Source organism: Caenimonas koreensis DSM 17982 (genome assembly GCF_009646335.1).
GTDB lineage: Bacteria > Pseudomonadota > Gammaproteobacteria > Burkholderiales > Burkholderiaceae_C > Ramlibacter > Ramlibacter koreensis.
Map to the genome: position 1 here is coordinate 1 of NZ_WJBU01000008.1, position 57,671 is coordinate 57,671.

Here is a 57,671-nt window from a genome sequence, read left to right on the forward strand (position 1 = left end):
ACGCGAAGCTCGTCGCGTGATCGGCCGTCGTCGACATCGTCACGGTGTGCACCAGGTTGCCGCCTTCGGTGACGCTGGCTGCCGACACGCTGGAGATCGTTGCCGTGTCGTCATCGACGATCGTGCCTGTGGCGCTGGCGCCGCCAACGGTCAGGTTCACCGTCTCATCAAATTCGTCGACCGCATCGCCTACCGTGGGCACGGTCACCGTGAAGCTCGATACGGTCGCCGGCACCGTCACGAAGCCGCCACTCAGCGTGACCGAGTTGCTGAAACTCACGCTCGCCGCCGTGTAGTCGCCACTGGACGCAGTGCCGCCGCCGAGCGAGTACGCGAAGCTCGTCGCGTGATCGGCCGTCGTCGACATCGTCACGGTGTGCACCAGGTTGCCGCCTTCGGTGACGCTGGCTGCCGACACGCTGGAGATCGTTGCCGTGTCGTCATCGACGATCGTGCCCGTGGCGCTTGCGCCGCCGACCGTCAGGTTCACCGTCTCATCAAATTCGTCGACCGCGTCGCCCACTGTGGGCACGGTCACCGTGAAGCTCGACACGTTCGCTGGCACCGTCACAAAGCCGCCGCTGAGGGTGACCAGATTACTGAAGCTGACGCTGGCCGCTGTGTAGTCGCCGCTGGAAGCCGTGCCACCGCCGAGCGAATACGCGAAGCTCGTGGCATGGTCGGCCGCGTTGGACATCGTCACCGTGTGCACGAGGTTGCCGCCTTCGGTGACGCTGGCCGCTGACACGCTGGAGACCGTCGCCGTATCGTCATCGACGATCGTGCCGGTACCCACCACGCCGCCGATGGTCACCGTCACGGTTTCATCCGACTCGTCGAGGGAATCGTTCGTCGTGGGGGTGGTCATCGTGAAGCTCGTGACGCCTGCATCGACAGTGATGAATCCGTCACTGCCGAGTACGGCGTCGCTGAAGCTGATGCCTGCCGCGTTGTAGTCACTGCCCGCGGCCGTTCCACCGAGCTCGAGGCTGAACACCACGGGCTGGGCGGTCAGCCCGGTCAACGTGACGGTCTGCACGAGGTCGCCGCCTTCGGTCACGCTCGTGCTGCTGACGCGGGCGACATCGGGCGGTGCGTCACCAATGATCGTGCCTGTCGCGCTGTCCGAGCCGACATAGATGGTGAACGTCTCATCAGTTTCGACTTCGGCATCCACGTTGGCGTGAACCGTGATCGTAAACGATGTGGTGCCCTGCTCGACGATGATCTGACCATCTGAAAAGTGCACGCCTGCCGACAGCGTGGCCGTGCCGTGATCAGAATCAGTCGTCGTCACGTTCACCAGGGAGAACGGCAACGCGATATTGCGGTCGGCCGCATTGCTGAGGTCGATGGTGAAAGTCAGGTCTTCGCCTTCCGTGGCACTGGCGTCGCTGATGGGCTGGACCGACATCGTGTCGTTGTCGCTGATCGTGCCGGTCACGGTGGTGGAGGAGAAGTAGCCATCACCGAGCGTGAGGACGAAGGTTTCGTCGAACTCGTCAACGCTGTCGCTCGTCGTGCTGACACTGATCGTGAATGAGGTCACGCCGGCAGGGATCGTGAGAAAGCCGTAGCCATCGCCGAACGTCGAGCTGGTGACGCCGTTGGAGAAGGAAATTGAACTCCGGTCGTAGTCCGTGCCATCGGCAGAACCGTCGCTGATGGAATACCGGATCTGACGATCGAAATTACCTTCGTAGTTCATCGTGACTTCGAATGTCACGTCGTCGCCTTCCACGGCGGTCGCATCACTCACCTGGAACGAGGCGTCTTCGTTGTCGCTCAGGAAACCGATGGCCGACTGGTTGCCAACGTGGACCACAAAGCCCGCACCAAATTGCTGGTCGATCGAGTCGTCGTTCGTCGGTACCGAGATCGTGAAACTGGTGACACCGGCCGGCACCGTGATGTGCGAGCCGTCGAAGCCGATCATCGTGTCGTTGATCGTCGGGGTGCCGATCGCCGAGGGATCGACGTCGGAGCTGTCAATCGAGAAATCGAAGACCGTCTCCTGGCCGGAAGCGAACGACAACTGCACATCAAACGTGAGCGTCGCGCCTTCCGTATCGCTGTCGCCACTGATCGAGACCGTGACCGTGTCGTTGTCGCACACCCAGGCGGTGTCGCTGACGCCGCCCTCGCCGCCAATACTCAGCGTCAGATCTTCGCTCGACTCGGCCAGGGTATCGTCATAGGTCGGGATCGTGACGTTGAAGGAATTCACACCGGCCGGTATGGTGAGCAGCCCGTCCTGCAGCGTGAAGCCCGGCCCGTCAAACACCGGCGCGCCGAACTCGCCGTCCGTCAGGTTCAGCGAATGGGAAATGTTGAACTCGAACACGAGCTCGTGATCCGCCGGATTCGTCAGCCCGACGTGGAACGACAAGTCTTCGCCTTCCACGACATTGCCGTTGTCGCTGATAAACGCGATCGTGGCGGTGTCGTTGTCGGAGATCGTGCCAGTGGCATTTCGCCCGCCGAAACTGACGGTGAATGTCTCTGACGTCGATTCATCGGTGATGTCGTCTGACGTGTGTACCGTCAGGCTGAAGCTGTTCGTAAACGCCGGTACCGTGAGCTGGCTGCCATCAAATGAGAAGCCTTGCTCGATCTGCCCGTCGGACAATTCAAAGCTGTAGTCGCTGCCGTCTGCGGTGTTATCGGTGAACGACAGGCTCCAGACCGTCGGGTGATCTGCTTCGCAGCCCAGATTGATGAAGAACTCCAGGTTCCCGCCCTCGACCACCTCATCGCTGTAGAAGTTGATGAGGCTGATCGTGTCGTTGTCGTAGATCGTTGTATCTGTCTGGGCGGAGCCGACGACAACGCTCAAATGCTCGTCGAACTCGTCGAGGCTATCGCCGTAGGTCTGGACGGTGAAGGTAAAACTGGAGACGCCGGCTGGCACGGTGACCATGCCAGTCCCGCTGTCGTAGCTGATCGTCGGGTCATTGAAGACGAAGCCGCCGTGCTCGTTGTCGCTGAGGGTTGAGTCCGAGAACGAGATGGCGAACTGCATCGTGTGGTCAGCGGCGTTGCTGATGCTCACGGTGTAGTACAGGTCTTCGCCTTCTGTCACCGCGTTGGCGCCGACGGAATTGACGTGGTAGGTATCGTTGTCGGAAATCGTTGCCGTCGCGGTCTGGCCATCGACACTGATCGTGATCGTCTCATTGCTCTCGTCGACGTGGTCGTCGATCGCGTCGAAGATCACCGAGAACGATCCGACGCCTGCGGGCACTGTGAGGGTGCCGTCGGCCAATGTCACACCGTTGTCGAAAGACGGGCCGGTGTAGTCGCCGGAGATATTCGCGCCGTCAGTGAACGAAAACGAGAAGTAGCTGTCCTGGTCGCTGGAGCCGCTGAGCATCACTGACAGGTAAATCGTCTGGCCTTCGTTCGCAGTGTTGCTAGCGACGTCCATCACGAAAGGCGGTCCGATGGGGGGGCCATCCGATGATTCGACGCTGCCAACATAGAGGCTCGCCATGTCAGCGGTGGCGTCGGTGAAGCCGGGGTTGTAGTTGGTGTAGTCGACCTGGACGTCGACGCCGAACCCGATCATCGACGGCAGGATCGTCAGCGAATCGCCGAAATATGTAGTGCCGTTGACTGTCCAGATCCAGCTTTCCCCGTCGAAATCGTCCGGGTCGTAGAGCGTGGCATAGAGCGTCTCGCCGACGCGCAGGATGCCATCTGTGTCGCTGACAAAAATCGTTCCGTTACCTAGGGTGGGCATGCTCGCTGCTCCTCGGCTTGTGGCCTTAGATTTCTGGTTGGCGCTCGCTGTCCCGATCGCAAAGCGGACGGGAACGTAAGCAGATCAAACAGGATGTCAGCGATTGTTCAGCTTCGCAAGAGTGGTTTCAGTGCGAAATCACCGGGTGGCGTACGGCCAACGGCGTACGAGTAGTACTTGCGTAGAAGAAGAAAGGGCTCGCGTGCCGGTCGCCCCTATTGTTCAGCTGGTGCCTCGAGCCGGGATCGAACCGGCACGCCCGTTGTTCACGAAGCGGCGGATTTTAAGTCCGCTGTGTCTACCAATTTCACCATCGAGGCAGCACTGAATTGTGGGGCTAAACCGCAGTCGCGCTTTGCGACAAACGCCGACCGAGACGGATTGCTGGTTGTTCAATGAGATGGTGGGCAGCGAACACAATCAGCGCCGTGAGCGCGACACTTGCCGCGAACTGCACCACCCACGGCGCATGCAACCTGGCAAACATGAGGTCCATGACGGGTGCATGAATCAGGTAAATGCCGTACGAATACGTCGCGATGGTTTTGACAATCGCAGTCAGCTGCGGGTTACGTATCTGCCGCACGAACGGCAGCATCAACCCAATGGCCATGCAAAGCCCCCATGCGAAGATGAGCGTGCGGCCGAGCCCGTCGCCCGCCGAAGCGCTGCCCCATGCAGCGGCCACGGGTATCAGGGCCACGCACAAGACGAGTACGCCGAAGATGCGCGCTGGAGGAAACGAGGCCCGCCGCTCTCTGTCGCGCATCAACAGGTAGGCCACGATGCCGGGCAGGAAGCACGGGACGTATTTCAAAAGCACGGCTCCCAGGAACCAGCCGCCGGTCCAGGCCAGGGCGAATGCAACGATCGACAAGACCCAGCCTAACAGCACGAATCGCACGCGTCCCGCAGACCGGGTGGCGATAAAGACTGCGGGCAACAGGAGGTACATCTGCACTTCGTAAGGAAGGCTCCACAACGGCGGCGGGATGGACTGCACATCCGCGATGTTCTGCACGAGCAGCAAGTTCGTCACGACAACCCACGCATCCACAGGCCTTTGCTGCATGACGGCGGCTAACGTCATGACCAGTACCGCGGTGATCGACAACGGGTAGATGCGCATCACACGCCTGATGAAAAAGGGCACAGCCAGCGGCCCCGGTTGCTGGCGATGCATCGACATCATCAAAACCAGCGAGGTATGCACGAAGAAGATCGCGACACCCATGAACCCCAACGACGTCAGCCGAAACGCACCGTCGTAACCCCATCCAACGTAGTTCAACAGGTGACTGATATAGACCAGCGCCACTGCGATCGTTCGAAGCAAGTCCAGGTTCGGCGATTCGTCACGCATGTCGGCTGATGATAGCGAGCAGGCCTGGAACCCAAGAAAAAAGCCCCGCCAGAGGTGGCAGGGCTTTCATGGGAAGGCTGGAGGCGCGCACCGGAGTCGAACCGATCTAGAAGGATTTGCAATCCTCTGCCTAACCGCTTGGCTAGCGCGCCCTGTATCTCAAAAAGACGGACCCAAAAAACTGACATAAAAAAGGGAAGCATCAGCTTCCCTTTTTCGAAAAATGGAGCGGGAAAAGAGTCTCGAACTCTCGACCTCAACCTTGGCAAGGTTGCGCTCTACCAACTGAGCTATTCCCGCATTTCGAGCCTCGAATTATAGCGCACTTTTTTCGAGAATCTCAAACACATTCAATGCTTGACTGATGGCGGCGGCTGCGTGGGCGCGACACCTTCTGCAGCAGCCGTGATTGGCACAGCAGCAACGCCCGGTTCGTCGTCGGGCAATGGCGTCGGATGCCGCACCAGCGCCACTTCAAGCACCTTGTCGATCCACTTCACAGGAACGATCTCCAGGCCTTCCTTCACGTTGTCCGGAATGTCCTGCAGGTCCTTCGCGTTCTCTTCGGGGATCAACACCGTCTTGATACCGCCGCGCAGTGCAGCAAGCAACTTCTCCTTGAGCCCGCCGATCGCCGTGACTTCGCCGCGCAAGGTGATCTCACCCGTCATCGCCACGTCGTTGCGCACCGGGATGCCGGTGAGCGCGGACACGATGGCCGTGGTCATTGCAGCGCCGGCACTCGGGCCGTCTTTCGGTGTCGCGCCATCGGGCACGTGGATGTGCATGTCCTTCTTCTCGAACACTTCGTCCTTGATACCCAGGCCTCGTGCGCGGCTGCGCACCACGGTGCGGGCAGCCGACACGGACTCTTTCATCACGTCGCCCAGCGAGCCGGTCGTGGTGATCACGCCCTTGCCCGGCATCAGCGCGGCTTCAATCGTGAGCAGGTCACCGCCGACTTCGGTGTAGGCCAGGCCATTGACCTGCCCCACCTGGCTTTGCTGTTCTGCACGGCCGTAGCTGTACTTGCGCACGCCCAGGAAGTCGTTGAGGTTTTCGGCATTCACCGTCACGAGCGGCGTGTACTTCTTCAGCAAGAGGCCTTTGACGACCTTGCGGCAGATCTTGCCCAGGTCGCGTTCGAGCGACCGCACGCCGGCTTCACGCGTGTAGTAGCGAATGATGTCGCGCACGGCGTCTTCCGTGACGATCAGCTCGGTATCCTTCACGCCGTTGTTCGCCATCTGCTTGGGCAGCAGGTAGGTCAGCGCAATGTTGGCCTTCTCGTCTTCGGTGTAGCCCGACAGGCGGATCACTTCCATCCGGTCCAGCAGCGCCGGCGGAATGTTCATCGAGTTGGACGTCGCGACGAACATCACGTCCGACAGGTCGAAATCGACCTCGACATAGTGGTCGCCGAACTTGTGGTTCTGCTCGGGGTCGAGTACTTCGAGCAACGCGCTCGACGGGTCGCCGCGGAAGTCCGTGCCAAGCTTGTCGATCTCGTCGAGCAGGAACAACGGGTTGCGCGTGCCGGCCTTGTTCAGGTTCGACAGCACCTTGCCCGGCAGCGCGCCGATGTAGGTGCGGCGATGCCCGCGAATTTCCGCCTCATCGCGCATGCCACCCAAGGCCATGCGAACGTACTTGCGGCCGGTGGCCTTGGCGATTGACTGGCCGAGCGATGTCTTGCCGACGCCCGGAGGGCCGACCAGGCACAGGATGGGCGCCTTGACCTTGTCCACGCGCTGCTGCACCGCGAGATATTCCAGGATGCGGTCCTTGACTTTGTCCAGGCCGTAGTGGTCTTCGTTCAACACCTTCTCGGCGTGGCCAAGGTCGTGCTTGATCTTGGTCTTCTTGCTCCACGGCAGGCCGGTGAGCACTTCGATGTAGTTGCGCACCACAGTCGCCTCGGCTGACATCGGCGACATCAGCTTGAGCTTTTTCAGTTCGCCGTCGGCCTTTTTCTTGGCTTCCTTGGGCATCTTGGCGGCGATGATCTTTTTCTCGATCTCTTCGATGTCAGCGCCCTCTTCGCCCTCGCCCAGTTCCTTCTGGATGGCCTTGACCTGCTCGTTCAAATAGAAGTCGCGCTGGTTCTTCTCCATCTGGCGCTTGACGCGGCCGCGGATCTTCTTGTCGACATTCAGGATGTCGACTTCACGCTCAATCTGCTCGAAGAGGTTCTCAAGCCGCGCCTTCACGTCAGCCAGGTCAAGCACGACCTGCTTGTTGTCGAGCTTGAGTGGCAGGTGCGCAGCGATCGTGTCGGCCAGCCGGCCCGGATCGTCAATGCTCGAGATGGACGTGAGGATCTCGGGCGGGATCTTCTTGTTGAGCTTCACGTACTGGTCGAACTGCTGCATCACAGCGCGGCGCAGCGCTTCGATCTCGCTCGACTTGGCGTCCTTCTCGCCGGCCTCGACGGGCGTCACGTTGGCAGTGAAATGCGACTCGCCGTCGTCAATGCGATTGACGCGCGCGCGCTGCTGGCCTTCGACGAGCACTTTGACGGTGCCATCAGGCAGCTTGAGCATCTGCAAGATGGTCGAGACGCAGCCGACTTCGAACATGTCAGCCACGGACGGCTCATCTTTCGCAGCCGCCTTTTGGGCCACGAGCATGATGCGCCGCTCGGCTTCCATAGCCGCTTCGAGCGCCTTGATGCTCTTGGGTCGGCCGACGAACAGCGGGATGACCATGTGCGGAAAGACCACCACGTCGCGCAAGGGCAGCAGCGGCAGCTCGATCGGGTCGGCAGGCAGGGGGGTGTGACCGGACATCAGGTTCCTCTGGAGTTACCCATTCCATATGGAACGGGTAGAGCCATTTTCAACCCACCGATTGCGCAGTGGGGCCAGCTTCAGGCCTTTTTGGCCGCTTCGCGGTAAACCAGCAGGGGCGGCTTGCTCTCGTCGATGGTTGATTCATCGACAACAACCTTGTCAACATTAGCGGTATTCGGCAGATCGAACATGGTGTCGATCAGCGACTGCTCCAGGATGGACCGCAGGCCACGTGCGCCTGTCTTGCGAGCCAACGCCTTGCGCGCAATCGCACGCAGCGCATTCGGCCGGATTTCCAGGTCGACACCTTCCATCGACAACAACTTGGCGTACTGCTTGACCAGTGCGTTCTTCGGCTCGGTCAGGATACGCACGAGCGCGTCTTCAGACAGCTCCGACAGCGTTGCGACAACCGGCATGCGACCGACGAGTTCAGGGATCAGGCCGAACTTGATCAGGTCTTCAGGCTCGACTTCGCGGAACACGTCGGTGAGGCTGCGCTGCTCTTTGCTCTTGACCGGCGCGCCAAAGCCAATGCCCGACGATTCGGTGCGCTGCTCGATCACCTTTTCAAGGCCAGCAAACGCGCCGCCGCAGATGAACAGGATGTTCGTCGTGTCGATCTGCAGGAAATCCTGGTTGGGGTGCTTGCGACCGCCCTGGGGCGGCACGCTGGCCATGGTGCCTTCGATCAGCTTGAGCAGCGCCTGCTGCACGCCTTCGCCCGAGACATCGCGCGTGATCGATGGGTTGTCCGACTTGCGCGAGATCTTGTCGATTTCGTCGATGTACACAATGCCGCGCTGCGCCCGCTCAACCTCATAGTTGCAGCTTTGCAGCAGCTTCTGGATGATGTTCTCGACGTCTTCGCCCACATAGCCGGCTTCAGTCAGGGTGGTGGCATCGGCCATCACGAAAGGCACATCGAGCATGCGCGCGAGTGTTTGCGCCAGCAGCGTCTTGCCCGAACCCGTGGGGCCGATCAGCAGGATGTTGCTCTTGGTGAGCTCGACTTCATCCTTCTTGGCCTTTTCCTTGTGGCGAAGGCGCTTGTAGTGGTTGTACACCGCCACGGACAAACCGCGCTTGGCGGGCTCCTGGCCGATCACGTAGTTGTCGAGGTTGGCCTTGATCTCGGCCGGTGTGGGCAAGTCGCCGCGCTGCTCGCGGTTTTCTTCGCCGGCAGGCAACTCGTCGCGAATGATCTCGTTGCACAGGTCGATGCACTCGTCGCAGATGAAGACCGACGGCCCTGCGATGAGCTTCTTGACCTCGTGCTGGCTCTTGCCGCAAAACGAGCAGTAAAGCGTCTTTTCGCTTGAAGAGCCTTTCTTATCGGCCATGGAACTTGCCTCTCATTGTGCGTTCAATGATACCCAAATAAAAACGGCGCCCACCCGCTTGGCGGGGGCGCCGTTGCCTTGCGGCAACCTCGGGTGATTGCCGGACGGCAACCACACGTGAAATCAGGCACGTTTGGCCAGAACCTTGTCGACGAGGCCGTAGTTTTTTGCCTCTTCCGCGTCCAGGAAATAGTCGCGTTCGGTGTCGCGCACGATCTTCTCGATGGGTTGGCCCGTGCGCTCGGCAAGGATGCGGTTCATGACGGCCTTGGTCTTGAGGATGTCCTTGGCGTGGATCTCGATGTCAGTCGCCTGGCCGGACGCGCCGCCGAGCACCTGGTGAATCATGACCTTGGAGTTCGGCAGTGCAATGCGCTTGCCTGGCGCGCCCGCCGCCAGCAGGAAGGCGCCCATGCTAGCGGCCATACCGGCGCACAGCGTGGACACATCGGGCTTGATGAAATTCATCGTGTCGTAGATCGCCATGCCGGCGCTCACGCTGCCGCCGGGGCTGTTGATGTAGAACGAAATGTCCTTGTCGGGGTTTTCGCTTTCCAGGAACAGAAGCTGCGCCACCACCAGGTTGGCCGTCTGGTCGTTGACCGGGCCGACCAGGAAAATGATTCGCTCGCGCAGCAGGCGCGAATAGATGTCGTACGACCGCTCGCCGCGGCCGGACTGCTCGATGACCATCGGGACCATGCCGAGGGCTTGGGTATCAAGTGCGCTCATGAGGAAAGGGACTTTCGGAATATCTGGGATGTACTGTATGCCAAAAGCAAATGGGGGCCGCGGCGCCAACCGCAAGCCCCCACTTGGCATGTCATTCGCTGGTCAGCGCGTTACTGCTGGCCCATCAGCTCGTCGAACGAGACGTCCTTGTCAACGACCTTGGCCAGGCCGAGCACATAGTCGGTCACGTTGTTCTCGATCACGATCGCCTCGACTTCGGCCAGGCGCTGGTTGTCGCTGTAGTACCAGCGCGTCACTTCGGCGGGCTTCTCATAGCTTGCAGCGAGTTCCTCGATGTGGGCCTTGATCTGCTCCGGCTTGGCTTGCAGGTTCTGCGTGCGCACGAGCTCAGCCGCGACCAGCCCGAGGCGCACACGGCGCTCGGCTTGCGGGCGGAACATGTCATCGGGCACCGGCACCTTGTCGGCGTCCTTGATGCCGCGCTGCTTCAGGTCGGCGCGGGCCGCCTCAACCATGCGGTTGAGTTCCGACTGGACGATGGCGTTGGGCAAGTCCAGCTCGGCCTTGGACATGAGCGCGTCCATCACGGCCTGCTTGTTACGCGCCTGCAGGCGGAACTTCACTTCGCGCTCGAGGTTTTTCTTGATGTCGCCGCGCAGCGCTTCGACCGATGCGTCGGGAATGCCCAGGGACTTGGCGAATGCTTCATCGACTTCCGGCAGGTTCGCTGCCTCGATCTTCTTGACGGTGACCATGAAGTCTGCGGATTTGCCGGCGACGTCCTTGCCGTGATAGTCAGCGGGGAATGCGAGCGGGAATGTCTTGCTCTCACCGCTCTTCATGCCGCGCACTGCGTCTTCGAATTCCTTGAGCATCTGGCCGTCGCCCACGATGAACTGGAAGTCGTCGGCCTTGCCACCAGAGAAGGTTTCGCCGTCGATCTTGCCTTCGAAATCGACCGTGACGCGATCGCCGTCCTGGGCAGCCGCTTCTGCGGGGCGCTGGGCGAAGGTGCGGCGCTGCTTGCGCAGCACGTCAATAGTGCGGTCGATGGCGGATTCGGTCACTTCCGCCTTTTGCCTGGACACCTCAGCGGTGGCGAGGTCGCCAATGGTGACTTCGGGGTAGACCTCGAACACGGCGTCGAAAGCCATCTCGCCTTCGGGTGCGGTTTCTTTCTCGGTGATGCGGGGCTGGCCGGCTACGCGAAGCTTGGCTTCGTTGGCGGCGGTGGCGAAGGCTTCGCCGACCTTGTCGTTCATGACTTCGTAGTGAACCGAGTAACCGTAGCGTTGCGCCACGACATTCATCGGCACTTTGCCCGGACGGAAGCCGTCCATCTTGACGGTGCGGGCGAGGCGCTTGAGGCGCGAATCGACTTCGGACTGGATCACATTGACGGGCAGCGTCAGCGTCATCTTGCGTTCCAGCTTTTCCAGGGTTTCAACGGTCACGGCCATGATGTGTCTCTCTTGCAAAAATTCCGGTGGCGCGGCGGGGCTGCTGGCCCTGGCGCAAAGCTCTCGATTCTAACCGAGCGGGCCGCCCCTGCTGGCGGTGGCTCAGAGGCGCACAGCCACCACTTCCGCGCGCTCGCGTTTCGATGTTTCGCGCGTGGTGATGGCCAGCGGCCCGCGCACCTCTTCCACGCCCTGCAGGCCGATGTGCCGCACTTCGATGCCGGCGCGCGCAAAGCTCGCGCGAAGATTTGCCTGCGTGAGCGCAGGCGCCTGGCCCGGTGAGGTGGCCCAAAACCGCGCTGCCGTCGCGGCAATCTCGGCGGCAACCGGTGGTTCGAAACCCGCCTGCCCTGCCCTTTGCTGCAAGCCGAGCCGCCGCTGCTCCACTTGCGCCAGGTCTTTTGCGCGCACCCAGTCCGACTCGGCGTGCGACACGGCGCACGACATGACAACCCGTCCTCCAGGCTTGAGCACGCGCGACCACGCAGCAATCACCTCTTCTCGCTTGGCGTGCGGCAACAGGTGCAAAAACGAATGGGCAACGATGGCATCGACCGGCGCGCAGTCAACCGCGGCTGCATCGCAGACCTGCACGTCGATTGGCAAGCGCAGGTGGCCGGCGAAGAGCTCGTTCTGGCGGGCCGTGGTCCGGCACCGGTCGACGAAAACAAGTTCCGGCTCGCTGCCTTGCGCGCGGAATGCGGCAATCGTCATCGCCGTCAGCCCCGTGTCTGCACCGCCTGCTACCAGGACGCGGCGCGACGAGCCACGTGCGACCTCGGCGAGTTCACGGGTAAAAAAGGGCTGGCCCGCCGGCAGCGCGCCGCCCAGTTCCAGCAATCGCACCAGGCTCCATGAGCGGTGATAGTCCGCACAGCCGTGGGCGGTGTCGCAGAGTGCAGGCGCCCAGTCCCAGCTGAAGCGGGCAAGGCGGTCGAGCGGCTCGAAGGGGCAGGCAGGTTGCATGTTGTCAGTCGGAAGCAAAGAGTTGCCACAGCGCACCGCGCGGCAGCATGAGGTTGGCGACCTCATTCACAAACCACCAGGTGGCCAGCATATAGACGGCGCCCGACACGGCCGCCACCAGCCAGGCCCGCACGCCGCTTCGCCCGGCCCGGGCCAGTGTCCAGGCGAATACCGCCAGGCCGACGCCTTCCACCAGCCCCGTGAACCACACAAGGACAGGCAGGCCGACGATCAGCAGCAACGGCAGCCGATGCTCGGGCGGTGGCGCGAGCCCGGCGGCCAGCATCCCGGGCGAGAACGCTTGGCTGCGAGGCTGCCGGGCCAACACTGCACGTGCCGTGGCGGCGGCCGCAAATGCGAGGCACACCGCGGCAACTGAGGTGGCATAGGCCGAGTAAGTCGCACGGTCCGCCAGCGCGAACGCCAGCAACACGCCGATGACGATCGTGGAGACCAGGCCGATCGACACGTCGGCATCCTGCTGCGGGGCGCGCTCTTTCACAGCGCCGCGATGCCTCGCCATCCACCACAGCGAGCCTGCGATGAGCAGCACCAGCGCGATGCAGCCGGGCCGCTGCAAGGGATGCAGCCTGCCGATATCGACCAGCTGCAGCGACAGCGACAGGTTCGTTTCGATCAGGCTGCCGAGCACAAATGCAATGACGAACGGTGCGCGCGGCCAGCCGTGGGTCCGCCAGTAGTAGCCCGCTACGCCGAAGCCGACGGCCGTGTACAGATCGAACAGTAGCCCGTTGATCTGCACGACCGTGACCAGGCTGATCACCAGGCAAGGCAGCGCGATCCGCTCGATCGGCAGCTTGCGCAGCTTTGCCAGCCATGGGATCAGCGCCACACCGACGACCGAAGTCAGCAGGTTCGAGAACAGCAGCGCCAGGATGAGCGTAAAGGTCAGCGGCAATTGAGTGGTGAGCATCGCCATGCCGGGCACGATGCCGTGCATCGTGAAAACGGCTATCAGCGCAACGCCGGCTTCACTGCCGGGCAGGCCGAAAGCCACGGCTGGCAGCAGCGAACCCCCATCCTTCGCATCCACTGCGGCCTCTGGCGCAATGACGCCCCGGATATCGCCCTTGCCAAACTCGCTGTTGTCCGGCGTGCTTTGCACGGCGTGGCCATACGCAACGAACCCCGCTACCGTGCCGCCAACGCCGGGGATCATGCCCACGAGCGTGCCGATGGACGACGAGCGAATCGTCAGGCCGAGGTTGCGAAACACGGCCATCACACCTTCGCGGATCGAGTCGCCACCCTTCGAATCATCGGCCGTCGACTTGTTGAGCCGGAAGGTGCGCATCCACTCGATCAGCTCCGAGAACGTGAACATGCCCAGCATCATCGCCACGACGTTGAAGCCCTGCGACATGTCGGTCACGCCAAAATTCCAGCGCGGCAATCCGCTCGCCGGGTCTTGCCCGAACGACGCGGCAAGCAGACCCAGCGCCGTCATCACGGCAGCCTTGAGCTTCGAGCTTGTCGGCACCGAGATGATGGTGACCAGGCCCCAGATGCCGATGAGCAGGCGCTCGAGCGGCCCGAATTCGAGCAGCAGTGGCCGCACGATGGGCAGCGCTGCCAGCAACACCAGCACGCCGAACAGCGAGCCGACAGCAGAGGCCGTCGCGGCGCACGCAATCGCCATTCGCGGCCGCCCTTGTTGCGCCATGGGGTAGCCGTCGAGCAAGGTGGGCGTGCTCGACACGTTGCCCGGAATGTTGAACAGGATCGCAGTGATCGAACCCATGAAGGTGGCGCCGCCGGTGAGCGCGCCGAACATCAGCAGAACCGACTCGGGCGACCAGCCCATCGTGAACACCATCACGAGCACGACCATGCTCGTATTGCCGATGCCCGGCAGAAACGACGTGATCATCGCGAGCAATGTGCCCGCCACCGGGATCAGGATGCCCGGCCACGAAAAGACATTGGACGCACCGGCCGCAAATGCGTCGAACCAGCTCATGAAGCTGCAGCAAGCCGCTTGAGGACCGCCTGGTGTTTCATCATCGAACGCTCGATGCGCACGAGGTGTTCACGCACGACCGCGCCGCGCATTGGCTCCACGACCAGCTTCTGAAGCTTCGCCGCATCGCGCAGGGTGGCGCTGAAAAGCGCCTGCTCCACGGCGGCCTCGATACAGGCGCGCACGGGTGCAGGCGCCGTACGGGCGATCGCTACCGCGCGGGACGTCTGCGCGAGGTCCGCCGCCAGGCTCGCCAGTTCCATCCGCTCTCGCCGCACTTTCGGATCGAGCTTGCGTGTGTGCAGGTCGACCAGTCCACCCGGGCCGGCGAGATGCGGGACGCCCGGCAGTTCGGCGAAGGGGCCGTCCGACAGCACCATCAACACGCGCGTGCCGGGCGCGCTCGAGACGAACCGCTGGACGCTGTCGAGTGAGCCGTCGGTCAGGTCGACGTCGCCGCGCAGCAAGGCGAGCCACCGGTCAGCCGACCCGCTGTACCCGCGCACGAGCTTGACCTCGCGATCGAGCAGCATGGCCGGCAGCAGGATGCGCGAGACGACCCCGGTTGACACGCCAGCTGCCAGCGGCTGGTTGCCCGCGAGCAGGCGAACGCCATCCTCGCGTGAAGCCCATACGCCGTTCGTCTCGCCAAATGCGCCGATGGCCGTGAAGTCGGCAATCGGAGGCAGCGTGGCATCCGTGAGCCGGGCTGCCAGCAAGTCGCGCAGGTCAAAGACGCCGAGCGTGATGCTGTCCACCGGCGCCGACGCAATTGCCTTCATGCCCGAGACGCCGTTGGCACCTGCAATGTTGCTCACGGCCACACGCGCGCCGGTGATGTCCTGCAACACGGGCGCCAGGACGCGGGCGTACGAGTCGTACCCGCCACCGGGTTTGAACGGCACGACGATGTTGATCTTCTTGCGGCCCACAAGCGTGCTGCATGAATCTGCGGCCGACGCACTCGCGCATGCCATGAAGACTGCCACCACCGCTGCCAGCCTGAATGCCCGTTTGCCTGTCATGCCCGCTCCCTCATTGCCTGATGCGGCCGCGCCATGGCGGTCACGCGCGTCACCATCACTGCGTCGTGCGCGACCATCGCTGCGCGATTGACCATGTCGATCCGATCCCACTGCGCGAGCGGCAAGCCCATGCGGTCGACTTCGCTGATGGTCATCAGGCACGTGGCATTGCGCACATCCGTCCTGCGCAGCAGCGCCTGGGCAGCTGCGAACCCATCGGCAAACGGGCCGGTGGCCAGCCGCCCATCGATCCACAAGCCCGCAGGCGACGAAATCCCGTTCGACTCGCCCTCGCGTAAAAGCCGCTGCAGGGCCAGCTCGCGCGGCGCATCGCCGTCCGTGCAAATCAACAGCCGCGCCGGTATGCGGCAGTCGTCCCCCAGCAGTTCCCTCAGGATCTGGTGGTAGATCTTCGGCTCCGAGCTCGTCCCCAGCTGCGGCTGGCCGTTGACTTCGCAGATCAGCGCACCCGTGTCGAACCACGACTGGCGGATGTCTTCCATGATCAGGTCCACCCCCGCGAAGTCGAGCCTGAGCAACGCCGCTGCGTCCACAGCCAGCTGCAGGTTGTCCGGATGGGTTTGCTGCAGCGGCACGCTCTCATTGGTGCCGCCCGCGCTCACGTTGTCGCGGCGGCGCAGGCGCACGTACTCACCGGCCCTGGGCACGTCGGCTGCAGTCTTGCCGTGTTGCAGGAGCAGATCGTGTGCCTCGGCATCCAGCTCGAGCAGCACGCGTCCCGTGCGCCGCATTCCGCGCTGCAGCAACGCGTTTTGCTGCTGCAATTGCACGAGTGCTGCAACGGATGTGACCCCATCACCGAAAACGCCACCTGCAATGCGCCGCGTGACGCGGATCACCCGGCCATTGAACACCGTGAGCCGGTGCGTGAAGCCGGGCGCCCACTTCTCGACCAGCACGTTGGGCGATGCATCCCGCGCCAGCGCAAAGCCCTGGGCTACGGCTGCGTCATCGCGCAAGTCGGCAGACACGCCCGTGCCCTGCTGAAGATCCATTGGCTTGACCACCACCGGATAGCCAAGCTGGTGTGCAGCCTGCATGGCGGCATGCGCAGACTTCACAAGGTGGTTGTCGCCACCCGGCAAGCCTGCAGCGCGCAGCACGCGTGCCGTGGTGTGCTTGCTGTTGGCCATGCGCATGCCGATCGCCGGCGTTGCGTCGGTCAGCGAGCTTTCCATCCAGCGCGAGCGCGCGCCAGTGCCCAGCACGAGTGTGTACTTCGCGACGACTTGCACAGGCACATCGAGCTCGTGAGCAGCGCTGAGCACATTGAAGGTGTTCAGGCCCGGGTTGGCGAACTCCTTGAGTTCCTCATGGATGGCATCGCGCTCGCGAGCCGCATCAGGCGCCTGCCCCGAGGCCAGTCGATTGAACAGGCGCGTGGCCCACGCCATGGCAATTCGCGCAGGCTTCATGGTGGCTGCGGGCAGGCAGACGTGGAACGTCGAGGCGCCTGCCGGCACCGGCTCCTGCACGTGCTGCCGCTCTTGGCGTTGGACATGGAAAACCGTGGTCAGCGCGATACGGCTTTGCCGCTGGATGGCGCATTGCAGCCAGGTATGCAGCGTCACCAGCCGCTCGTCCGCGGACTGCCCGGCAGGCGTTGCCGGTAGCGGTTCATCGACCAGCTGCACGAGCGCTGCCTCGACAGCGTGCAGCGCAGGCCCGAGCGACTGCGCACCTGCGTCTTCGACGATGACGACACCCGCAAGACTGGCTTCGCGCACACCGAAGCACGCACCTGCGCGACGGCTCCAGCTCGGGCTGATCTGTAGGAGTTCGGACACTGCGTCGCGGTCTGCTTCAGTGGCTATTTCGACGCCAGCTTGATGCCAACGGCATAGGCATTCGTATTCGCGCCTTGTGCGGACGAGCCGTAGTACGCCGCCGGATTGTTGCGCGTGTGCACAGCCAGCACGAACAGGCTCGCGATGTCATTGAGCCGCGCCATCGCGCCCACGCTGGTCTGGTTGCCGCCCAAGCCGTTCGTGCTGCATGACACGCCGCCGCTCAACGTGCAGGTGCCTGCCGTGCCGCGTGCGTGATTAGCGGCGAAGCGCCAGCGCGCATCCAGCTTGTATTCGCCGCTGACCTGGCCGGTGTAGTTGGCATACGACCTGAACTTGCCCGCAAGCGCCGCCGAATCGTCTTCGGTGTAGCGCAGGCGTGCCACGTCTGCCGCAAAGCGCCACTGGCCTTCGCTCCAGGCGCCTGTGATACGCCAGCCCTGGTCGCGCGACGTGACGGTGGCTGGCATGTTGCGAATCGACGTGGCGGCAGGCAGCGGCAAGTCTGCTGCCTTGCTCACCGGCAGCCAGTTGTTGTGCACTTCCGTCGCGAGCGCTGCATACCAGGGGCCGTTGCGCCACTGGACCGACGCTGCCGCAAGCGAAGTCTTCACGTGGTCGTTCGCCACCACGGGCCGTGTCGAGTAAGAAGCGCCGAGGTTGAAGCCCGACCACTTCGGCGAGACCCACAACAGCATGTGGTTGACGCGGTTGTTGAACGTGGTGTCGCCCGCGGCCTTCCAGCCCACGCCCGATTGCGTGCGCGCCGTGGAAACGATGTTGCCCGAGCTGACGTTCAGCAGCCGCAGCGGATCACCCGCCTCCTTGTACATCGTGTCCATCTGGCCGTAGCTCAGCCGGCCGAAGCCGGGGTGATCGACCCACACGAATGCATCGCGCGTGCGGAAGTTTTCCTGGAAGCGGCCCACGAAGTCGATGAGGCCCTGCACGTCATAGCCCAGCGTGAGGTCGCCATGGCGCAGCAACTGGCCGCGAAAGCCGATGTACGAGTTGGACCACGCCTGGTCGCGCGTAGTCGCTTTGGGGTTCGCGTTCTTGGCGAGCACGGTTGTGTCGTTGCGAAGCGTGCCCATGTTGCCAACGTCGGTTCCCGCTGCAGACGGCGTGCCGAAATGCTGCTCTTTCCACTCGGGATAGAGATTGAAATAGAACTCGAACGCGGCCGGGTCCGGCTTTGATTGCGCGTGTGCTGCCAACCAGGGCGCAACGCATGCAAGTGGCAAGAGCGCGCGCGCAATGCGCAAACGACGTGTCATGTTAGGTCCATGGTTGGTGCGCGGGGGGGGACTCGAACCCCCACACCATTGCTGGCGTCAGGACCTAAACCTGGTGCGTCTACCAATTTCGCCACCCGCGCTGGTCCTCAATCGAAAAGCGGGCTTCCAGTATTTCCGGCAAGCCCGCCCAATTCCGGTCGAGCCGCGAGTTTACTCGCGCCGCACGCGGAACCACGCCGCATACATGGCCGGCAGTGCCAACAGCGTGAGCAGCGTCGCCACGATCAGCCCGCCCATGATGGCAACAGCCATGGGGCCCCAGAACACCGAGCGCGACAGCGGGATCATCGCGAGCACCGCCGCTGCAGCCGTGAGCACGATGGGGCGCAAGCGCCGCACGGCCGACTCGACAATCGCATCCCACGCAGGAATGCCCTTGGCGCGGTCCTGCTCGATCTGGTCGATCAGGATCACCGAGTTGCGCTGGATCATGCCCATGAGCGCGATCACGCCGAGCAGCGCGACGAAGCCGAATGGCCGACCGAGCAGAATCAGCGCGCCAGCCACACCCGCAATACCCAAGGGCCCCGTGAGGAACACCAGCATCGCGCGGCTGAAGCTGTGCAACTGCAGCATCAGCAGCGTGAAGGTGATGAACAGCATGATCGGCACGCCCGCCGCAATCGAGCCCTGGCCCTTCGAGCTTTCCTCGACCGCACCGGCAACCTGGATCGCATAGCCCGCCGGCCACTTGGCTTCCAGCTCCTTGAGCTTGGGCATCAATTCGTTCGTGACCGTCGCGCCTTGCAGGCCTTCGACGATGTCGCTCTGCACAGTGATGGCGTAGTCGCGGTTCTCGCGCCACATCACGCCCGGCTCCCAGCTGAACACTGGCTTGGCGATCTGCGTGAGCGGGATGGACTTGCCAGATGCCGTGGGCAGATACGCGTTGCCGATGTCGGTGATGGCGTTGCGCTCGTCCAGCGGCTGGCGCAGCACGATGTCGATCAGCTTGTCGCCCTCGCGGTACTGGCCGACGGTGGTGCCCGAGAGAATCGTCTTCGACGCCTGCGCGATCGACTGGCTCGTGACGCCGAGTGCACGCGCCTTCGACTGATCGACTTCCAGGCGCAGCACCTTCACCGACTCGTTCCAGTTGTCGTTCACGCCGCGTGTGTTGGTGTTGGCGCGCATGGCGGCCTTCACTTCATCGGCGCGGTCGCGCAGGGTGATCGGGTCCGGCCCCACCACGCGGAACTGCACCGGGTAAGGCACCGGCGGGCCGTTGGGCAGCAGCTTGACGCGGCCGCGCACCTCGGGGAATTCCTGCGCGAGCAGTGCCGGGAACTTCACGCGAAGCTGCTCACGCAACTTCAGGTCGGCCGGCATCACGATGAACTGCGACACGTTCGATTGCGGGAACACCTGGTCGAGCGGCAGGTAAAAGCGCGGCACGCCAGAGCCCACCCAGGTGCTCACGCCCGTGACACCCGGCTCGGCCAGCAAACGCTTTTCGACTCGCTTGGTCACCTCCTCATTCGCCGCGAATGACGTGCCTTCCGGAAACCAGATGTCGACCATGATTTCCGGCCGGCTCGAATCCGGGAAGAACTGCTGCTGCACCTGGCCCATGCCGACGATGCCAAGCGCGAACGTGAGCAGCGTCGCGCCAATGGTGATCCAGCGGTGCTCCACGCACCAGTTCACCGCGCGGCGGAAGGTCCGGTAAAAGGCCGTGTCGAAGTGCTCGTGATGGTCAGGGTCGGCACCAGCCGGAACAGGCTTGGCCTTGAGCAGCAGCGTGCCGAGGTAAGGCACGAAATACACCGACACGAGCCAGCTCAACACCAGCGCTGCAACCGTCACCGCAAAGATCGCGTAGGTGTATTCGCCCACCGTCGATTTCGCCATGCCGATCGGCAGGAAGCCCGTTGCGGTGATCAGCGTGCCGGTCAACATCGGCATCGCCGTGATCTCATAGGCAAAGGTGGCGGCGCGGACCTTGTCGTAGCCCTCTTCCATCTTGCGCACCATCATCTCGACCGCAATGATCGCGTCGTCCACCAGCAGGCCCAGCGCGATGATCAGCGATCCCAGCGAGATCTTGTGCAGGCCGATGCCCAGGTAGTCCATCACGAGAAACGTCACCGCCATCACGAGCGGGATCGTGATGCCCACCACCAGGCCGGGGCGCATGTCCACGTAATAGCGCCTCCACCAGGGCAGCGTTGCCTTGTCGGGCCGCGCATGAAAGCCCAGCGCGAAGAAGCTCACCGCCAGCACGATCACCACGGCTTCGATCAGCGTGCTCACGAACTCGTTGACTGACTTCGCCACCGCTTTGGGCTGGTCCTGCAATTGCACGAGCTTGATGCCCGCTGGCAGGCCGGCTTCAATACGCAGCGCCGCCGTCTTCAGCGCCTTGCCCAGCGCAATGATGTCGCCGCCCTTGCCCATTGATACGCCGAGCGCAATCACTTCCTTGCCCTGGTTGCGCACCTTCACGCTCGGCGGGTCGATGTAGCTGCGCTTGATGTCGGCAATGTCGCCGAGCTTGAGCTGGCTGCCCGAGTTGCCGCGTATCGGCATCACGCGCAGTTGCTCCACGGTGTCGAACTGGCCGGCGACCCGCACCTGTACGGTGTCGAGCGGCGTCTGCACGGCGCCAGCGGATTCCACCGCGTTCTGCTGGCCCAGCTGCTGCAGCACCTGGTTGAAGTCGAGCCCAAGCTGCGCGAGGCGCTTTTGCGAGATCTCGATGAACAGCTTTTCGTCCTGCACGCCGAAGAGCTCAACCTTGGCAACGTCCTGCACGCGCAGCAGCTGCTGGCGCACGTCGTCAGCAAAACTCTTGAGCTCCGCATTGCTGAAGCCGCTGTCGGCCTCCAGCGCGTAGATCACGCCGTACACATCGCCGAATTCGTCGTTGAAGAACGGTCCCTGGATGCCGCCGGGCAGCGTGCCGCGGATGTCGCCGATCTTCTTGCGCGTGGTGTACCAGACGTTCGCAACTTCAGACGGCTTGGACGAGTCCTTCAGCTGGAAAATGATCTGCGACTCACCGGGCTTGGAGTAGCTGCGGATCTTGTCGGCATAGGGCACCTCTTGCAGCGTGCGCTCGATCTTGTCGGTGATCTGCTCAGCGACCTGCTGCGCCGTGGCGCCCGGCCAGTAGGTGCGCACGACCATCGCGCGGAAGGTGAATGGCGGGTCTTCGTCCTGCCCGAGCTGGAAGTACGCGGCAAAGCCGAGCAGCATCAGCACGACCATCAGGTAACGCGTGAGCGGCGCATGCTCCAGCGCCCACTTCGAGAGATTGAAACTCTCTTTGGGTTGCGACTGTGTCATGGCCGCCTCACTTCGTCGCGGGCACGGGCGCGGAGTCCGCTGCGCTGGCGAGCGTGTTGGCCGGCTCTTGCGAAGGCGCCGACTTCGCAGCGATCTGCGCTGCCTGCGCAGCGCTGGCGGCAAGCTTGTCGAGGTAGATCGTCACCTTCTCGCCAGGCGACAACACATGCACACCCGCAGACACAACCACCATGCCAGGCAAGAGGCCCGACGCGATCACGGCTTCATTGCCGTCGGCCGTTGCAATCTGCACAGGCTGCGACTTCACCGTCATGGTGGCCTTGTCGAGCACCCACACGGCTGTGCCCTGACCTTCCCTGCGCAGCGCGCTCGTGGGCAACTTGATCACCGGCGTGCCCACCATGCTCAATGACTTGGGCGACACATAGGCCGTTGCGCCCAGCGGCGCTTTCGCGTCGGAATCAAGCGCAACCTTCACAGGGTAGGTGCGCGTGGCGGGGTCAGCGCTCGCGCCGACTTCCCGGACCTTGCCGGTCAGCGTCGTGTTGTCGCTCGCCCAGATCCGAACGGCAACTTCGGAGCCTTCCTTGATGCCCGCCACCTTGTCTTCGGGTACGGAGAACACCACATCGCGCGGGCCGTCCTGCGCAATGCGCACAACGGTCGTGCCAGCGGTGACGACCTGCCCTGGCTCGGCTTCAACCGCTGTGACGACACCCGACACATCGGCCACGAGCGTGGCGTAGCCAGCCTGGTTGCCCTGCGAAGCAAGCTGCGCCTTCGCCTGGTCGAGCTGCGCCTGGGCAGCCTTGAGTGTTGCGTCGCGCCGCTCGAGTTCGGCGCCGCTGATGAAGTTCTGGTCTTTGAGTGCGGCGTAGCGCTTGTAGTCGGCGGCGGCGAGATCGCGGTTGGTCGTGGCAGCGGCTACCTGCGCACGCGCTGCATCGGCTGCGAGCTGGTAGTCGCGCGGGTCGAGCTGGGCGAGCACCTGGCCGGCCTTCACGTGCTGGCCAAGCTCGGCCTGCCGCTTGACGATCTTGCCTGCCACGCGAAAGCCCAGGCGTGATTCGACGCGGGGCTTTACCTCGCCGGAGAACTCGTGCGACGACTTGATCGTGTCGACGCCGACGGTGAGCACTTTGACCGCGCGCACTGGCGCTGGCGCCGGCTCCTGCTTGGCACAGGCGGCCAGAAGAATGACGGTGGAAAACGCTGCGGCAAGGGCCGCGGCATGGGTACTGCGCAAGGCGAAAGTCTTCGAAGGCATGGCGAACCCGGAATGAAATTGGGGAAGAAAAGACTGCGCTAATGACTGACTGGTTAGTAATCTAGGGGAATTGCTGAGCCGTGTCAATACGAAGGGCCACAATGGCAACTTGCGACGCATGGCGCACCAGTTGCTGCCTTTTGCGAGCACCCCACCCGCCACCCGCCCCTCCGTCAACTTTGCCGCCGCCCCTGCCGCCCCAGCTACTCGACCTGCTCAAGAGCGTGTCGCGATCGTTCTATTTATCGATCCGACTGCTGCCCGCGGGCTTACGCCAGCCTGTCGCCATCGCGTACCTGCTCGCTCGCGCGAGCGACACCATCGCCGACACATCCGAGCTGCCGGCCCGTGAACGCGCCACGATGCTGGAACTGTTCATGGGGCTGATTGAGGGCGCGCAACCGCCAGGCAGCGTCGAGGACATCTCGGCGTGGTTCGCGCCATTCCAGCGCAACGAAGACGAACACGCGCTCATGGTGGCGCTGCCGCAATGCTTCGCCTGGATGGCGCAGCTGGGCCCGCAGGACCTTGACGCCGTGCGCGAGGTGCTCGCCAGCATCACGCGCGGCCAGCAGCTGGACGTCGAGCGCTTTGGCGAGCCGGCCACCATCGCGTCGCTGCAATCGCCTGGCGAGCTCGACGAGTACACCTGGCTCGTCGCAGGCAGCGTCGGCGAATTCTGGACACGCATGTGCTTTCGCCACCTTCCGGATTTTTCAAACCTGCCTGAAGAACGGATGCTGGAACTCGCGAAGTCTTATGGCAAAGGCCTGCAGCTGGTGAACATCCTGCGCGACGTGGGAGAAGACCTTGCGGCGGGTCGCTGCTACCTGCCGGCGCACGAGCTGGCAGCCGCTGGCGTGGCGCCTGGCGACCGCATCATGAACGCGGCAGCGCTGCAGCCCGTGTGGCAGAAGTGGCTGCACCTTGCACAGCAGCGCCTGGACGACGGAATGCTCTACGCCAGCGCTGTGAAGCCCCGGCGCGTGCGAGCTGCCAGCGCCCTGCCCGCCCTGCTGGGCGCGCGGACCCTCGCCTTGCTGCGCGCGGACGGGCTGGCAGGCGCCATGGCACACCGCGTGAAGATGGACCGCACCCAGGTGCAGGGCTTGCTGCTGCGCCTGGCGCTGACGCTGGCAAGCCCTGCATCGCTGGCCGCGCAGTACCGGCGCATGGGACAGGGGCAATGAGCGCTTGCGGATGGGACAATCCGCCGACATGACACCGCAAGAGTACGTCCAGCAAAAGGCGGCCGCCTCAGGCAGCAGCTTCTACTACGCCTTCCTTTTTTTGCCGAAGCCGCGCCGCGCGGCCATCACCGCGTTCTATGCGTTCTGCCGCGAAGTCGATGACGTGGTGGATGAAGTGAGCGATCCGGGCGTCGCGCGCACCAAGCTCGCCTGGTGGCAGGCCGAAGTAGCCCGGGCCTACGCGGGCCAGCCGGAGCATCCCGTGATGCAGGCACTGATGCCCTGCGCACACGACTACAGCATCACCCAGGCCCAGCTGCAAGCCGTGATCGAAGGCTGCCAGATGGACCTGGAGCAGACGCGCTACCTCGACTTCATCGGCCTGGAGCGCTACTGCCATCTGGTCGCCGGCGTGGTGGGCGAAGTGTCCGCCTCGATCTTCGGCCAGACACAGCCACAGACCACCGCCTACGCCCACAAGCTTGGCCTGGCATTCCAGCTCACGAACATCATTCGCGATGTCGGCGAAGACGCCATGCGCGGGCGCATTTACCTGCCGCTGGACGAGATGCAGAAGTTCGACGTGAAAGCCCACGAGATCGTCAACCGCCTCTACTCTGACCGCTTCACCGCGCTGATGAAGTTCCAGGCCGATCGCGCACAGAAGCTCTACGACGAAGCACTCGCCCTGCTGCCCCACGAAGACCGCCGCAGCCAGAAGCCGGGCCTGATGATGGCCAGCATCTATCGCACGCTGCTCAGGGAAATCGAACAGGACGGCTTCCAGGTGCTGCACCAGCGCGTGAGCCTCACGCCGCTGCGCAAGTTCTGGCTGGCGTGGAAGGTGCAGGCGCTCGGCCGGCTCTGACCGCGCCTGCCCCGCCCTAGCGGAACAGGTCGGCCAGCTCGCCCAGATGGGCGAGCGTGACTTGCGGCTGCAGCTCGTGGGGCCAGAGGTGATCGGCGCGGTTCACCCAGCCCGCCTGCATGCCGGCGTTGAGCGCGCCCAGCACATCGAGCGTCGCGTCGTCGCCGATATGCAGCACATCTTCGGGCTGCACATCGATGGCACCTGCAGCCGCCAGGAAGATGCGCGGGTCCGGCTTGCCCACACCGAACTCGCGAGCACTGATCGACGCGCGAAAGAACCGGGCAAGCCCGACGCGCCCGACATCGGCGTTGCCATTCGAAATGCTCACCAGCGGGAACCGCTGCGCGAGATGCTCCAGCGCAGGCAACGCGTCGTCGAAAAGCGTCACGCGCTGCCGCTCGGCAAAGAACACCTCGAAGGCCTCTTCTGCGAGCAGCGGGTTTTCGCCGGCGCGGTACAGGGCCAGGCGAATCGACTCGCGGCGCACCGCGCTCAGGTCGTATCGCAGGTCGGGCCGGTTGGTCGACATGTAGTCGCGGATCTCACGCAGGGCCGAAGGGCTGGAGAAGAGCGTCGCCGCCATTGGCGTGTTGTGCACCATCCAGTCGTGCAGCACTCGCTCGGCGCGCTCGATCGTCGGCCAGATCGGCCACAAAGTGTCGTCAAGGTCGAGCGAAATGGCCTTGATCCGGGTCACGTCCAGCATGTCGGGGAGAATACCGCACATGGCGTCCTCCGATGGCTTCAACCCTGAACCCGAATTCACTCATGGCCGTGCTGCCCGCACGGCCATTCTTTACTGCAACCTCGGGACACCGGATGAGCCGACAGCGCCTGCCGTGCGCCGCTATCTTGCGCAGTTTCTGGGTGACAGGCGCGTGGTCGAAATTCCTCGCATCGTGTGGCTGCCGCTGCTCTACGGCGTGATCCTGCCGCTGCGTGCTGGCAAGTCAGCTGCCAAGTACGCCTCCATCTGGGAGCCTGAAGGCTCGCCGCTTCGCATCTGGACTGAAAAGCAGGCCAAGCTGCTGCAGGGCTGGCTCGCGGTGCGGGGCCATGACGCGCCGGTGCGGTTTGCGATGCGCTATGGCCAGCCGTCGATTGCGTCGCAGCTCGATGCGCTCAAGGCCGAGGGCGCCACGCGCATCCTCATCCTGCAGGCGTATCCGCAGTACGCAGGGTCAACCACGGCCAGCGTGATCGACGCGGTTTCGCAATGGACGCAAACCACGCGCAACGTGCCTGAGCTGCGCTTCGTCAACCGCTATCACGATGACCGCGGCTACTTGCAGGCGCTGGCGCAGCGCGTCGAGCGCCACTGGCAGGCCAATGGCACAGGCCACCTGCTCATGAGCTTTCACGGTGTGCCAGAGCGCACGCTGCACCTGGGCGACCCGTACCACTGCGAATGCCTCAAGACGGCGCGAATGCTGGCCGAGTGGCTGCGGCTGGAGCCCTCGCAATACACCGTGACGTTCCAGTCGCGCTTCGGCAAAGCCAAATGGCTGGAGCCCTACACCGAGCCAACGCTGCAGGCATTGGCGGCCAAAGGCGTCGATCGCGTGGATGTGATCTGCCCCGGCTTCACGAGCGACTGCCTGGAGACACTTGAAGAAATCGCCATGGAAGGCCGCGACGCGTTCCTCGCCGCAGGTGGCAAGACGTTCCACTACGTCTCGTGCCTGAACGATGACCCCGCGTGGATTGCGGCGCTCGGCGGCATTGCCGAAAAGCATATGGCTGGCTGGCCGACGAAAGTGCCGGCCGATACTGCCGCATTGGCTCGCTCGCGCGAGGCGGCGATGCTCAGGGGCGCTGCGCGCTAGTCGTTCTGCCAGGCTTGAGCCTGACCCCAACTCACCAGTTCACTGGTCAGCCGGCCGCGCATGCCGGTCAATGAACGACATGACCAGATCGAGTTGCGCGGGAACATTGAGCGCAGGCGCATGCCCGCACCCTTCGATCTCCACGACACGCACCAGGCCTTGAAGACCTGGGCCGCGCGCCATCATTTCGTCGGTCGTCTCGCGCAGCACCAGGTCTGATTCAGCGCCGCGCAGGCACAGCACCGGCACGCGCACCTGGTCGTAGTGGTTCCAGATCAGGTAGTCGTCGGCGTGATCGGTCAACTGCCGCACCATCTGCGGGTCGTAGTGCGGCGTGATGCGCCCGTCCGGCAAGCGCCGCGCCGATGTTTCGCTCAGGCGCCTCCACTGCGCATCGCTCAGCCAGCCGAAGGGCTTGTACACCTGCCGCAGGAATGCTTCGAGCTGCGCCATGGTCTCGAACGCCGGCGGGTTGCCTGCATAGGCGCGAATGCGCGCCAGCGCGGGCTCGGCCAGCTGTGGCGCGTTGTCGTTCAACACCAGGCTTTTGATCCGCGTCTTCATCGCCGGCTCGTACAGGCCAGCGGCGCACACAGTGCCAATTGCACCGCCCATGGATGTGCCGACCCAATGCGCCTGGCCAATGCCCAGCTGGTCGAACAGCGCTGCGGCCAGCTTTGCATAGAAGGCCAGCGTGTATTCGTTGGCCGGGTCGGGGCTCCATTGCGAGAGCCCGCGGCCCAGCGTGTCGGGGCAGATCACGCGATAGCGCGACGAAAGGTGCTGCGCCAGCTCGTCCATGTCACGGCCCGTGCGCGCAAGGCCGTGCCACGCAATCACGACGTCCTCGTGCTGCGCGCCCCACTCCATGAAGTGGATTTCGCGGCCGGCGCAGGTCGCATAGCGGGACGAGGGTTGCGTCACTTTCAGCCTTTCATTTCAGCAGCTTGCCGGTGCTGCCGATCACCGTCACTTCCACGTAGTGCGAACCGATGCGGTTGTCGGGCGAAAAATTCACCGCAATGCCGCCGAGATCGAACTGGCCCATATTCTCCAGCGCCTTCAACACCTTCGCGCGCGTCGGGTTCGGCCCCGCGCGGCGCAGCCCTTCCACCAACACCTTCGCGCCGAGGAATTCCTCGAAGCTGGTGTAGTTGATGTCTTCCTTGGGTGCATGCTTCTTCAGCAGTTCCTGGTATTCGCGGATGACTGGCAGGTTCGCCATGTACGGATAGGGCACGACCTGGCTGATGCCCAGTCCGTGTGCGTTTTTCAGGCCGGCGAGCTTGACCAGCTCGCTCGGGTCCACCACCGAGATGTTCAGCAATTGCGCCCCGCCGCCTGACTCCCGGTATTGTTTGACGAAAGCCGCTGTCGACTTGTTGACGGAGATCATGATGATCGCCTGCGGATCGGCCGCCTTGATCTTCGCAACGGCCTGCGCCACCTTGTCGGTGTTGCGCTCGTAGCCGGCAGTGGCGGCCAGCTTCAGCTCGCGCCTGGTCATCGCCTTTTCGACACCAGCGAGCCCCGCCTTGCCGAAGCCGTCGTCCTGGTACATCACGGCGATGCGTTTCATGCCCAGCGTGGTGAGCTGCTGCACCATGTGCTCGGCCTCGTCGGCATAGCCCGCGCGCACATGGAAAATCCATTGGTTGAAGGGGTTGCGCAGAGGCTCACCGCCTGTGTAGGGCGCCACAAGCGCGGCGCCGCCCTCCTCGAGAATTCCGTCAGTCAGCAGCTTGCCGACGTTCGCCGTGCCGGCAAAGCCGAACAGCGCCACAACCTCCGGCCGGGCCAGCATCTCCTTCGTGAGGCGCACGGTCTCATCAACCTTGTACGCATCGTCGGACACGATGACCTTGATCTTCTGGCCGTTGATGCCGCCCTTGGCGTTGATGTGGTCGAAGTACAGCTTGCCACCCAGCACCATCTGCGCCCCGGTGGAAGCGAGCACGCCCGACAGGGGCGCGACTTGCGCGATGGTGATGTCACCCGCCAGCGCAATGTGGCCCGACACGGCGAGGGCTAGCCCCGCCAGGGCCCTGCGGCCCAGCGATAGTCCTGAATTCACGGTTTGTCTCCTACTGCTTGAAAAGAGTCATCCCTGATGTCGCCGGGCTTTGCCGCAGGGAGCGTGCGCCCCCTGCGAGCCTCTGGTCGACTAGTTCGGAATTGCCAGCGAGGTGCCGGTGAATCCGATCTGGTTGCCCGCGGCGGGCGCGGCGCTGATGGCCGGCACGTTGGTGGCCGTGATCGCCGGCGCCGGGCTCACACCACCGCGCGGTGTTGTGCGCACCACCTGGCTCGGCGGCAGCGCCGTGCCGTTCTTCAGGAAGGCGTACATCGCGTCCATCGACTGGTTGAAGTACGGGTGCAGCGGCACGAAGCGCGTGTCCCAGCCCGACAGCGGGATGAACGTGTCGAAGTGCTGCGCATTCGTGACCTCGACGTAGCGCACCTTGGAGCCCGCGCCTTCCAGCAACTTGTTGAACGCCACGTAGGCGCGCGAGTTGTTGTTGACCGGCACGAGCGCATCGCTGCGGCCCGCCACGATGATCGTCGGCTTGCCGTGCAGGTCGCCATTGATGCGCACTTCATTGATGCCTGCGCGCACTGCGGCGCTTTGGGCTGCGGTGGGATAGCTGCCGGCCGTCAATGCGGCACCCGTCACCGTATCGACGCCCGTCACGAGCGCGCGCTGGCACAGCGCCGTGTCCAGGCCGAAGTCTGCAACGCCCGTGGAAGGCGACACGGCGAACTGCCAGGCCTTTGCACCGCCGAACGAGTCGTTGTAGACCGGTGTGGCGGGCGAGCCATTGGCCGTTCCGTTGCCAACAGCAAAGCCCGTCGCCTTCGTCACCGGATTCACGGCGATGACCGAGCCTGTGGCGTCGACCTGCGCGAAGCTGGTGTTGCAGACGTTGTCGAGCACCGGGAAGCGGCCGTACATCACCGGGTACATCGCCGACAGAATCGCCGCGTTGCCCAGGCCGTAGTGTGCGTTGTGCATCTGGTCGTTGTCTGTCGTCCAGCCGAAGGCGCGCAGCTTGGCCAGCGCGTCGAGCGAACGGGCTGCGGTGTCGGCGCCGGTGACCAGGCCCTTCGCAGCGAGGCTGTCGCAGCGTGCCGTGGCGCGCGCCGTCATGCCAGCGATACCCATGTAGTTGAAGAACGTCGCTTCTGCCAGTGCAGCAGGCGCAGCCAGTGCAGCGCACGGCTGGTAGAGGTTGCCGTACGTGACGAAGTCGGCCAGCTGTTTGCCGTAACCCGCAACGGGCGTGCCGCCCACCGTGATGCCGTAGCCAAACGTCGATGGCATTTCCGCCACCGGCTCCGATGCAACGATACCGTCGATCAGCCCCGTGGAATCAAGCTCGCCGGCACGCAGCACCGCCGCGCCGCCGTTGGAGGCGGAGCCTGCGATCACGATGGTGTTGTCGGCGCGGAACTTCACCGGCTCGGAGGCCGTGCCGTAGCGGTCGTTGAGCACGTAGAGTGCATAGCGCGCGGCCACCAGCGTGTCGCTGCCCCAGTCCTTTTCAGGATTGAGTTGCGAATGCACTTGCTTGAGCGCGAGGCGGTTGGGGAACAGCGCGTTGTAGGTCGCACGCGCTGCATCGGTGATGTTGGCTGCAAAGTGGCTCAGTGCGCCGGCAGCCGTGCGTGTGGCACGTGTGCCGTCCACCTTGTTCACCGTGTCGTCGGTCATGTCGTACAGGCCCATGCCTTTGCCCGCATCCGTCAACGCAACGGCACAACCGTGCTTCAAGCCCCACTCGCCTGCCGTGCCAATCGCGCCATACACGCCGCGCGAACCGGACGACGGGCCAACCACCACGCACGGGTTGGCAACGTCGAAGCTGTCGGGCACTTGCACGGCCATCACCACGCGCTTGCGGCCCGTGCCGTCATCGAGCGACGCCAGGTACTCGCGGCCGGGAATCAGCCCTTCGCCTGACGTGACCGTGCCTGAGGCCGTGACGTTCGGGCCGTACAGCGAGCCATAGCCACCACCAGCGCTCGGGTCGAGAATGCCGCGGTAATTGGAATACAACGCATTGCGGCGCAGTTCAGCCGCTGTGGGATTGAGCGAGTCCGCGTAGGCGGGCGCGGCTGCGGCGCCCAAGCCGCTCTTGCCGATGCCGCCCGTGAGCAAGTCCTGCGTCGCGGCGGTGGAGCCAGGCGTCGTCGCCGCCACCGATGTGGCTGCATACACGGTGACCGAGTGCTGCGTGACGCCATCGGGAATCACATTGGTGGCCACACCGGAGCCACCACCACCGCCGCCGCCACCACCACAACCGGCGAGCGCAATTGCGCCCATTGCCGACACCGTGGCCAGGCGCGAGGCCTTGGCCAGTTTCAGAGTCTTCCTGTTCATCGTCGTTGTCTCCTGCGTTGAAATGAAAAGCACGGTCAGCGGTTGACCTGTGCGGCGCGCAAGCGCCCCACGATCCCGGTGGGAAAGTAATAAACTGACAGCACGAACAGCAGACCCAGCCACAGCAGCCAGCGGTCCGGCGACAGGAGCGCCGCGAGCCACGGCAGGCCCGATGCCGCGTCGCTGCCGAGCTTGAGCAGGTCTTGCAAGTAACTTTGGGCGACGACAAAAATGCCGGAGCCCAGCGCCGCGCCGTAAATCGTTCCCATGCCGCCGATCACCACGATCAGCAACACGTCGAGCATGATTTCGAACGACAGCGACGTGTCGGGGCCGTTGTAGCGAAGCCAGATCGCGAGCATGGCGCCCGCCAGCGTGGCAAACAGTGCCGACAACACGCTGGCCGTCGTGCGATAGACCACCACGCGGTAGCCGACGGCCTCCGCCCGGAATTCGTTCTCGCGGATCGCCTGCAGCACACGCCCGAACGGCGAGTTCACGATGCGCAGCATGGCGAGCAGCAACACGATGGTTGTGAAGAACAGCAGGTAGTAGCAAACGAGCCGTCCGTCGAAGCCATCCATGAGCTGGAATCCTGGCGACAGCACTTCGGGCATCTTGAACGTCAGGCCATCTTCACCGCCGGTGATGTCCGACAGTTGCGAAGCGAGCGTCTGGAAGGCCGCCGCCACGGCCAGGGTGATCATCGAGAAGAAGATCGCCTTCACCCGCAGCGAGAACAAGCCTATTGCCGCGGCGAGCACGAACGACAGCGCGAGCGCAACCATGATGCCGACCGCAATCGACGACCAGCCCGGGCCTATGCGCGTCGAGGCAATCGCAACACCATAAGCACCAATGCCGTAGAACATGGTGTGCGCAAAACTCACGATGCCCGTGTAGCCGAGCAGCAAGTCAAAGCTGGCGACCAGCACGATGAAGATCAGGATCTTGGCGGCCACATTGAGCGCCTTGACGCCGGGCACCAGCACCGGCACGAACGCCAGGGCAATCAGCATGGCAACGAGCAGAACGGCGAGCACGCGGCTGCGCGGCAAGTCGGCGGAGAGAAGTCGTGTGAGCATGGCTTTCCTCCCCTTACTTCGACAGCGCGTAAACGCCTTGCGGGCGCCACAGCAGGATGGCCATCATCAGCGCGATGTTCGAGAACAGCGCTGCCTTGGGCACGAGAAAGCCGGTGTAGTTCGCCATCAGGCCCACCAGCAGCGCACCGACAAGCGCACCCGTGGTGGAGCCCAGCCCGCCAATGATCAGCACGATGAAGATCAGCACATTGACCTGCGCGCCCATCTGCGGAATCACGTTCTGCTGGTACAGCCCCCACATCACGCCGCCCAGGCCCGCCAGTGCGCTGCCCACAACAAACACGCCAACGAACAGCACGCGGATGCGATAGCCGAGCGACTCGACCATCTCGCGGTCTTGCACGCCGGCGCGAATGAGCAGGCCGATCTTCGTGCGCGTGAGCGTCCAGAGCAGCACACCAAAGACCAGCGAGCCGACGACCACAGCGATGAGGCGGTATTTCTCGATGCCTGCGTCGCCAAAGAGGATCGTGCCGCGCATGCCTTCGGGCAGCGGCAGCGCGATCTGCAATGGCCCCCAGATCACCTTGATCAGCTCTTCGCCGATGATCATGCCGCCCATGGTGATGAGGATCTGCTTGAGGTGGTTGCCATAGACGGGGCGCACGATGAACCGCTCGAAGGCCAGGCCCACCGCTGCAGCCACGAGCATGGCAATCACCATCGCCGGCAGCACAGCCATCATGTTGACCAGCAGGCTCTGCGACGAGGTGTAGTCGCCCATCGCACCGAGCACGCTGGTGGCGACAAACGCGCCGAGGGCGATGAACACGCCGTGGCCGAAATTGAGCACATCCATCAGGCCGAACACGAGCGTCAGGCCCGAGGCGATGATGAAAATGATCATTCCCATTGCCAGGCCCGCCACCGTGAGCGTCACCCACGTGGAGCCGGAGCCGATGAAAGGGAACACCAGCAGTGCGAGTGCCGGCACCAGTGCGAGCGGCTTCCAGTCGAAATCAAACTTGTTCATACAACTACCCCCACGCTTGGCACTTCGTTTCCTGCGCTGCCCCCCGAGGGGGCCTTGGCGGCTTCGGGCGGCCGTGCGGCGCTCATATGGCCAACCCCAGCAGCGAATGTTGGAGCGCTTCATCGTCGGCCAGCGCGCGCATCGAACCTGCATGGACGACCACCCCGTTGTCCATCACGACGACGGTGTCGCCCAGCCGCTTGGCAAAGTTGATGTTCTGCTCGACCAGCAGGATCGTCACGCCGCTTCCTTTCAGCTGCGCGAACGCGTCGATCATGTTGTTGATGATGGCGGGCGCGAGGCCCTTGCTCGGCTCGTCGATGATCAGCAGCTCACGCGGCTCCACGATGGCGCGCGCCACGGCCAGCATCTGCTTCTGGCCGCCCGACAACTTGCCCGCCGGGTGCGACCAGAACTTTTCCACGGCGGGAAACAGCTCGAAGATCCACTGCAGCCGCGCCTCGTCGATCTGCGACACATTGCGTGCAGACCGCGCAGCCAGCAGCATGTTCTCGCGGACAGTGAGGTCCGAGAAAATGCCCATGTTCTCCGGCACATACGCCACCTTGAGTGCGGCGATAGCAGGCGTGGGCATCTGCGTGATGTCCTGGCCATTGAAGGTGATGCGGCCTTGCGAGGCGCGCCACAGGCCCATGATGGTTCGCAGTGTCGTGGTCTTGCCCGCGCCGTTGCGCCCGAGCAGCATGGTGAGCTGGCCGCGTGGCACTGCGAGGTCCACGCCGTGCAGGATGTGATAGGCGCCGATGTGCGTGTGCACGCCTTCAAGCGCAAGCAGGTTGGCCGTCATGGCAAGTCTCCCTGGCGCTCGATTTCCGGCGGCAACGCGCCGCGCGTGGGTGCAGGTGTCGGCGGGATGGCCGGCACGCCCAGGTAAGCCTCCTGGACGATGGGCGACGCGATCACTTCTGCCGGCTCGCCATCGGCCACGAGCGAGCCGTTGTGCAGCACGATGATGCGGTCTGCCAGTTCGCGCACGACGTCCATCTTGTGCTCCACGAGCAGGATCGTCTTGCTGGGGTCTTCCTTGAGTTTGCGGATCAGGTTGAGGATGACGGGCGCTTCCACGGCATTCATGCCTGCCGTGGGCTCGTCAAACATGAACACCTGCGATTCGAGCGCCATCAGCAAGGCCACCTCGAGCTTGCGCTGGTCGCCGTGTGGCAGGCTCATGACGGGCTCGCCCGCCTTGTCGGCCATGCTCACCGCATTCAGGATTTCATCGGCACGCTGCGTGAGCGCCTTGTGGTCGCTCCAGATGCTCCACAGGTTGTAGCCGTGGCGGTGTGCGCCTTCGCGCGTCGCCTGCACGGCCAGCCGCACGTTCTCGAGCACCGTCAATCGGGGAAACAGGTTGGTGAGCTGGAACGCGCGGCCAAGCCCGGCGCGCGTGCGCTGCGATGCAGACAGGCCGGACAAGTCCCTCCCATTGAGCGTGACTTGCCCGGACGTCGCCTTGAGCTGCCCGGAGATGAGGTTGAAGTAAGTGGTCTTGCCCGCGCCATTGGGGCCCACGATGGCAGTCAGCGTGCCTGGCTGGAAAGCACAGGTCACCGCATTGACTGCCACGTGGCCACCAAAGCGCACGGTCAGGTCCTGGGTCGCGAGCAGGCTCATGGTTCTTTCGTTACTGCGCAGGGACAGTGGCTATGGACATGTCCCAATGATGTAGTAGTTCGTGCCGGTCATCTTCAGCGTCGTGGTCGTGAAGGTGTTCCACAGGCCCATGTTCTGGTTGGAGCCATTGGCCAGCGCGTAGCCGCCCGACTGGTGCGCGCGCCCTGCTGTCGTGTGCGCATAGTTGCTCGCCGTGTAGCAGGTGGCGGGCGGTGGCGCGGTACCTGTGGTCGTTCCGGTGGCGCCTGCTGAGGTAGCGCCCTGGGTGCCGGCGCTATCGACGCCTGCCACGGTCCACGTGTACGTGGTGGCTGCGGCAAGGCCCGTGTCGGTGTAGGTCGTTGCGGTGACGCCGGTTGCGTTCACCTTGTTGCCGTTGCGGAACACGTTGTAGCTTGCCGCGCCGGAAACAGCGCCCCACGTGATGGCCATCGTGCTCGTTGTCGCACCGGAAGTTGCCACGGCCGTGGGCGCGGGCAGCGAACCCGAGCCGCCGCCGCCGCCGCCCGAGCCGGCGCCTGACGACACCTTGTCCACCATCGCCTTGATCGCCGCCATCTGCGTGCCGGCCTTCTGCGCGAAGTTGGTGCCATACCAGCCGATCCAGTCCCAGCACGCATTCGGGTTCGCGAGCGAGCCGCTGGCCGCTGTCGAACGGCTCGTGTTGTCCACCTTCGTTTGCGGGAACAGCACGATGATGTTGTTCGTGTCGGCCCAGCGCGTGTAGCCGGTGTTCTTCACGAACTGTGTATTGATCTTGTCGGTGCTTTGCTGGCAGCCATGCAATGCCACGTGCAGCTTGCACTGCGCGCCGCTGGAGCAGCTCGAAGGCACATAGATCCAGCCTGACGATGCCATGCCCGGATTGCTCGTGAAGGCCGTCTGGTCGAACTCGATGTAGTTGGCGGCAGCAGGCGCGTTGTTGCGCGCGTTGAGCGTGCCGTAGAACTTAGAGAGTGCTTCCTTGGCACCGTCGTAGCTGCAGTTGCTGATGTAGGGCGAGGCAGCGGTGCCGCAAGCGTTGTTGCCCGTCGAATCAAAGTCCGTAGGGAAGACATGCGCCGTGCTCGCACGCTGCACGTAAGTGAGGTTCGCAGCCGGCACGCCGTTGTTCGTGTACTGCGTCTTCAGCCCGGCCATCGGGTTAGGGCCGACCGTGGTGTCGCTGGACCCCACGAACATGAAGATCTTCTGCGTCGCGATGTTCGACTTGTTGTCGATCGCGCCGCTCGTGCTCCAGTTGTTGATGTCCGTCTGCATCGTGGACAGCATCGCGCTGCTGATCGTCGCGTTGTACATGCAGGCGGTGTAGTTGCTGTGGCCGGCGCACATGTACGGCCCCGCAGCAAAAATGCCGACGCCGCGGAACGTTGCCGAATAGGCAATGCCCAGCTGGTTCGCCATGAACCCGCCCGAGGACAGGCCCGACACCGAGGTCTGGGACGTATCCACGTTGAGGGCGGGCAGCGGCACGGCTGCGTGTGTCACGCAAGCCAGCGCCGTCACTGCAGCGGCGGCCAGCATCCTGATTGATCGAAAAAACATCGAGCGTCTCCTGTTAGCGGTTGGAATCGAAGCGAACTGCAACCTGCGCCCGATGTGTCCCGGGCTCGCTCATCTGCACATGCGCCAGGCGCATGCCACAACACGTGCGCGTCAGCGCTTGTTCCTGACCGGCACGTTCATCTCGGCAGGCTTGATTTCCTTGACGAGATGCAGGTCGGCCATGGCACCGGGCCGCGCACCGGGCGCGACGCGGAAGTGATACATCGACTGCATGGCCTGATGGTCTTCGCGGCGGAACGTCATCATTCCCTTGGGCGTGTCGAAGCTCATGCCTTCCATGGTGGAAATCAGCTTTTCAGTGGCCGTGTCGCCGTTGGTCTTCTTCAGCGCAGCCACCACCGCCATCGCAGCGGAGAAGCCGCCTGCGGTAAAGAAGTCCGGCGGGCTCTTGTAGCGGATGTAGTGGTTGGTCACCAGCCACAGGTTGGCCTGGTTCTTCGAGAAGCCGAAGTAGTAGTACGCCGCGCCTTCCATGCCGGGGAAGTTGTTGAACGGCACCATCGCGGGCAGGATGTTGCCGCCCGTGGCCACTTCAATGTTGAAGCGCTTTTTCAGGTCCATGTCGGCGAGCTTGGCGAACGGCGGCGTGGCGCCGGCCCAGATCACGAAGATCACCTTGCGGCCCGGCTGGTCCTTCAGCCGGTCGACGATGCGCTGGAAGCCCGCGGTGAAGTCGGTCGTGTTCTGCGGCAGGTATTCCTCGTGGACGATCTTGGCTTTGGTGATCGCCTCCTTGAAGGCCTTCACGCCATCGCGGCCGAACGCATAGTCCTGCGCGAGCGTGGCAACGGCGGTGCCGGGCTGGTCCACCGTCACCGCGTTGGAGATGGCATCCTGCGAGCTGCTGCGGCCTGTGCGGAAGATGTAGCGGTTCCACTTCTCGCCGGTGATCGAGTCGGCGACCGCCGGCTCGACGAGCAACAGCTTCTTGTATTCCTCGGCGACGGGCAGCATCGCGAGTGCGACGCCCGATGACGTGGGGCCAATGGCCAGGTCCACCTTGTCATCCGCATACGAGGCAGCGAGGAGCGACTTGCCCAGGTCAGGCTTGCCCTGGTCGTCTTTTTCGATGAGCACGATCTTGCGACCGTTGACCGTCATCGTGCCGCCGGTGGCGAACTCGAAACCCATCTGCAGGCCCGTCTGGGTCTGCTTGCCGTAGGCCTCGAGCGGGCCGGTGCGGCTGTAGATGTGGGCGATCTTGATGTCCTTCGACTGCGCGAAGGCGGCGGGTGCCGTGAGGGCTGATAGCGCGAGCGCGGCCAGCGCAACCCAGTTGCGACGGTGCATGGTCTTGTCTCCTTGTAATAACTTCCTGGCGAACCGGGGCATGCAATGCACGCCTCATGCCAGTGCATAAGCCATTGATTTGAAACAGGATTCCCCACGACTGTGCGCCGCGTGACTGGGAAACAGACAGTCAAACTGTCTGAAAACCAGACAATGCCTGCAATTCAGGCAGCCGTTTCGAGCCGCTCGTAGAGCTTGGCGCGCGAGATGCCAAGCAGTTTGGCGGCCGCCAGCTTGTTGCCGTTGGTGGCGGCCATGGCGGCTTCGATGGCGTGGCGCTCGAGTTCGGCAACCTGCTCGGCCAGGGGCCTCAGCACCGATCCATCGGCGCGCGCTGGGGCAGCGGCGGCCGGCAATGCAATCTGCTTGACGCCCGATTCGCGCAGCACGGCTTGCAAGTCCGCCACCTCGATACGCTGCGTGTCGCTTCGCATCGCAGCTTGTTCGAGCACATTGCGCAGCTCGCGGATGTTGCCGCGCCACGCTTGCGCCGCCAGCATCGCGATGGCTTCTGCACTCAGCTCGAGCAAGCCAGTTGAGTTGCGCGTTGCGATGTCTTCGGCCAGCACTTCCACGAGCGCCGGGATGTCGTCGCGCCGCTCGCGCAGCGGCGGCACGCGCACAGGCAACACGTTCAGGCGGTAATACAGGTCTTCGCGAAACTTTCCTTCGCGCACGAGCTGGCCAAGATCGCGTGAGGTGGCCGCGATCACGCGCGCATTGAACGGGATGACTTTGTTCGAGCCGAGCGGCTCGATCTCGCCTTCCTGCAGCGCGCGCAGCAGCTTGGGCTGCAGCGCCTGCGGCATGTCGCCGATTTCGTCGAGGAACAGCGTGCCGCCATCGGCCAGCTTGAACTTGCCTTCGCGCCCCTTGCGGTCGGCGCCCGTGAAAGCGCCGGGAGCAAAGCCGAAAAACTCGGCCTCCAGCAGCGTATCCGGCACGGCCGCGATATTCACGCTCACCATCGGCCCATTGGCACGCGACGAAGCCGCGTGGATCGCCTGCGCCAGCAGCTCCTTGCCCGTTCCCGTCTCGCCGAGCAGCAGCACGGGGCTGGACGACATCGCGGCGCGGCGCGCCTGGCGCTTGACCTCTACCGCCGGCGCGCTGCTGCCCACGAAGCTCGCGAGCGTGTATTTGGTGCGGCGCTGGCTCGCGAGTTCGCGCCGCGCATCTTCAAGGTCGCGCTGGAGCGCAGCGAACTTCTGGATGAACGGCTGCAGCGTGGTTTCCGGATGATCGAACAACACGATGCCGAGCGCGCCGATCACCTGCCCTGTCTCGTCGCGCAGCGGTATGCGGCTGACCACGAATGTGCCGGCGCGGTTGGAGAGCAGGTCGATCAGGATGGGCTTGCCGGTGCGGATCACGCGGTCCATCTGTGTGTTTTGCACCACCTCCGAGACGGGATGGCCGACAAAGTCTTCGACTCTGTCGAAGCCCAGCGCGGGCAGGAATCGCTTGTATTGGTCGTTGATCCACACGACGCGCGCGTGGCGATCCACCAACATCATTCCTTCGCTGGCATTGGCGAACAGGTCGAACATCGACTGGGCGGCCAGCTCAAGGATGCGTTGCCCGTCCAGCGGCAGCGGATCAACAGGATTCATGGAGCCGATGTTAGCGACCCACCCGGCATGTGCCGCGATGGAAAACGCCTATGTCAACGTATGTGGTGAGCGCAACAGAGACTTTGGCCTAGGGTGGCAGCGGTACGCCCACGTTTAGTCTGCGTGACTGACCTGCCTCTCAGTCCAAGGAGTGTTTTTATGGGTGTCGCGAGTTTTCAGCAGTTGAGCGACGAGTTCTGTGATGCAGCCGGCGTCGAACGCCAGCACCTCGTGCAAGACGGCGCAGGCGCAATGACCTTCTCAACCGACATCCTCGACGTCGCCGTCAACGTGACGCACATGCAGGCAACTCATCCTGACCATGCTTTTCTGCTCGTTGACTTCGGGCCTGCGCCTGAGCAGGACGAAGCGCTGGCACTGCGAACACTCCTGCTGATCAATTTCACTTTTCTCGGACACGAGACCGCGACCGCATTCAGCATTCACCCGGTCTATGGCAACGTCACGCTGCAGGCGACCTACCCTTTGCACAAGTGCAGCGGCGCGCACTTGCTGAAGTCGATCCGCATCCTGGCAGACAGCGCGCTGCAGTGGCGCCAGACGCACTTCCTGCCAGAAGGCACTGAGTCTTTCGACAAACAAGCCGCCGAAATCGACCTGGGCCTGCGGGCCTGAGGCGGCAACATCCCATGGAAACGACGACCACCTTCCACATGCCGCGCGCCGGCACTGTGGGCACCACCGCGCCGCGCAGGGTACCCGAGCGGGAGCAGCGACCGCCGCTCGTGATCAGCACAGGTCCGACCAAACCCGCGATTGTTGACCAAACGATGAACCTGCCGCTGCGGCCCGCGTTCGCGCTTTCATCGTCGGTCGGGGCTGGCCAGGTAGAGCAAAGTCACCCGCTGTCCGAGGTGCCGATCGACATTGGGCCTGCCGCGCAGCAGCCTGGCGAGCCAGCAGGACCCTGGCAAAGCATCCGCAATGTATGCCTGTTAGGCACAGGCGTCGTGCTCAAGACGGTGGGCGGCGTGTATGCATCGCGCCAGATTGCAGGCGTTTGCGGCAACGGGCTCATGAAATTGCACCTCGCATTTCTGCCGGAAGACGACCCGATCAAGGAGACGATTTACAGCACGCTCGTCATCGCAACCTACGCTGTGGCGATCACCGTTGTCTGCGCCAAGTTCATCAGCCCCATGACCTCTGCCATGCTGACTTACCTCGGCAAGGACGATCTGGGCCGCGATGAAATCGTGCGGCGCGGTGGCTCCATGCACCAGCCGCTCGTCCTGGCCATCTCGCTGATGCCGGCGATGGCCAACATTGGCCGTGCAGTGCTCAACGGGCTGGACCAACCCGAGGGAGCAGCGCGCAACCTGGTCGTCATGGCCTGCTTCACGGGAGCAGTCCGCACCATCATCTTCGGCGTGCTGCGCGGCATCTTCGAGCGGCCAGGCGCGCGGCTCATGCCATCGAGAACCATCGTCGATGCGCAGGGCACCCCGGTGCCTGCCGACGAAGTCTCGCGCCTGAACAAGCGGCGTGTTCGGTACCAGTTGCCGTTGACGCTCGCGGCGAACACATGGGTGGTTTCCAGCATCCTGCTGGTGCCGTTCGGCGATGATCCGCTCTCGGAGATGGCAGGCGTCAAAGGCGGCTACGTCAGCGTGTGGATCGGGCTGTACGAGGCCATCGTGGCGTTCGGCGATATCGCTGCAACTGCAGCGGCAGCCCATCACGAAGGCTGGTCGATGCAGCTGGGCCGGCAAGAGCTGGCCCCGGGCGAGCCGCAAGCGGCGGACGCAATGGCTGAAGCCGCAGCGGCTGCAGCCCAGATTCCTGCAGGTCTCAAAGCGAAGGCTGAGGACGTCGTCAAGTCAGTCGAGCTCGATGAATGGCGGTCAAAGCTGAAATCGATGCTCAGGCGCCCTACTCCCGACATCTACATGATCGTGACGGGGCTGCGCAACTTCATCAATCTGCACCTGAACCTCACGCTCGACCCTCATGTGGTGGGGGCGCTCGACCCAGGGCGCATTCCGTTCCTCACGATCGGCCTGCACGCATCCATCCTCGCCTGGGTGGAGGTCTCGCCGGTGCTTCTGGAAGGCGGCATTGCCGCCATAGCAAGCGAAGGCCGTGGTGACCGCGAGATGTTCGACAAGCTGCACCACCTGTTCAAGCTGCAGGACCTGCTGCACGTGCAGATGCATCAGGCGCCGCATCCGGACGCCGGCATTGCCATCATCCGCCGCGAGCTCAACCCCGCCATGCTCGGCATCATCGAAGGCAACCCCACATTCGACGATGTGCGCGAGCACCTGGCTGCGCTCAAACGCTCTGGGCAGCCGCGCCGGGCCGCGGCCGACCCCGTGACGGACTTTGTGCTCTATGAGCCCACGTACCCGACGACGGCGATGAAAAAAGAGTTTGGGCACGTCACTTCGAGCGAGCCATTCTTGCCGGACTCGCACATCACCAGCCACATCGGGCAATACATCGGCGAGCTCGTCAATGACAACGCTGTGCCGCCTCCCCCACCCGAGGGCGCCTGACACGCCAGCCGCGGCAGGCCCCGCGCGATCCTAGGCCTTGATCATCCCCCGGTTGGCCCGCGCCCTCATCACGCGCGGCACGATCAGCACGGCCAGCACGACGATCAGTAGCGCGAGCGACATGGGCCGCTGCAGGAACACCAGGAAGCTGCCTTCGCCGATGGACACTGCATTGCGCATCTGCGCTTCGGCAAGCGGCCCGAGGATCATGCCGACCACCACGGGCGCGGTCGGAAAGTCGAACCGGCGCATGAGCACACCCAGCAAGCCGATGCCATACAGCAGCACCAGGTCGAACGCGCTCTGGCGCATGCCATAGGCACCCACCGTTGCGAAGATCAGGATGCCTGCGTAGAGCTGCGGCTTGGGAATCTTCAAGAGCTTCACCCACAGCTTGACCAGCGGCAGGTTCAGGATCAGCAGCATCACGTTGCCAATGTAGAGCGACGCAATCAGCGCCCACACGAGCGCAGCCGATGTCGTGAACAGCTGCGGGCCGGGCTGGATGCCGTAGTTCTGGAATGCGCCCAGCAAAATCGCCGTGGTGTTCGACGTCGGGATGCCGAGTGTGAGCAGCGGGATGAGCGCTGCCGTGACCGTGGCGTTGTTCGACGCTTCCGGTCCGGCCACGCCTTCGATCGCGCCCGTGGTGCCGAACTCGTCCTTGTTCTTGCCCTTGGCCAGCTTCTTTTCCATGGCGTAGCTGAGGAAGGTCGGGATCTCGGTGCCGCCTGCAGGTATGCAGCCAAACGGCGTGCCAATGGCCGTGCCACGCAGCCACGCCGGGATCGAGCGCTTCCACTCGTCCTTGGTCATGTACACCTTGCTCAGCGCGTTCTGCTGCTCGACCACACGCCCTTCGTACATGCCGGCGTACAGCACTTCGGCGACGGCAAACAGGCCCACCGCGACGAGCACGATCTCGATGCCGTCCATCAGCTCGCCAATGCCGAACGTGTAGCGCGCCTGGCCCGAGATCTGGTCGAGGCCGATGCAGCCCACGGCCAGGCCAATCAGCAGCGCAGTCATGCCACGCAACGCGCTCTTGCCAAGCACTGCACTCACCGTGGTAAAGGCCAGCACCATCAGCATGAAATATTCGGGCGGCCCGAGCTTGACGGCGAAGTCAGCCACTACAGGCGCGAACAGCGTGACGATCACGGTCGCGATCGTGCCCGCGACGAACGAGCCGATGGCGGCAGTGGCCAGCGCCGCGCCCGCGCGCCCGCTCTTTGCCATCTTGTTGCCCTCCATCGCCGTGACCATCGACGCAGTCTCCCCTGGCGTGTTCAGCAGGATCGACGTGGTGGAGCCGCCGTACATCGCGCCGTAGTAGATGCCTGCGAAGAAGATCATCGATGCCGTGATCTCGACCTTGGCCGTGATGGGCAGCAGCATGGCCACCGCTACCGCTGGCCCGATGCCTGGCAGCACGCCAACGGCCGTGCCGAGCACGCAGCCGACAAATGCCCACATCAGGTTGGCGGGCGTGATCGCAAGGGCAAAGCCCTGCATCAAAGCGTTGAGGACGTCCATGTCAGATCCATCCCGTCTGTGTGAGGCCCGGCAGGTTGATCGCCAGGAACTTGGTGAACATCCAGTACACCGGCGCCGAGATCAGCAAGCCGGTGATGAGATCGGCGACGAGCGCACGTGGCCGGGCTGCCGGCAGGCCCGAGGCCCGCTTGAGCCCCTGCACCGCCAGCATGTAGCACAGCGTGCAGCTGAGGATGAAGCCGATGGTGGCGATGAGCGCCGCGTTGAGCAACAGCCCCGCCGACACCCACACCAGCGCGGGCCAATACGCCGCCTGCGCGCCAGACGGTTCCTCCAGCTCGCGAAAACCGCCGGTGAGCGATTCGCGCACGATCAACACGCCGCACAGCGTGAGGCCCGCCGCAGCAAGCCACGGCAAGAAGTTGGGGCCAATGCCGCCGTAGCCCGCCGCCGAAGGAATCTTGATCGCGCCTGCGGCCAGCGCGAGGCCGATCACCAGTACGCCAATGCCGACAGCTATTTGCGCAGTGTTCTTGGTGTTGTTATCTGTCATGTCGCCTGCCTCTCGAAAAAAAAGCGCCCGGTTTGAGGCCGGGCGCCGCTTGAACTACGCGGTCTGGATCAGACCATGCCGGACTTGACCATCGTGGCCCGCAGGCTGGCGAAGTCGTCATCCACGAATTTGTCGAACGCAGCGCCCGACAGCAGGGCGGGCGTCCAGCTGTTCTTGGCCAGTGCCTCGGTCCAGCTCTTGTCCTTCACGGCGGCAAGCACCAGGTCTGTCAGGGCCTTGCGCTGTGCGGCTGTGATGCCGGGCGCGCCGTACACGCCGCGCCAGTTGCCGATCTCGACGTCGATGCCCTGCTCCTTGAGCGTCGGCACGGCCACGCCATCAAGGCGCTTGCCGGACGTCACGGCGATGGCCTTCATCTTGCCCGTGGCGATGTATTCGGAGAACTCGCTGTAGCCGCTGCCGCCCACGGTGACGTTGCCGCCCAGGATGGCTGCCGTGGCCTCACCGCCCCCACGGAACGCAACGTAGTTGATCTTCGAAGGATCGACGCCGACCTTCTGCGCGATCATGGCGGCCGCAATGTGCTCGGTCGAGCCGCGCGAGCCACCGCCCCACTTGACGCTGCCTGGATCTTTCTTGAGCTGGGCGATGACGTCGGCCATCGTCTTGAGCGGCGAATTGGCCGGCAGCACGAACACGTTGTATTCGCTCGTCAGGCGCGCAATCGGCGTGCAGGTCGACAAGTCCACCGGCGGCTTGCCGGTGATGATGCCGCCAAGCATCACGGCGCCCATCACCATCATTGCGTTCGGGTCGCCCTTGCTGCCGTTGACGAACTGCGCCAGGCCCAGTGCGCCAGCTGCGCCGCCCTTGTTCTCGTACGTCACGGAGTCAGCGGCCTTCGACTCGGTCAATGCCTTGCCCAGTGCACGACCGGTGGTGTCCCAGCCGCCGCCCGGGTTGGCGGGGATCATCATCTTGATGTTGGTGCCGGCAGCGCGGGCGCTGATCGGCAGAGCGCCGGCAGCGGCAAGCGCTGCCATCGTCTTCAAAAATTCGTCGCGACGCATGGGTTGTCCTTCTGTAGAAAAAAGCGAACCTGGCAATGATGCGCCGACTCCCTGTCATTCGGCTGTCCGCGGCATTGGGGAAACTACTGAATGCCGGGGCGCTAACCTCTGGCGTGAATGAAGCTGCTTCTTGTTGAAGACGACCCCACGATGCAGGCGACGCTGGTGCGCTCGCTCGCACGGCGCGGCATGGAAGTTTCAGCGTGCGGCGATGGGCGTGTGGCGCTCGAGCGCTGGCGCGCGAGCACGCCCGACGTGGTGCTGCTGGACCTGACGCTGCCCTCGATGGACGGGCTGCAGGTGCTCGAACAAGGCCGCAAGGACGGCCTGACCACGCCCGTGTTGATCCTCACCGCGCGCGGCACGGTGGGCGACCGCGTCATGGGGCTGAACACCGGCGCCGACGACTACCTGGCCAAGCCGTTCGACCTGGACGAGCTGGAGGCGCGGCTGCATGCCTTGCATCGCAGGCGGCCCGCGCAGACGTGGGACGCGCCAGCGGTGAAGGTCGGTGCGCTGCGGCTGGACCGCGACAGCGGCGCGATCCATCACGGCGACACCGTGCTGGAACTCACACCGCGCGAGCTCGCGCTGCTGCAGGCACTCATGGCCAGGCCCGGGCATGCCGTGAGCAAGGAAAAACTGTTCGCGCTGGTCTTTCCCGGCCAGGCCGATGTGCAGTACGAAGCCGTCGAGGTGGTGGTCTATCGCCTGCGCAAGAAACTGGCAGGCACAGGCACATCGCTCGTGACGCTGCGCGGCCTTGGCTACCTGCTCAAGGCGCAATGAGTACACAAGCGCACACGCCTGCGGCCGCGCGGCAGCGCATGTCGCTGCGCAGGTTCCTGTTGTTGGGCATCCTGCTGCCAGTGGGGCTGTTCGTCGTGATCAACGCAGCGAGCCTGTACCGGCAAACACTGTCGGCGGTGAACACGGCATATGACCGGACGCTGCTCGCTTCGGCAAAGTCCATCGGCGAGCTGCTGGATGTGCAGGGCTTCGACGATGCGGCGCAACTGCGCGTCACCGTGCCCTATGCCGCACTGGAGGCTTTCGAGGCCGACAACCAGAGCAGGATGTTCTATCGCGTCTCCACCAAGCAGGGCGAGCTGGTGTCGGGCTTTGCCGAGTTGCGCGCGTGGCGAGGGACGTTGCCGGACAAGAGCACGTACGCCGCGCTCGTCGATTTCTACGACGACACCTTCCGCGGTGAACCCGTGCGCGTCGCCGTGCTGCTGCAACCAGTGGCCAGCCAGGCGGGCCGCGGCATGGCCGTCATCCAGGTGGCGGAAACACTGGAGCTGCGCGAGACGCTCACGCGCAAGATCCTTGTCGATACGCTGTGGCGGCAAGCCGTGCTGGTCGCCGTGATCGCGCTGGTGGCTGTGCTGGTGATCCAGCGGGCGACGCAGCCCGTGCGCCAGCTGAGCGTCACCATGGAACACCGGCGCGAAGGCGACCTGACGCCGATCTCTGCGCCCGATGCACCGCGCGAGCTGTTGCCGCTGGTGGAGGCCACCAACCACGTGATGGCGCGCCTGGATCACTTGCTGGAAAACCAGAAGCGCTTCGTGCGCGATGCGGCCCACCAGCTGCGCACGCCGCTGGCCGTGCTCAAGACGCAGGTGCAGTCGGCGCTGCGCGGCGACATCGAGCCGCAGCAGGCCCTGGCCGAGATCAACGACACCGTCGATCGCGCGACGCTGCTTGCCAACCAGATGCTGTCGCTCGCCAAGGTCGAGCAGTTGCGCCAGCAGCCTGAAGTGGCGATGCATGACTTCGCGCAGGTCACCAGGTCGATTGCGCTGGAGTTGTCGCCCTTGATTGCCGACAGGAACCTCGACTTCGACATCACCACCGACCCTGCGCCCGTGGTGGCGCACGAGTGGATGCTGCGCGAGCTCGCGCGCAACCTCTTGCATAACGCCATCCGTCACTCGCCGCCCGGTGGCGTGCTTTCGATCCGTGTTGTTGCAGACGCGAACTCAGCAGCACTGACCATCGCTGATGGTGGCCCCGGCATATCGGCAGAGCTGCGCACGCGCCTGTTCGAGCCGTTTTCCACAGGCAACCCGCTGAGTGGCTCAGGCCTGGGCCTGGCGATCTGCCGGGAAATCGTGGATGCACTTGGCGGCACGCTCAGCCTGGAAAACCGCGAGCAGCGCGGCCGCGTGGAGGGCCTGGATACAACTGTGAGACTGCCATTGCGTGAGAATGGAGGCTGATGGAAAAACAGCGAATCGACAAATGGCTGTGGGCCGCGCGCTTTTTCAAGACGCGGTCACTGGCGGTGGAAGAAATCAGCCGCGGCCGTGTGCAGGTGAACGGGCAGGACGTCAAGCCTGCACGTGAAGTCAAGGCTGGCGACTCGATCGCGGTGCGCCAAGGTGTCGTCACACGCACGGTGCTGGTCAAGGGTGTGTCCAACATGCGCGGGCCAGCGCCGGTGGCACAAGCGCTTTACGAAGAAACTCCGCAGAGCGTGATGGAGCGCGAGACGAATGCGCTGCAGCGCAAACTTGCGCCGGAGCCCGCGTTGTCGATCGAGCATGGCCGGCCCACCAAGCGCGGGCGGCGCGAGCTCGATGATGCGCAGGGGCGATGGGGTGACCGCTGGAGCGCCTCGGTCGACGAATAGGCACAAAGCCGCGCGATCGGGCGCATGCGGCCCGCCAGTGCGGGGTTCCACTATGCGTATCCGCATCGCATGCATGGTGTACTTCTTGCTCGACCATCGTTCGTCCCAGGAGTACACCCACATGAAGCTGAAACTTTGGGCAGCCGCGCTGGCTGCCACCCTCGCCTTCGCAGGCGCCGCGCAGGCCCAGCAGTTCTTCCGCATCGGCACCGGCGGCACGGCAGGCACGTATTACCCCGTGGGCGGCATGATCGCCAATGCTGTGTCGCAGCCCGGCAAGCTCGTGGCCACCGCACAGGCCACCAACGGATCTCTCGCCAACGTCAACGGCGTGGCCAGCTCCGCGATGGAGGCGGGCTTCTCGCAATCCGACGTCGCCACCTGGGCCTACACCGGCACGGGCGCTTTTGAAGGCAAGCCGAAGGTCACTGACTTGCGCATGATCGCCAACCTCTACCCCGAGAGCATCCACGTTGTGGTGAAGAAGGGCTCGGGCATCAAGAGCATCGCTGACCTCAAGGGCAAGCGCGTGGCACTCGACGAACCCGGCTCCGGCACGCTGATCAACGCGCGCATGGTGCTCGCCGCCTATGGTGTGAAAGAGTCGGACATCAAGCCCGAATACATCAAGCCGAACCAGGCTGGCGACAAGCTCAAGGACGGCGCACTCGATGCGTTTTTCTTCGTGGGCGGCTCGCCTGCCGGCGCGATCACCGAGCTGGCTTCCAGCGGCACGGGCATTGAATTGCTGCCGCTGTCCGGCCCGCAGGCCGAAGCACTGCGCAAGTCCAGCCCGTGGTTCGCGGTCGACACGATTGCAGCCAACACCTACAAGGATGTCCCCGCCGTGCAGACGCTCGCCGTCGGCGCGCAGATGGTGACCAGCGCCAAGATCGATGCCGAGACGATCTACCAGGTGACCAAGGCCATGTACAGCGAAGCAGCGCAGAAGGCACTGCAGGCCGGCCATGCCAAGGGCAAGTTCATCACCAAGGAAAACGCTGTGCAGGGTGTTGGCATTCCGTTCCACCCGGGCGCCGAGCGCTTCTACAAAGAAGTCGGCCTGCTGAAGTAATGCGAGCCTCTTGAGGTGACACGCAGGGAGGCTGAGTGCCTCCCTGATTTTTTTGCGCGCAGCCAGGATTGATGCATGACAGACACGCTAGCGACCACGCTTGACGAGGCCAAGCTGCAGGAGCTTGAGGAGAAGTTCGATCCCGAGATGCGCTTCCGGCCCACGGTGCCGCCCGCGCTGCAGATCGTCAAGTGGCTGCTGATTGCGCTGTCGTGCTTTCACTTCTACACCGCCGGCTTCGGCCTGCTGCGCGAGACCACGCACCGCGGCGTGCACCTCGCGTTTGTGCTCGGCCTGATCTTCCTCGTCTTCGCGGCGACCAAGAAGGCGCACGACGAGCCTGCGCCCAACAGCTGGCTCTCGCCCGGTGGCGTGCCGCTGGTGGACTGGCTGCTGGGCCTGGCTTGCGCAGCGAGCGTGCTGTACATCCCGTATGTCTTCGACGATCTCGCATTCCGGGTCGGCAACCCCGATATGTCGGACGTCGTCTTCGGCACGATCCTGTTCGTGACCTTGCTTGAAGCGACGCGCCGCTCGATGGGCTGGCCGCTGCCGCTGATCGCCATCGGCTTCACCGTGTATGCGCTGGCCGGGCCCTACTTCCCCGGGCTGCTCAAGCACGCCGGCGCGTCGTGGAGCCAGATGATCAACCACCAGTACCTCACCAGCCAGGGCATCTATGGCGTGGCGGTGGGCGTGGTGGCGACTTACGTTTTCCACTTCGTGCTGTTCGGCGTGCTGGCGACGCGCGTGGGGCTCGGCCAGCTCTTTCTCGACATCGCTGCGAGCATCGCGGGCCGTTATGCAGGCGGGCCCGCGAAGGTCAGTGTTTTCGGCTCGGCGATGTTCGGCATGCTCTCGGGCTCGTCAGTGGCGAATGCGGTGACGGTGGGCTCGCTCACGATTCCCGCCATGATCCGCGTGGGTTATCGGCGCGAGTTTGCTGCGGCGGTGGAGGCTGCGTCGTCCACGGGCGGGCAGATCACGCCACCCGTGCTCGGCGCAGCGGCGTTCCTGATGGTCGAGTTCCTGAACGTGCCGTACCAGACGATCGTGGCTGCCGCCGTGATCCCGGCGTTCATGCATTTCTTCGGCGTGTTCATGCAGGTGCACTTCGAGGCGAAGCGCTATGGCTTGCGTGGCCTCACGCTGGAAGAAATGCCACGGCTGAAAGAGTCGTTCCGCCAGCGCTGGCCCACGCTCATCCCGCTCGCGCTCTTGATCGGCATCCTGGTGTCGGGCCGCACGCCTTACCTGGCGGCGTTCACGGGCATCTCGTCTTGCATGATCGTCGGCCTGACGACGCGCACCAGCGGCAACCGCGCGGGCAACTGGACGCTGTTCGCCGTGCTTCACGCACTGCTCATCGCGATCGCCTTCGCCAACCTCGGCGAAGAAAGCGAAAAAATCAAACTGGGCCTGTTTGCGGTGGCCGTCGTGATCGCGCTGGCAGGCTGGAAGTTCGCGGGCATCACAGGCCGCATCACGCACGGCGCTATCGTCGAAGCATTCGAGACGGGCGCGAAGTACGCATTGGCCGTGGGCGCGGCAGCGGCGACGGTCGGCATCGTGATCGGTGTTGTGACGCTGACCGGCGTCGGCTTCAAGATCAGCTTCATCATCACGAGCTGGGCGCAGATGGCGGCGGGCGGCATTGCTGCGATCCTGCCCGACGCATTCGTCAACCTGCAGGGCCTCACGCTCTTTGCAGCGCTGGTGATGACAGCCGTGGTCTGCATATTGATGGGCTGCGGCATCCCCACCACAGCCAACTACATCATCATGGTGACGGTCGCTGCGCCCACGCTCGTGCAGCTGGGTGTGCAGCCGCTAGTGGCGCACTTCTTCGTCTTCTACTACGGCGTGCTCGCCGACATCACGCCGCCGGTGGCGCTGGCTGCTTATGCGGCTGCGGGCATGGCGGGCAGTGATCCGTTCAAGACCGGCAACATGGCTTTCCGCCTCGGCATGGCCAAGGCGCTGGTGCCGTTCGTGTTTGTCTATTCGCCGTCGCTCCTGCTCGTGGCCAAGGGCTTCACGATGCACGACTTCATCATCACGTTTGGCGGATGCATCTTCGGCATCGTTGCGCTGGCGGCTGCATTGAGCCGCTTCTTCCTGGTCGAGATGAAACGCTGGGAACAGGTGCTGTGCTTTGCTGCGGCGCTGCTGTTGATCGCGCCGGGGCTTGCCGTCTCGCTCATAGGGGCGGCGCTGGCAGTGCCGGTCGTGATCCGGCAAGTGGCGGCATGGAAGCTGGGGAACAAGGTGGCCGTACCTGCCGCACCGGCCTGATGCCTGTGCGCTACAGCGGCTTGCTACTTGCCCTGACGCTCAAGCGCCCGCCTCACCTGGCGGCTCTGCGTCTTCTTTGCCTCCTGGGCCTGCCGCTGCGCGCGGCGCTCGCGAAAGCGCTTGCCCAGCACGCGTGCCACGACAAATGTCACCGCAAAACTGGCGACGGCGAAAAGCAAAGCTCCAAGGTTCGGATCCATGGAAGCGAAGTCTACGCATTCGTGGAGCGGCTTGACGCTGCGCGGGTGACCCGCTTCAATCGGCAGAGCCCCCCATGACCGACAACCACAGGTGCCACCCTTGATCGACCGCCGCAAGTTCTCAGGCCTCGCCCTCGTTGCGATCGCATCGCTGCCGCATGCCCGCGCACAGATCAATGTGCCGGTCGAAGGCACGCACTTCCTGGAGATGTCGCCGCGGCAGCCCACACGTGACCGGGCGCAGGTTGAAGTGGTGGAATTCTTTGCCTATTCGTGCGTGCACTGCCATGCCTTCGAGCCCGCGCTTGACGCATGGCAGAAGGCGTTACCGGCAGGAATCCTTTTTCGACGGATACCCGTCGCTTTCAATGACGGTGCACAGGTATTGCATCAGCGGCTTTACTTTGCGCTGGAGTCGCTGGGGCTGCTGGAACGCCTGCATCGCAGAGTGTTCGCAGCGATTCATGTGCAGCATGACCACTTGCACAGTGCACCGGAAATTGCAGCCTTTCTCGCGCGCAACGGCGTGGATGCCGAGCAGGTGATGCAGGTGATGAATTCATTCGGCGTGACATCGCGGCTCAAGCCTGCCATGCAGTTGGCGGGCGGCTATGGCATCGAAGGCACGCCATCCCTGGGAATTGACGGCCGGTGGCTGACGTCGGGGTCGATGGCGGGGTCGAACCAGCGATCGTTGCAGGTCGCCGACTACCTGTTGTCGCTGGCCATGAAGAAGCGCTGAAAGCGCCGCTGGGCTACGCCCCCAAGAAAAAAAGCCGCTGAGCAATGTCAGCGGCTTTTAGAACCTGGCGGAAACGGAGGGATTCGAACCCTCGATGAGGCTCTACACCCCATACTCCCTTAGCAGGGGAGCACCTTCGGCCACTCGGTCACGTTTCCTGGTGGGGCGATTATGCCCCAATCAAACTCATCAGGCCGCTTGCGCGTGGTCCAGCTCGAACGCACGGTGCAGCGCACGCACGGCCAGCTCCATGTACTTCTCGTCGATGACAACAGACGTCTTGATCTCGCTGGTCGAAATCATCTGGATGTTGATACCCTCTTCGCTCAGCGAACGGAACATCTTGGCGGCAATGCCCACGTGGCTGCGCATGCCGATGCCAACAATGCTCACCTTGCAGATGCGCGTATCGCCTTCCAGGATGTCCGTGCCCAGGCTCGGCAACACCTTGGTCTTGAGCAGGTCGACGGTGCGTGCGTATTCGTTGCGGTGAACCGTGAAGCTGAAGTCGGTTTTGCCGTCTTTGGAGATGTTCTGGATGATCACATCGACTTCGATGTTCGCATCGGCAACGGCGCCCAGGATGTTGTAGGCGATGCCTGGCTTGTCGGGCACGCCCAGGATAGAGATCTTGGCCTCGTCGCGGTTGAACGCGATGCCGGAAACGACGGCGGATTCCATTTGTTCGTCTTCCTCAAAAGTGATCAGGGTGCCGGAGGTGGCTTCTTCCTGGATGTCGATGTCCCACGGCGTGAAGCTCGAAAGCACGCGCAGGCGCACCTTGTATTTACCCGCGAATTCCACCGAGCGGATCTGCAGCACCTTCGAGCCGAGCGATGCCATCTCGAGCATTTCCTCGAAGCTCACCGTGTGCAGGCGGCGCGCTTCAGGCACGACGCGCGGATCGGTCGTGTAAACGCCATCGACGTCGGTGTAGATCAGGCATTCAGCAGCTGAGAGCGCCGCTGCCACTGCAACCGCAGAGGTATCGCTGCCACCGCGGCCGAGCGTGGTGACGTTGCCGACGGCGTCGATGCCCTGGAAGCCCGTGATGATGACGACGCGGCCCGCATCAAGATCGGCGCGCACCTTCTTGTCGTCGATCGACTCGATGCGGGCCTTGGTGTAGGCGCTGTTGGTTTTGATGGCGACTTGCCAGCCCGCGTAGCTCACTGCGTCGAGGCCTTCGGCCTGCAGTGCAATCGCCAACAGCGCTGACGACGCCTGCTCGCCCGTGGCTGCGAGCATGTCGAGTTCGCGGAACAGCGCGTCGTCCTGCTGGGTGGGCGAAAGCTCTTTCGCAAGGCCAAGGAGCCGGTTGGTTTCGCCGCTCATGGCGCTGGGCACGACCACCATCTGATGGCCGGCGCGATGCCACTTGGCAACGCGCTTGGCGACGTTGCGGATGCGCTCGGTGGAGCCCATCGACGTGCCGCCGTATTTGTGAACGATCAATGCCATCGGGAAGGGATTCGAAGGAAGAAGAAAAGCCCGGAAAAGACCCGCACAGGGCCTGCGAAGGCGGCGGCTCCAAGTGGCCTCGCCACTGGAGAAACCTTCGGGATTATACCTAGGGCCTGGCCGCGAACTTCAGGCGGCGAAGCGCAGCAAAGGCCCGTCGCGCACCACATGGCCACTCGCCACCTTGATGCGAATGCCGTGTCCGCGCGTCGCACAGTCAGCCACTTGCGCCAGCAGTTCGTCGAGCTGCGCCGCACTCGGCGCGACGTCATGCGCCGTGCGCAGCCAGTGCCGCAACACATTCGCCTGGCGGGGATTTGACAGGCCACGAAGCGTGGCGATGACCGGCGGGCTACCCACCAAAGCCAGGTCAGCTTGCGCCACTTCGGCGAGCAGCGACTGTGCTTGCGCTGCGTGCCGCGCGCTGCGCGCGAAGGTGTCGCGAAACTGCGGAAAAGTCTGCTCCAGCGCCGGCAGCAGCCGCGCACGGATACGGTTGCGCACGAAGCGCTCGTCACGGTTGGTCGGGTCTTCGACCCACTCGATGTTGCGCGCGCGCAGCCATGCGCGGATTTCGCTCGCGGGCACGTCAAGAAGCGGTCGATGCCACGTCAGGCCGTCGCGCTGCCAATGCGCGGGCATCGCGGCGAGCCCGGGCAGCCCTGCCCCGCGCGACAGGGCCAGCAGGATGGTTTCGACCTGGTCGTCGGCATGCTGCGCAACGGCCACATCATGGAGGGCCTCGCCAGCCCAGTCGCTTCGAACAGCTTGCGCAATTGCAGCGTAGCGGGCGCGCCGCGCAGCGTCTTCCGGGCTCTCGCCCGGCACATGCCGCGCGTCAACGTGCCGCACAGCCAATGGCACGCCCAGGCTTTTGCAGAGGATGTAACAGTGCCGCTCGAAATCATCGGCCGCCGCCTGAAGGCCATGATGCACATGCACCGCCCTGACCTGCTGCGGCCACTTTTCGGCGCATGCCACCAGCAGCGCCGTGGAATCGGCGCCGCCGCTCAACGCCACAGCCAAGGGCAGGCTCGGCGTGAATCTTGCGATGGCATCCTGGAGCATCGCCGGATTATCGGCGCGGCGTCTCACACGGGCGCAGCCATAGCGCTAACCCCAACGAGATGCGTTTGCTTACCACTTAAAATTCCGTGCGCATTGACGAGGTACTGAATGCTTATCCCACCACACGGCGCAGGGGCCCACAAGGCACTGAGCGCCATCACCGCCCTGATTACAGTCGTCGGCATGCAGTTTGCGGCTACAGCGCCAGCATTGGCTCAAGCTGCAGCAGGTGCAAAGGAAGCCGCGCCGAGCGAAGCAGCCCGCCGCGCCGCTGAAAGCCCGTACCGGTTCATCCTGCAAAACGCAGCGATTCGCGAAAGGCCCAAGGCGGCCGCAGCACCCGCACCAGCGGCGGCCCCCGAGCGGGAAGCGCCCCGGCGCCCTGCCGCTTCTGAGCAAACCTTTGCATCGGTTCCTGCACGTTCAGCACCCGAGCCCGCACCGGCAGCCGTAGTGCCCGAGCCCGCCGCGCCCGCGCCGACGCCCGTCGCCGTTGCCTCACCGCAGGCCAAGCCAGCGCCAGTCGTCGCTGCGCGCAAGGAGCTGATTCCAATCAAGCAGGACCCGCCAGAGCTGAGCGCGGCACTCGCGCGTGAACAGCCGACAGGCATGGTCACCGTGGCATTCGATGTCATGCCCGATGGCAATGTGACGGGCGTGAAGGTGACGCACAGCTCGAATACGCGGCTGAACCGCCCCTCCATCCAGGCTATCCAGGCATGGAAGTTCCAGCCGATCGACGAAGTGCGTCAGCTGGAGATCGAGCTCAACTACAAGTAGCGCACGCCGCGCGGCGCGTTGTTCTAGCGCGCGTCGGCCTTCGTGTCCGTGAAGCGGCCGTAGCTTTGCAGCCGCTCATAACGCCGATCCAGCAGTTCCTTGACTTTGAGGTCGCTCAGCTGGCGCCATGCGTCATTGAGCGCACGCTTGAGAAACGCAGCCATTTGCTTGGGATCGCGATGGGCCCCACCCACCGGTTCGTTCACGATCTTGTCGACCAGGCCCAGGGCCTTGAGCCGATGCGCGGTGATGCCCATGGCGTCGGCCGCATCCTGCGCCTTCTCGGAGGTCTTCCAGAGGATCGAGGCGCAACCTTCCGGGCTGATCACCGAATAGATCGAATACTGCAGCATCAGCACCTGGTCAGCCACTGAAATCGCGAGCGCGCCGCCCGAGCCGCCCTCGCCGATCACCGTGGTGATGATGGGCACTTCCAGCTGCGCCATCTCGTAGATGTTGCGGCCGATCGCTTCGGACTGGCCGCGCTCTTCAGCGTCGATGCCGGGGTAAGCGCCAGGCGTATCCACAAACGTGAACACGGGCAGCTTGAATTTTTCAGCGGTCTTCATCAGGCGCAGTGCCTTGCGATAACCCTCGGGCCGGCTCATGCCGAAATTGCGCAGGCCGCGCTCTTTCGTGTCCCGCCCCTTCTGGTGGCCGAGCACCATGCACGCATTGCCGTTGAACCGTGCGAGGCCGCCGATGATCGACAGGTCATCAGCGAAATGGCGGTCGCCATGCAGTTCAATGAAGTCGGTAAAGATTTCGTTCACGTAGTCGAGCGTGTAGGGCCGCTCGGCGTGCCGGGCGATCTTGGTGATCTGCCACGGCGTGAGGTCGCTATAGATGTCTTTGGTGAGCTGCTGGCTCTTCTTGGAGAGCTGGTCGATCTCCTCGGAGATATCAACAGCGGATTCAGTCTGCACGTAACGCAGTTCATCGATCTTGGATTCAAGCTCTGCGATGGGCTGCTCGAAATCCAGAAATGTCTTCTTGGCCAACAGCGTTCTCCTTGTTCCCCAACGGGCCGCATCGGCGGTGGGTCAATACTCTACAGGCAGTGGGTCCAACGAGCGCCAAATATACCAAGTTGCAACACTGCAAAAAGGTGCCCAGGGCGCAGCGACTTCGCGCGCGTCGCTGCGGCTGACGGCCTCGCCGGAAAAATAATTCTTGCTGATGCCGTTGATCAGCCCGATGTCGTCGAGCGGCAGCACATTGGGCCGCATCAAGTGAAAGATGAGGAACATCTCGGCCGTCCAGCGGCCGATGCCACGGATACCCACGAGTTCCGCGATGATCTCTTCATCGCTCATCTCCGCCCACGCTTCGGCGTGAACGGCGCCTGAATCGAAATGCAGCGCGAGGTCAACGAGGTACTCGATCTTGCGGGCCGACAGGCCAGCAGCCTGCATGTCGTCCACCTTCAGCTTGAGCACGTTGCCGGCTGACATGCGGCGCGGCAGCTTGGCTAAACGATCCCACACCGTCTGCGCCGCCTTCACTGAAATCTGCTGGCCGACAATGCTGCGCGCCAGCGTGGTGAACGCGTCACCTCGCGACTGCAGGCATGCGTCGCCGAATTGCGGAATGAGCCGCTTGAGCACCCGGTCTTTTTTCGACAGGTGTTTGCACGCCTCTTCCCAATAGGCTGGCGTGGCAAGGACGATCGGCGGGAACGACGCGCTCACGCAGCAGCTTCCCACGTGGTGCCCGTGGGCGAATCTTTCAGCACCACACCCTGCACGAGCAGTTCGTCGCGAATGCGATCGGCTTCGGCAAAGTTCTTTGCCTGCTTGGCTGCAGCACGCAGTTCGATGCGCTTCTGGATCTCGGCGTCGTCCAGCGCGGAGCCTGCCTGCAGGAACGCTTTCGGCTCGCCCTGGAGCATGCCGAGCGTGCCGCCTAGTGCTTTCAGAAGGCCAGCCGACTTAGCGGACTTCGTGCGGTTGACTTCCGCGGCCAGCTCGAACAGCACGGCCACGGCCTCGGGCGTGCCAAAGTCGTTGTCCATCGCGGCCTTGAACTTCGCGGCGAAGGGCTCGCTCCAGTCGATGGCAACGTCGTCAGGGCGCACGAGGTCAAGTGCCGTGTACAGCCGCTTGAGGCCGGTGCGGGCGTCTTCAAGATGCACATCGCTGTAGTTGAACTGGCTGCGATAGTGGGTGCGTGCCAGAAAGAACCTGAGCGTCTGTGCGTCGAACTGCTCCAGCACGTCGCGAATGGTGAAGAAGTTGCCCAACGACTTCGACATCTTTTCGTTGTCGATATTCAGGAAGCCGTTGTGCATCCACACATGGGCCAATGGCTGGCCATTGGCACCTTCGCTTTGCGCGATTTCGTTTTCGTGGTGCGGGAACTGCAAGTCGGC

General features: G+C 63.8%; 45 protein-coding genes and 5 tRNA genes (1 of these 50 running past the window's edge). 12 read left to right on the forward strand and 38 right to left on the reverse strand.

What is annotated here, in order from left to right:
• The 17 genes from GHT07_RS08580 to GHT07_RS08660 all read right to left on the reverse strand — a co-directional run.
• The coding region (locus tag GHT07_RS08580; protein ID WP_228488254.1) for a beta strand repeat-containing protein at positions 1-3,742 on the reverse strand (3,742 nt) is incomplete at its 3' end.
• Between the two features lie 227 nt (positions 3,743-3,969).
• A tRNA-Leu gene (locus GHT07_RS08585) sits at positions 3,970-4,062 on the reverse strand.
• Between the two features lie 17 nt (positions 4,063-4,079).
• A complete protein-coding gene (locus GHT07_RS08590) occupies positions 4,080-5,105 on the reverse strand; it encodes an acyltransferase family protein (RefSeq protein WP_153584679.1) in 1,026 nt (341 codons plus the stop codon).
• Between the two features lie 78 nt (positions 5,106-5,183).
• A tRNA-Cys gene (locus GHT07_RS08595) sits at positions 5,184-5,257 on the reverse strand.
• 72 nt (positions 5,258-5,329) lie between these two features.
• A tRNA-Gly gene (locus GHT07_RS08600) sits at positions 5,330-5,405 on the reverse strand.
• Between the two features lie 50 nt (positions 5,406-5,455).
• Positions 5,456-7,894, reverse strand: coding sequence for an endopeptidase La (gene lon / locus GHT07_RS08605; protein ID WP_153584680.1), 2,439 nt, complete (start codon positions 7,892-7,894; stop codon positions 5,456-5,458).
• Positions 7,895-7,974: 80 nt separating this feature from the next.
• On the reverse strand, positions 7,975-9,240 hold the full coding sequence (gene clpX, locus GHT07_RS08610; RefSeq protein ID WP_153584681.1) for an ATP-dependent Clp protease ATP-binding subunit ClpX: 1,266 nt from the start codon (positions 9,238-9,240) through the stop codon (positions 7,975-7,977).
• Between the two features lie 123 nt (positions 9,241-9,363).
• Complete coding sequence (gene clpP / locus GHT07_RS08615; protein ID WP_153584682.1) at positions 9,364-9,972, reverse strand: ATP-dependent Clp endopeptidase proteolytic subunit ClpP; 609 nt, start codon at positions 9,970-9,972, stop codon at positions 9,364-9,366.
• Between the two features lie 110 nt (positions 9,973-10,082).
• Positions 10,083-11,393: a trigger factor gene (gene tig, locus GHT07_RS08620; protein ID WP_153584683.1), complete on the reverse strand. Its 1,311-nt coding sequence runs from the start codon at positions 11,391-11,393 to the stop codon at positions 10,083-10,085.
• A 102-nt stretch (positions 11,394-11,495) separates the two neighbouring features.
• Positions 11,496-12,359, reverse strand: coding sequence for a class I SAM-dependent methyltransferase (locus GHT07_RS08625; RefSeq protein WP_194792885.1), 864 nt, complete (start codon positions 12,357-12,359; stop codon positions 11,496-11,498).
• Between the two features lie 4 nt (positions 12,360-12,363).
• On the reverse strand, positions 12,364-14,340 hold the full coding sequence (locus tag GHT07_RS08630; RefSeq protein ID WP_153584685.1) for a tripartite tricarboxylate transporter permease: 1,977 nt from the start codon (positions 14,338-14,340) through the stop codon (positions 12,364-12,366).
• Positions 14,337-15,365: a type 2 periplasmic-binding domain-containing protein gene (locus tag GHT07_RS08635; RefSeq protein WP_153584686.1), complete on the reverse strand. Its 1,029-nt coding sequence runs from the start codon at positions 15,363-15,365 to the stop codon at positions 14,337-14,339. Before GHT07_RS08635 ends, GHT07_RS08630 begins: the two co-directional genes overlap by 4 nt.
• Positions 15,362-17,173 carry an acetate--CoA ligase family protein gene (locus GHT07_RS21710; RefSeq protein WP_153584687.1) on the reverse strand — a complete coding sequence of 604 codons (1,812 nt, stop codon included), beginning with the start codon at positions 17,171-17,173 and terminating at the stop codon, positions 15,362-15,364. The genes GHT07_RS08635 and GHT07_RS21710 overlap by 4 nt, the downstream gene beginning before the upstream one ends.
• A gap of 23 nt (positions 17,174-17,196) precedes the next feature.
• Positions 17,197-18,450 (reverse strand): porin, encoded by a 1,254-nt coding sequence (locus GHT07_RS08645; RefSeq protein WP_153584688.1) that lies wholly within the window; start codon positions 18,448-18,450, stop codon positions 17,197-17,199.
• A gap of 14 nt (positions 18,451-18,464) precedes the next feature.
• A tRNA-Leu gene (locus GHT07_RS08650) sits at positions 18,465-18,551 on the reverse strand.
• 70 nt (positions 18,552-18,621) lie between these two features.
• Entirely contained in the window at positions 18,622-21,759 is a 3,138-nt protein-coding gene (locus GHT07_RS08655) for an efflux RND transporter permease subunit (protein WP_153584689.1), read from the reverse strand.
• Positions 21,760-21,766: 7 nt separating this feature from the next.
• Positions 21,767-22,987, reverse strand: a complete 1,221-nt coding sequence (locus GHT07_RS08660) for an efflux RND transporter periplasmic adaptor subunit (protein ID WP_153584690.1) — start codon at positions 22,985-22,987, stop codon at positions 21,767-21,769.
• 179 nt (positions 22,988-23,166) lie between these two features.
• Between GHT07_RS08660 and GHT07_RS08665 the strand changes: the two genes are divergently transcribed.
• Together GHT07_RS08665 and hpnD are read left to right on the forward strand one after the other, a co-directional pair.
• The gene (locus GHT07_RS08665) at positions 23,167-24,177 is read left to right on the forward strand and encodes a phytoene/squalene synthase family protein (RefSeq protein WP_228488255.1); all 1,011 of its coding nucleotides are present in this window, start codon (positions 23,167-23,169) and stop codon (positions 24,175-24,177) included.
• A gap of 28 nt (positions 24,178-24,205) precedes the next feature.
• Positions 24,206-25,045: a presqualene diphosphate synthase HpnD gene (gene hpnD, locus GHT07_RS08670; protein WP_153584692.1), complete on the forward strand. Its 840-nt coding sequence runs from the start codon at positions 24,206-24,208 to the stop codon at positions 25,043-25,045.
• Positions 25,046-25,061: 16 nt separating this feature from the next.
• On the opposite strand, the gene GHT07_RS08675 is transcribed toward hpnD, so the two are convergent.
• Positions 25,062-25,754, reverse strand: coding sequence for an HAD family hydrolase (locus GHT07_RS08675; protein ID WP_153584849.1), 693 nt, complete (start codon positions 25,752-25,754; stop codon positions 25,062-25,064).
• Between the two features lie 19 nt (positions 25,755-25,773).
• On the opposite strand from GHT07_RS08675, the gene hemH reads away from it, so the two are divergent.
• The gene (hemH, locus tag GHT07_RS08680; protein WP_153584693.1) at positions 25,774-26,874 is read left to right on the forward strand and encodes a ferrochelatase; all 1,101 of its coding nucleotides are present in this window, start codon (positions 25,774-25,776) and stop codon (positions 26,872-26,874) included.
• 39 nt (positions 26,875-26,913) lie between these two features.
• On the opposite strand, the gene GHT07_RS08685 is transcribed toward hemH, so the two are convergent.
• The 10 genes from GHT07_RS08685 to GHT07_RS08730 all read right to left on the reverse strand — a co-directional run bounded on the left by GHT07_RS08685 (position 26,914) and on the right by GHT07_RS08730 (position 39,441).
• Positions 26,914-27,744, reverse strand: a complete 831-nt coding sequence (locus GHT07_RS08685; protein WP_153584850.1) for an alpha/beta fold hydrolase — start codon at positions 27,742-27,744, stop codon at positions 26,914-26,916.
• Positions 27,745-27,808: 64 nt separating this feature from the next.
• Positions 27,809-28,948, reverse strand: a complete 1,140-nt coding sequence (locus tag GHT07_RS08690; RefSeq protein ID WP_323740848.1) for an ABC transporter substrate-binding protein — start codon at positions 28,946-28,948, stop codon at positions 27,809-27,811.
• Positions 28,949-29,038: 90 nt separating this feature from the next.
• A complete protein-coding gene (locus GHT07_RS08695) occupies positions 29,039-31,258 on the reverse strand; it encodes a 3-hydroxybutyrate oligomer hydrolase family protein (protein ID WP_153584694.1) in 2,220 nt (739 codons plus the stop codon).
• Positions 31,259-31,293: 35 nt separating this feature from the next.
• Positions 31,294-32,343, reverse strand: a complete 1,050-nt coding sequence (locus GHT07_RS08700) for a branched-chain amino acid ABC transporter permease (RefSeq protein WP_153584695.1) — start codon at positions 32,341-32,343, stop codon at positions 31,294-31,296.
• A 13-nt stretch (positions 32,344-32,356) separates the two neighbouring features.
• Positions 32,357-33,337 (reverse strand): branched-chain amino acid ABC transporter permease, encoded by a 981-nt coding sequence (locus tag GHT07_RS08705; RefSeq protein WP_153584696.1) that lies wholly within the window; start codon positions 33,335-33,337, stop codon positions 32,357-32,359.
• Between the two features lie 82 nt (positions 33,338-33,419).
• Entirely contained in the window at positions 33,420-34,145 is a 726-nt protein-coding gene (locus tag GHT07_RS08710; protein WP_153584697.1) for an ABC transporter ATP-binding protein, read from the reverse strand.
• The gene (locus GHT07_RS08715) at positions 34,142-34,972 is read right to left on the reverse strand and encodes an ABC transporter ATP-binding protein (protein ID WP_153584698.1); all 831 of its coding nucleotides are present in this window, start codon (positions 34,970-34,972) and stop codon (positions 34,142-34,144) included. Before GHT07_RS08715 ends, GHT07_RS08710 begins: the two co-directional genes overlap by 4 nt.
• 30 nt (positions 34,973-35,002) lie before the next feature.
• Complete coding sequence (locus GHT07_RS08720) at positions 35,003-36,517, reverse strand: extracellular catalytic domain type 2 short-chain-length polyhydroxyalkanoate depolymerase (protein ID WP_153584699.1); 1,515 nt, start codon at positions 36,515-36,517, stop codon at positions 35,003-35,005.
• A gap of 111 nt (positions 36,518-36,628) precedes the next feature.
• Complete coding sequence (locus tag GHT07_RS08725; protein WP_153584700.1) at positions 36,629-37,828, reverse strand: substrate-binding domain-containing protein; 1,200 nt, start codon at positions 37,826-37,828, stop codon at positions 36,629-36,631.
• 164 nt (positions 37,829-37,992) lie between these two features.
• The gene (locus GHT07_RS08730; protein ID WP_153584701.1) at positions 37,993-39,441 is read right to left on the reverse strand and encodes a sigma-54 interaction domain-containing protein; all 1,449 of its coding nucleotides are present in this window, start codon (positions 39,439-39,441) and stop codon (positions 37,993-37,995) included.
• Positions 39,442-39,600: 159 nt separating this feature from the next.
• On the opposite strand from GHT07_RS08730, the gene GHT07_RS08735 reads away from it, so the two are divergent.
• Positions 39,601-40,077, forward strand: coding sequence for a CesT family type III secretion system chaperone (locus GHT07_RS08735; protein WP_153584702.1), 477 nt, complete (start codon positions 39,601-39,603; stop codon positions 40,075-40,077).
• A 14-nt stretch (positions 40,078-40,091) separates the two neighbouring features.
• Positions 40,092-41,960 (forward strand): hypothetical protein, encoded by a 1,869-nt coding sequence (locus tag GHT07_RS08740; RefSeq protein ID WP_153584703.1) that lies wholly within the window; start codon positions 40,092-40,094, stop codon positions 41,958-41,960.
• Positions 41,961-41,990: 30 nt separating this feature from the next.
• Here the strand turns inward: GHT07_RS08740 and GHT07_RS08745 are convergent, their stop codons facing one another.
• The 3 genes from GHT07_RS08745 to GHT07_RS08755 all read right to left on the reverse strand — a co-directional run bounded on the left by GHT07_RS08745 (position 41,991) and on the right by GHT07_RS08755 (position 45,041).
• The gene (locus GHT07_RS08745; RefSeq protein ID WP_153584704.1) at positions 41,991-43,496 is read right to left on the reverse strand and encodes a tripartite tricarboxylate transporter permease; all 1,506 of its coding nucleotides are present in this window, start codon (positions 43,494-43,496) and stop codon (positions 41,991-41,993) included.
• 1 nt (position 43,497) lies between these two features.
• Positions 43,498-44,010 carry a tripartite tricarboxylate transporter TctB family protein gene (locus GHT07_RS08750; protein ID WP_153584705.1) on the reverse strand — a complete coding sequence of 171 codons (513 nt, stop codon included), beginning with the start codon at positions 44,008-44,010 and terminating at the stop codon, positions 43,498-43,500.
• A 68-nt stretch (positions 44,011-44,078) separates the two neighbouring features.
• Positions 44,079-45,041: a Bug family tripartite tricarboxylate transporter substrate binding protein gene (locus GHT07_RS08755; RefSeq protein ID WP_153584706.1), complete on the reverse strand. Its 963-nt coding sequence runs from the start codon at positions 45,039-45,041 to the stop codon at positions 44,079-44,081.
• Between the two features lie 117 nt (positions 45,042-45,158).
• Between GHT07_RS08755 and GHT07_RS08760 the strand changes: the two genes are divergently transcribed.
• The 5 genes from GHT07_RS08760 (at position 45,159) to GHT07_RS08780 (ending at position 51,049) form a co-directional block, all read left to right on the forward strand.
• Positions 45,159-45,830: a response regulator transcription factor gene (locus GHT07_RS08760; RefSeq protein ID WP_153584707.1), complete on the forward strand. Its 672-nt coding sequence runs from the start codon at positions 45,159-45,161 to the stop codon at positions 45,828-45,830.
• Positions 45,827-47,266: a sensor histidine kinase gene (locus tag GHT07_RS08765; protein WP_228488256.1), complete on the forward strand. Its 1,440-nt coding sequence runs from the start codon at positions 45,827-45,829 to the stop codon at positions 47,264-47,266. The genes GHT07_RS08760 and GHT07_RS08765 overlap by 4 nt, the downstream gene beginning before the upstream one ends.
• The gene (locus GHT07_RS08770; RefSeq protein ID WP_153584708.1) at positions 47,266-47,679 is read left to right on the forward strand and encodes an RNA-binding S4 domain-containing protein; all 414 of its coding nucleotides are present in this window, start codon (positions 47,266-47,268) and stop codon (positions 47,677-47,679) included. The genes GHT07_RS08765 and GHT07_RS08770 overlap by 1 nt, the downstream gene beginning before the upstream one ends.
• 121 nt (positions 47,680-47,800) lie before the next feature.
• Entirely contained in the window at positions 47,801-48,754 is a 954-nt protein-coding gene (locus GHT07_RS08775) for a TAXI family TRAP transporter solute-binding subunit (RefSeq protein ID WP_153584709.1), read from the forward strand.
• Between the two features lie 75 nt (positions 48,755-48,829).
• The gene (locus GHT07_RS08780) at positions 48,830-51,049 is read left to right on the forward strand and encodes a TRAP transporter permease (protein WP_153584710.1); all 2,220 of its coding nucleotides are present in this window, start codon (positions 48,830-48,832) and stop codon (positions 51,047-51,049) included.
• Between the two features lie 23 nt (positions 51,050-51,072).
• Here the strand turns inward: GHT07_RS08780 and GHT07_RS08785 are convergent, their stop codons facing one another.
• The gene (locus tag GHT07_RS08785) at positions 51,073-51,249 is read right to left on the reverse strand and encodes a hypothetical protein (RefSeq protein ID WP_153584711.1); all 177 of its coding nucleotides are present in this window, start codon (positions 51,247-51,249) and stop codon (positions 51,073-51,075) included.
• A gap of 100 nt (positions 51,250-51,349) precedes the next feature.
• Here GHT07_RS08785 and GHT07_RS08790 point away from each other — a divergent pair, with 100 nt between their 5' ends.
• Entirely contained in the window at positions 51,350-51,991 is a 642-nt protein-coding gene (locus GHT07_RS08790; RefSeq protein ID WP_153584712.1) for a thiol:disulfide interchange protein DsbA/DsbL, read from the forward strand.
• A gap of 65 nt (positions 51,992-52,056) precedes the next feature.
• Here the strand turns inward: GHT07_RS08790 and GHT07_RS08795 are convergent.
• The 3 genes from GHT07_RS08795 to tilS all read right to left on the reverse strand — a co-directional run bounded on the left by GHT07_RS08795 (position 52,057) and on the right by tilS (position 54,520).
• A tRNA-Ser gene (locus tag GHT07_RS08795) sits at positions 52,057-52,149 on the reverse strand.
• A 31-nt stretch (positions 52,150-52,180) separates the two neighbouring features.
• Positions 52,181-53,452, reverse strand: a complete 1,272-nt coding sequence (locus GHT07_RS08800) for an aspartate kinase (RefSeq protein WP_153584713.1) — start codon at positions 53,450-53,452, stop codon at positions 52,181-52,183.
• A gap of 129 nt (positions 53,453-53,581) precedes the next feature.
• The gene (gene tilS, locus GHT07_RS08805) at positions 53,582-54,520 is read right to left on the reverse strand and encodes a tRNA lysidine(34) synthetase TilS (protein ID WP_153584714.1); all 939 of its coding nucleotides are present in this window, start codon (positions 54,518-54,520) and stop codon (positions 53,582-53,584) included.
• A 108-nt stretch (positions 54,521-54,628) separates the two neighbouring features.
• Here tilS and GHT07_RS08810 point away from each other — a divergent pair, with 108 nt between their 5' ends.
• Entirely contained in the window at positions 54,629-55,300 is a 672-nt protein-coding gene (locus GHT07_RS08810; protein WP_153584715.1) for a TonB family protein, read from the forward strand.
• Positions 55,301-55,323: 23 nt separating this feature from the next.
• Here the strand turns inward: GHT07_RS08810 and GHT07_RS08815 are convergent, their stop codons facing one another.
• The 3 genes in view from GHT07_RS08815 to cysS are tightly spaced (at most 42 nt apart) and all read right to left on the reverse strand, a layout consistent with a single transcriptional unit that may run on beyond the window.
• Entirely contained in the window at positions 55,324-56,301 is a 978-nt protein-coding gene (locus GHT07_RS08815) for an acetyl-CoA carboxylase carboxyltransferase subunit alpha (RefSeq protein ID WP_153584716.1), read from the reverse strand.
• A 42-nt stretch (positions 56,302-56,343) separates the two neighbouring features.
• Positions 56,344-56,991: a DNA-3-methyladenine glycosylase family protein gene (locus GHT07_RS08820; protein ID WP_323740849.1), complete on the reverse strand. Its 648-nt coding sequence runs from the start codon at positions 56,989-56,991 to the stop codon at positions 56,344-56,346.
• A protein-coding gene (cysS, locus tag GHT07_RS08825; RefSeq protein ID WP_153584717.1) for a cysteine--tRNA ligase crosses the window boundary here: on the reverse strand, positions 56,988-57,671 show its 3' portion. It continues 693 nt past the right edge of the window; 684 of the gene's 1,377 nt are visible here — the last part of the coding sequence; the start codon falls outside the window, past its right edge; it ends in the stop codon at positions 56,988-56,990. The genes GHT07_RS08820 and cysS overlap by 4 nt, the downstream gene beginning before the upstream one ends.

Bases quoted from the DNA above. Each gene is read 5' to 3' on its own strand.
- GHT07_RS08590 (WP_153584679.1), bottom strand. From the start codon at position 5,105: ATGCGTGACGAATCGCCGAACCTGGACTTGCTTCGAACGATCGCAGTG.
- lon (WP_153584680.1), bottom strand. From the start codon at position 7,894: ATGTCCGGTCACACCCCCCTGCCTGCCGACCCGATCGAGCTGCCGCTG.
- clpX (WP_153584681.1), bottom strand. From the start codon at position 9,240: ATGGCCGATAAGAAAGGCTCTTCAAGCGAAAAGACGCTTTACTGCTCG.
- clpP (WP_153584682.1), bottom strand. From the start codon at position 9,972: ATGAGCGCACTTGATACCCAAGCCCTCGGCATGGTCCCGATGGTCATC.
- tig (WP_153584683.1), bottom strand. From the start codon at position 11,393: ATGGCCGTGACCGTTGAAACCCTGGAAAAGCTGGAACGCAAGATGACG.
- GHT07_RS08625 (WP_194792885.1), bottom strand. From the start codon at position 12,359: ATGCAACCTGCCTGCCCCTTCGAGCCGCTCGACCGCCTTGCCCGCTTC.
- GHT07_RS08630 (WP_153584685.1), bottom strand. From the start codon at position 14,340: ATGAGCTGGTTCGACGCATTTGCGGCCGGTGCGTCCAATGTCTTTTCG.
- GHT07_RS08635 (WP_153584686.1), bottom strand. From the start codon at position 15,365: ATGACAGGCAAACGGGCATTCAGGCTGGCAGCGGTGGTGGCAGTCTTC.
- GHT07_RS08645 (WP_153584688.1), bottom strand. From the start codon at position 18,450: ATGACACGTCGTTTGCGCATTGCGCGCGCGCTCTTGCCACTTGCATGC.
- GHT07_RS08655 (WP_153584689.1), bottom strand. From the start codon at position 21,759: ATGACACAGTCGCAACCCAAAGAGAGTTTCAATCTCTCGAAGTGGGCG.
- GHT07_RS08660 (WP_153584690.1), bottom strand. From the start codon at position 22,987: ATGCCTTCGAAGACTTTCGCCTTGCGCAGTACCCATGCCGCGGCCCTT.
- hpnD (WP_153584692.1), top strand. From the start codon at position 24,206: ATGACACCGCAAGAGTACGTCCAGCAAAAGGCGGCCGCCTCAGGCAGC.
- GHT07_RS08675 (WP_153584849.1), bottom strand. From the start codon at position 25,754: ATGCTGGACGTGACCCGGATCAAGGCCATTTCGCTCGACCTTGACGAC.
- hemH (WP_153584693.1), top strand. From the start codon at position 25,774: ATGGCGTCCTCCGATGGCTTCAACCCTGAACCCGAATTCACTCATGGC.
- GHT07_RS08685 (WP_153584850.1), bottom strand. From the start codon at position 27,744: ATGGAGTGGGGCGCGCAGCACGAGGACGTCGTGATTGCGTGGCACGGC.
- GHT07_RS08695 (WP_153584694.1), bottom strand. From the start codon at position 31,258: ATGAACAGGAAGACTCTGAAACTGGCCAAGGCCTCGCGCCTGGCCACG.
- GHT07_RS08700 (WP_153584695.1), bottom strand. From the start codon at position 32,343: ATGCTCACACGACTTCTCTCCGCCGACTTGCCGCGCAGCCGCGTGCTC.
- GHT07_RS08705 (WP_153584696.1), bottom strand. From the start codon at position 33,337: ATGAACAAGTTTGATTTCGACTGGAAGCCGCTCGCACTGGTGCCGGCA.
- GHT07_RS08710 (WP_153584697.1), bottom strand. From the start codon at position 34,145: ATGACGGCCAACCTGCTTGCGCTTGAAGGCGTGCACACGCACATCGGC.
- GHT07_RS08715 (WP_153584698.1), bottom strand. From the start codon at position 34,972: ATGAGCCTGCTCGCGACCCAGGACCTGACCGTGCGCTTTGGTGGCCAC.
- GHT07_RS08720 (WP_153584699.1), bottom strand. From the start codon at position 36,517: ATGTTTTTTCGATCAATCAGGATGCTGGCCGCCGCTGCAGTGACGGCG.
- GHT07_RS08725 (WP_153584700.1), bottom strand. From the start codon at position 37,828: ATGCACCGTCGCAACTGGGTTGCGCTGGCCGCGCTCGCGCTATCAGCC.
- GHT07_RS08730 (WP_153584701.1), bottom strand. From the start codon at position 39,441: ATGAATCCTGTTGATCCGCTGCCGCTGGACGGGCAACGCATCCTTGAG.
- GHT07_RS08735 (WP_153584702.1), top strand. From the start codon at position 39,601: ATGGGTGTCGCGAGTTTTCAGCAGTTGAGCGACGAGTTCTGTGATGCA.
- GHT07_RS08740 (WP_153584703.1), top strand. From the start codon at position 40,092: ATGGAAACGACGACCACCTTCCACATGCCGCGCGCCGGCACTGTGGGC.
- GHT07_RS08745 (WP_153584704.1), bottom strand. From the start codon at position 43,496: ATGGACGTCCTCAACGCTTTGATGCAGGGCTTTGCCCTTGCGATCACG.
- GHT07_RS08750 (WP_153584705.1), bottom strand. From the start codon at position 44,010: ATGACAGATAACAACACCAAGAACACTGCGCAAATAGCTGTCGGCATT.
- GHT07_RS08755 (WP_153584706.1), bottom strand. From the start codon at position 45,041: ATGCGTCGCGACGAATTTTTGAAGACGATGGCAGCGCTTGCCGCTGCC.
- GHT07_RS08760 (WP_153584707.1), top strand. From the start codon at position 45,159: ATGAAGCTGCTTCTTGTTGAAGACGACCCCACGATGCAGGCGACGCTG.
- GHT07_RS08765 (WP_228488256.1), top strand. From the start codon at position 45,827: ATGAGTACACAAGCGCACACGCCTGCGGCCGCGCGGCAGCGCATGTCG.
- GHT07_RS08770 (WP_153584708.1), top strand. From the start codon at position 47,266: ATGGAAAAACAGCGAATCGACAAATGGCTGTGGGCCGCGCGCTTTTTC.
- GHT07_RS08775 (WP_153584709.1), top strand. From the start codon at position 47,801: ATGAAGCTGAAACTTTGGGCAGCCGCGCTGGCTGCCACCCTCGCCTTC.
- GHT07_RS08780 (WP_153584710.1), top strand. From the start codon at position 48,830: ATGACAGACACGCTAGCGACCACGCTTGACGAGGCCAAGCTGCAGGAG.
- GHT07_RS08785 (WP_153584711.1), bottom strand. From the start codon at position 51,249: ATGGATCCGAACCTTGGAGCTTTGCTTTTCGCCGTCGCCAGTTTTGCG.
- GHT07_RS08800 (WP_153584713.1), bottom strand. From the start codon at position 53,452: ATGGCATTGATCGTTCACAAATACGGCGGCACGTCGATGGGCTCCACC.
- tilS (WP_153584714.1), bottom strand. From the start codon at position 54,520: ATGCTCCAGGATGCCATCGCAAGATTCACGCCGAGCCTGCCCTTGGCT.
- GHT07_RS08810 (WP_153584715.1), top strand. From the start codon at position 54,629: ATGCTTATCCCACCACACGGCGCAGGGGCCCACAAGGCACTGAGCGCC.